This is a genomic window from Micromonospora desertarenae, from assembly GCF_056150265.1.
Window position 1 is genome coordinate 230,685 of record NZ_JAXCFQ010000009.1, and the last position, 55,176, is coordinate 285,860.

General features: G+C 74.9%; 60 protein-coding genes, 4 tRNA genes and 1 pseudogene (2 of these 65 running past the window's edge). 43 read left to right on the forward strand and 22 right to left on the reverse strand.

Annotated elements, in window-relative coordinates; all coding sequences use genetic code 11:
• Together SM577_RS20135 and SM577_RS20140 are read left to right on the forward strand one after the other, a co-directional pair.
• On the forward strand, positions 1-1,180 hold the 3' portion of the coding sequence (locus SM577_RS20135) for a hypothetical protein (RefSeq protein ID WP_474587701.1). The gene continues 836 nt to the left of window position 1, outside the view; 1,180 of the gene's 2,016 nt are visible here — the last part of the coding sequence; its start codon lies off the left edge, out of view; its stop codon occupies positions 1,178-1,180.
• 297 nt (positions 1,181-1,477) lie between these two features.
• Entirely contained in the window at positions 1,478-1,669 is a 192-nt protein-coding gene (locus SM577_RS20140; protein WP_302921350.1) for a helix-turn-helix transcriptional regulator, read from the forward strand.
• A gap of 30 nt (positions 1,670-1,699) precedes the next feature.
• Here SM577_RS20140 and SM577_RS20145 read toward each other — a convergent pair whose 3' ends face one another.
• The 4 genes from SM577_RS20145 to SM577_RS20160 form a co-directional block, all read right to left on the reverse strand.
• A complete protein-coding gene (locus tag SM577_RS20145; RefSeq protein WP_302921351.1) occupies positions 1,700-1,948 on the reverse strand; it encodes a hypothetical protein in 249 nt (82 codons plus the stop codon).
• Between the two features lie 21 nt (positions 1,949-1,969).
• Positions 1,970-2,812, reverse strand: coding sequence for a class D beta-lactamase (blaOXA, locus tag SM577_RS20150; protein WP_474587702.1), 843 nt, complete (start codon positions 2,810-2,812; stop codon positions 1,970-1,972).
• Positions 2,813-2,885: 73 nt separating this feature from the next.
• Positions 2,886-3,311, reverse strand: a complete 426-nt coding sequence (locus tag SM577_RS20155) for an OsmC family protein (protein ID WP_302921353.1) — start codon at positions 3,309-3,311, stop codon at positions 2,886-2,888.
• A gap of 130 nt (positions 3,312-3,441) precedes the next feature.
• A complete protein-coding gene (locus SM577_RS20160) occupies positions 3,442-4,044 on the reverse strand; it encodes a DUF4291 domain-containing protein (RefSeq protein ID WP_474587703.1) in 603 nt (200 codons plus the stop codon).
• A 94-nt stretch (positions 4,045-4,138) separates the two neighbouring features.
• Between SM577_RS20160 and SM577_RS20165 the strand changes: the two genes are divergently transcribed.
• A complete protein-coding gene (locus SM577_RS20165) occupies positions 4,139-4,633 on the forward strand; it encodes a type II toxin-antitoxin system PemK/MazF family toxin (protein ID WP_474587704.1) in 495 nt (164 codons plus the stop codon).
• Positions 4,634-4,649: 16 nt separating this feature from the next.
• Here the strand turns inward: SM577_RS20165 and SM577_RS20170 are convergent, their stop codons facing one another.
• Positions 4,650-5,297, reverse strand: a complete 648-nt coding sequence (locus SM577_RS20170) for a flavodoxin family protein (protein ID WP_474587705.1) — start codon at positions 5,295-5,297, stop codon at positions 4,650-4,652.
• A gap of 157 nt (positions 5,298-5,454) precedes the next feature.
• Between SM577_RS20170 and SM577_RS20175 the strand changes: the two genes are divergently transcribed.
• The 3 genes from SM577_RS20175 (at position 5,455) to SM577_RS20185 (ending at position 6,538) form a co-directional block, all read left to right on the forward strand.
• Entirely contained in the window at positions 5,455-5,799 is a 345-nt protein-coding gene (locus SM577_RS20175) for an ArsR/SmtB family transcription factor (RefSeq protein ID WP_088994463.1), read from the forward strand.
• Positions 5,783-6,256, forward strand: a complete 474-nt coding sequence (locus SM577_RS20180) for an SRPBCC family protein (RefSeq protein ID WP_302921359.1) — start codon at positions 5,783-5,785, stop codon at positions 6,254-6,256. Before SM577_RS20175 ends, SM577_RS20180 begins: the two co-directional genes overlap by 17 nt.
• Before the next feature lie 102 nt (positions 6,257-6,358).
• A complete protein-coding gene (locus tag SM577_RS20185; protein WP_474579656.1) occupies positions 6,359-6,538 on the forward strand; it encodes a hypothetical protein in 180 nt (59 codons plus the stop codon).
• A gap of 21 nt (positions 6,539-6,559) precedes the next feature.
• Here SM577_RS20185 and SM577_RS20190 read toward each other — a convergent pair whose 3' ends face one another.
• Positions 6,560-7,210 (reverse strand): GGDEF domain-containing protein, encoded by a 651-nt coding sequence (locus tag SM577_RS20190; protein ID WP_302921361.1) that lies wholly within the window; start codon positions 7,208-7,210, stop codon positions 6,560-6,562.
• Positions 7,211-7,442: 232 nt separating this feature from the next.
• Between SM577_RS20190 and SM577_RS20195 the strand changes: the two genes are divergently transcribed.
• From SM577_RS20195 to SM577_RS20220, 6 genes are all read left to right on the forward strand, one after another.
• Positions 7,443-7,682 carry a DUF397 domain-containing protein gene (locus SM577_RS20195; protein WP_302921362.1) on the forward strand — a complete coding sequence of 80 codons (240 nt, stop codon included), beginning with the start codon at positions 7,443-7,445 and terminating at the stop codon, positions 7,680-7,682.
• Positions 7,683-7,804: 122 nt separating this feature from the next.
• Positions 7,805-8,692, forward strand: coding sequence for a helix-turn-helix domain-containing protein (locus SM577_RS20200; RefSeq protein ID WP_302921363.1), 888 nt, complete (start codon positions 7,805-7,807; stop codon positions 8,690-8,692).
• 82 nt (positions 8,693-8,774) lie between these two features.
• The gene (locus tag SM577_RS20205; protein WP_474587706.1) at positions 8,775-9,623 is read left to right on the forward strand and encodes an SAM-dependent methyltransferase; all 849 of its coding nucleotides are present in this window, start codon (positions 8,775-8,777) and stop codon (positions 9,621-9,623) included.
• A gap of 152 nt (positions 9,624-9,775) precedes the next feature.
• Positions 9,776-10,840: a LacI family DNA-binding transcriptional regulator gene (locus SM577_RS20210; protein WP_302921365.1), complete on the forward strand. Its 1,065-nt coding sequence runs from the start codon at positions 9,776-9,778 to the stop codon at positions 10,838-10,840.
• Positions 10,841-10,842: 2 nt separating this feature from the next.
• Entirely contained in the window at positions 10,843-11,046 is a 204-nt protein-coding gene (locus SM577_RS20215) for a hypothetical protein (protein ID WP_302921366.1), read from the forward strand.
• Positions 11,047-11,171: 125 nt separating this feature from the next.
• On the forward strand, positions 11,172-12,653 hold the full coding sequence (locus SM577_RS20220) for a serine/threonine-protein kinase (RefSeq protein ID WP_474587707.1): 1,482 nt from the start codon (positions 11,172-11,174) through the stop codon (positions 12,651-12,653).
• Between the two features lie 6 nt (positions 12,654-12,659).
• Here SM577_RS20220 and SM577_RS20225 read toward each other — a convergent pair whose 3' ends face one another.
• The 3 genes from SM577_RS20225 to SM577_RS20235 all read right to left on the reverse strand — a co-directional run bounded on the left by SM577_RS20225 (position 12,660) and on the right by SM577_RS20235 (position 14,659).
• A complete protein-coding gene (locus SM577_RS20225) occupies positions 12,660-13,562 on the reverse strand; it encodes an MOSC domain-containing protein (protein WP_474587708.1) in 903 nt (300 codons plus the stop codon).
• Positions 13,559-13,690 (reverse strand): hypothetical protein, encoded by a 132-nt coding sequence (locus SM577_RS20230; protein WP_474587709.1) that lies wholly within the window; start codon positions 13,688-13,690, stop codon positions 13,559-13,561. The genes SM577_RS20225 and SM577_RS20230 overlap by 4 nt, the downstream gene beginning before the upstream one ends.
• A 93-nt stretch (positions 13,691-13,783) precedes the next feature.
• Positions 13,784-14,659: an alpha/beta fold hydrolase gene (locus tag SM577_RS20235; protein ID WP_474587710.1), complete on the reverse strand. Its 876-nt coding sequence runs from the start codon at positions 14,657-14,659 to the stop codon at positions 13,784-13,786.
• Between the two features lie 171 nt (positions 14,660-14,830).
• On the opposite strand from SM577_RS20235, the gene SM577_RS20240 reads away from it, so the two are divergent.
• On the forward strand, positions 14,831-18,433 hold the full coding sequence (locus SM577_RS20240; protein WP_474587711.1) for a BTAD domain-containing putative transcriptional regulator: 3,603 nt from the start codon (positions 14,831-14,833) through the stop codon (positions 18,431-18,433).
• A 30-nt stretch (positions 18,434-18,463) separates the two neighbouring features.
• Here the strand turns inward: SM577_RS20240 and SM577_RS20245 are convergent, their stop codons facing one another.
• Positions 18,464-19,156 carry a carbon-nitrogen hydrolase family protein gene (locus SM577_RS20245; protein WP_302921373.1) on the reverse strand — a complete coding sequence of 231 codons (693 nt, stop codon included), beginning with the start codon at positions 19,154-19,156 and terminating at the stop codon, positions 18,464-18,466.
• 140 nt (positions 19,157-19,296) lie between these two features.
• Between SM577_RS20245 and SM577_RS20250 the strand changes: the two genes are divergently transcribed.
• From SM577_RS20250 to SM577_RS20260, 3 genes are read left to right on the forward strand one after another with little or no spacing between them, the layout of a single operon-like run.
• Positions 19,297-20,100 carry a DedA family protein gene (locus SM577_RS20250; RefSeq protein WP_474579648.1) on the forward strand — a complete coding sequence of 268 codons (804 nt, stop codon included), beginning with the start codon at positions 19,297-19,299 and terminating at the stop codon, positions 20,098-20,100.
• A gap of 1 nt (position 20,101) precedes the next feature.
• Positions 20,102-21,256 (forward strand): sensor histidine kinase, encoded by a 1,155-nt coding sequence (locus SM577_RS20255; RefSeq protein WP_474587712.1) that lies wholly within the window; start codon positions 20,102-20,104, stop codon positions 21,254-21,256.
• Positions 21,247-21,891 (forward strand): response regulator, encoded by a 645-nt coding sequence (locus SM577_RS20260; RefSeq protein WP_302921377.1) that lies wholly within the window; start codon positions 21,247-21,249, stop codon positions 21,889-21,891. Before SM577_RS20255 ends, SM577_RS20260 begins: the two co-directional genes overlap by 10 nt.
• Before the next feature lie 252 nt (positions 21,892-22,143).
• Here the strand turns inward: SM577_RS20260 and SM577_RS20265 are convergent, their stop codons facing one another.
• Complete coding sequence (locus SM577_RS20265) at positions 22,144-22,878, reverse strand: TioE family transcriptional regulator (protein ID WP_474587713.1); 735 nt, start codon at positions 22,876-22,878, stop codon at positions 22,144-22,146.
• Positions 22,879-22,990: 112 nt separating this feature from the next.
• On the opposite strand from SM577_RS20265, the gene SM577_RS20270 reads away from it, so the two are divergent.
• The 3 genes from SM577_RS20270 to SM577_RS20280 all read left to right on the forward strand — a co-directional run bounded on the left by SM577_RS20270 (position 22,991) and on the right by SM577_RS20280 (position 24,855).
• Entirely contained in the window at positions 22,991-23,578 is a 588-nt protein-coding gene (locus tag SM577_RS20270) for a DUF6194 family protein (RefSeq protein ID WP_302921379.1), read from the forward strand.
• 496 nt (positions 23,579-24,074) lie between these two features.
• On the forward strand, positions 24,075-24,497 hold the full coding sequence (locus SM577_RS20275) for a protein-tyrosine phosphatase family protein (RefSeq protein ID WP_474587714.1): 423 nt from the start codon (positions 24,075-24,077) through the stop codon (positions 24,495-24,497).
• Positions 24,498-24,615: 118 nt separating this feature from the next.
• Positions 24,616-24,855, forward strand: coding sequence for a hypothetical protein (locus SM577_RS20280; RefSeq protein ID WP_474579643.1), 240 nt, complete (start codon positions 24,616-24,618; stop codon positions 24,853-24,855).
• 46 nt (positions 24,856-24,901) lie between these two features.
• Here the strand turns inward: SM577_RS20280 and SM577_RS20285 are convergent, their stop codons facing one another.
• Positions 24,902-27,175 (reverse strand): ATP-binding cassette domain-containing protein, encoded by a 2,274-nt coding sequence (locus SM577_RS20285; protein ID WP_474587715.1) that lies wholly within the window; start codon positions 27,173-27,175, stop codon positions 24,902-24,904.
• A gap of 176 nt (positions 27,176-27,351) precedes the next feature.
• Between SM577_RS20285 and SM577_RS20290 the strand changes: the two genes are divergently transcribed.
• Positions 27,352-28,077, forward strand: a complete 726-nt coding sequence (locus tag SM577_RS20290) for a MerR family transcriptional regulator (protein WP_302921383.1) — start codon at positions 27,352-27,354, stop codon at positions 28,075-28,077.
• Positions 28,078-28,172: 95 nt separating this feature from the next.
• On the opposite strand, the gene SM577_RS20295 is transcribed toward SM577_RS20290, so the two are convergent.
• Both SM577_RS20295 and SM577_RS20300 read right to left on the reverse strand, forming a co-directional pair.
• Positions 28,173-28,901: a class I SAM-dependent methyltransferase gene (locus SM577_RS20295; protein ID WP_474587716.1), complete on the reverse strand. Its 729-nt coding sequence runs from the start codon at positions 28,899-28,901 to the stop codon at positions 28,173-28,175.
• Positions 28,902-29,130: 229 nt separating this feature from the next.
• A complete protein-coding gene (locus SM577_RS20300; RefSeq protein WP_302921385.1) occupies positions 29,131-29,463 on the reverse strand; it encodes a cupin domain-containing protein in 333 nt (110 codons plus the stop codon).
• A gap of 205 nt (positions 29,464-29,668) precedes the next feature.
• Between SM577_RS20300 and SM577_RS20305 the strand changes: the two genes are divergently transcribed.
• Positions 29,669-30,979, forward strand: a complete 1,311-nt coding sequence (locus tag SM577_RS20305; RefSeq protein WP_474587717.1) for a D-alanyl-D-alanine carboxypeptidase family protein — start codon at positions 29,669-29,671, stop codon at positions 30,977-30,979.
• Between the two features lie 183 nt (positions 30,980-31,162).
• A complete protein-coding gene (locus SM577_RS20310; RefSeq protein WP_474587741.1) occupies positions 31,163-31,924 on the forward strand; it encodes a peptidylprolyl isomerase in 762 nt (253 codons plus the stop codon).
• A 106-nt stretch (positions 31,925-32,030) separates the two neighbouring features.
• On the opposite strand, the gene SM577_RS20315 is transcribed toward SM577_RS20310, so the two are convergent.
• Positions 32,031-33,068 carry a LacI family DNA-binding transcriptional regulator gene (locus tag SM577_RS20315; protein ID WP_302921388.1) on the reverse strand — a complete coding sequence of 346 codons (1,038 nt, stop codon included), beginning with the start codon at positions 33,066-33,068 and terminating at the stop codon, positions 32,031-32,033.
• A 222-nt stretch (positions 33,069-33,290) separates the two neighbouring features.
• Here SM577_RS20315 and SM577_RS20320 point away from each other — a divergent pair, with 222 nt between their 5' ends.
• Genes SM577_RS20320 through SM577_RS20330 form a run of 3 tightly spaced genes read left to right on the forward strand, consistent with a single transcriptional unit; the run spans position 33,291 to position 35,281 of the window.
• Entirely contained in the window at positions 33,291-33,443 is a 153-nt protein-coding gene (locus SM577_RS20320; RefSeq protein ID WP_302921389.1) for a hypothetical protein, read from the forward strand.
• A 3-nt stretch (positions 33,444-33,446) separates the two neighbouring features.
• Entirely contained in the window at positions 33,447-34,457 is a 1,011-nt protein-coding gene (locus SM577_RS20325) for an acetylxylan esterase (RefSeq protein ID WP_302921390.1), read from the forward strand.
• On the forward strand, positions 34,454-35,281 hold the full coding sequence (locus SM577_RS20330) for a M15 family metallopeptidase (protein WP_474587718.1): 828 nt from the start codon (positions 34,454-34,456) through the stop codon (positions 35,279-35,281). The genes SM577_RS20325 and SM577_RS20330 overlap by 4 nt, the downstream gene beginning before the upstream one ends.
• Positions 35,282-35,296: 15 nt before the next feature.
• Here SM577_RS20330 and SM577_RS20335 read toward each other — a convergent pair whose 3' ends face one another.
• Positions 35,297-36,079 (reverse strand): alpha/beta hydrolase, encoded by a 783-nt coding sequence (locus tag SM577_RS20335; protein ID WP_474587719.1) that lies wholly within the window; start codon positions 36,077-36,079, stop codon positions 35,297-35,299.
• A gap of 32 nt (positions 36,080-36,111) precedes the next feature.
• Between SM577_RS20335 and SM577_RS20340 the strand changes: the two genes are divergently transcribed.
• The 6 genes from SM577_RS20340 (at position 36,112) to SM577_RS20365 (ending at position 38,621) form a co-directional block, all read left to right on the forward strand.
• On the forward strand, positions 36,112-36,477 hold the full coding sequence (locus SM577_RS20340; protein ID WP_474587720.1) for a hypothetical protein: 366 nt from the start codon (positions 36,112-36,114) through the stop codon (positions 36,475-36,477).
• A 391-nt stretch (positions 36,478-36,868) separates the two neighbouring features.
• Positions 36,869-36,941, forward strand: a tRNA-Pro gene (locus SM577_RS20345).
• Between the two features lie 32 nt (positions 36,942-36,973).
• Positions 36,974-37,046, forward strand: a tRNA-Glu gene (locus SM577_RS20350).
• Positions 37,047-37,079: 33 nt separating this feature from the next.
• Positions 37,080-37,153 (forward strand) — tRNA-Gly (locus SM577_RS20355).
• 152 nt (positions 37,154-37,305) lie between these two features.
• On the forward strand, positions 37,306-38,505 hold the full coding sequence (locus SM577_RS20360; protein WP_302921394.1) for an RtcB family protein: 1,200 nt from the start codon (positions 37,306-37,308) through the stop codon (positions 38,503-38,505).
• Positions 38,506-38,548: 43 nt separating this feature from the next.
• Positions 38,549-38,621, forward strand: a tRNA-Arg gene (locus SM577_RS20365).
• A gap of 61 nt (positions 38,622-38,682) precedes the next feature.
• Here the strand turns inward: SM577_RS20365 and SM577_RS20370 are convergent.
• From SM577_RS20370 to SM577_RS20395, 6 genes are all read right to left on the reverse strand, one after another.
• Complete coding sequence (locus tag SM577_RS20370; protein ID WP_474587721.1) at positions 38,683-39,912, reverse strand: hypothetical protein; 1,230 nt, start codon at positions 39,910-39,912, stop codon at positions 38,683-38,685.
• Positions 39,913-40,017: 105 nt separating this feature from the next.
• Positions 40,018-40,944 (reverse strand): Gmad2 immunoglobulin-like domain-containing protein, encoded by a 927-nt coding sequence (locus SM577_RS20375; RefSeq protein WP_474587722.1) that lies wholly within the window; start codon positions 40,942-40,944, stop codon positions 40,018-40,020.
• The gene (locus SM577_RS20380) at positions 40,941-42,410 is read right to left on the reverse strand and encodes a sensor histidine kinase (RefSeq protein WP_302921397.1); all 1,470 of its coding nucleotides are present in this window, start codon (positions 42,408-42,410) and stop codon (positions 40,941-40,943) included. The genes SM577_RS20375 and SM577_RS20380 overlap by 4 nt, the downstream gene beginning before the upstream one ends.
• A gap of 14 nt (positions 42,411-42,424) precedes the next feature.
• Positions 42,425-43,105, reverse strand: a complete 681-nt coding sequence (locus SM577_RS20385; RefSeq protein WP_302921398.1) for a response regulator transcription factor — start codon at positions 43,103-43,105, stop codon at positions 42,425-42,427.
• 97 nt (positions 43,106-43,202) lie between these two features.
• Complete coding sequence (locus SM577_RS20390; protein WP_302921399.1) at positions 43,203-43,784, reverse strand: AMIN-like domain-containing (lipo)protein; 582 nt, start codon at positions 43,782-43,784, stop codon at positions 43,203-43,205.
• A 136-nt stretch (positions 43,785-43,920) separates the two neighbouring features.
• A complete protein-coding gene (locus SM577_RS20395; RefSeq protein ID WP_474587723.1) occupies positions 43,921-45,195 on the reverse strand; it encodes an MFS transporter in 1,275 nt (424 codons plus the stop codon).
• 71 nt (positions 45,196-45,266) lie between these two features.
• On the opposite strand from SM577_RS20395, the gene SM577_RS20400 reads away from it, so the two are divergent.
• From SM577_RS20400 to SM577_RS20455, 12 genes and pseudogenes are all read left to right on the forward strand, one after another.
• The gene (locus SM577_RS20400; RefSeq protein ID WP_474587724.1) at positions 45,267-46,100 is read left to right on the forward strand and encodes a DUF5937 family protein; all 834 of its coding nucleotides are present in this window, start codon (positions 45,267-45,269) and stop codon (positions 46,098-46,100) included.
• On the forward strand, positions 46,058-46,231 hold the full coding sequence (locus SM577_RS20405) for an ArsR/SmtB family transcription factor (protein WP_474587725.1): 174 nt from the start codon (positions 46,058-46,060) through the stop codon (positions 46,229-46,231). The genes SM577_RS20400 and SM577_RS20405 overlap by 43 nt, the downstream gene beginning before the upstream one ends.
• Before the next feature lie 20 nt (positions 46,232-46,251).
• On the forward strand, positions 46,252-46,671 hold the full coding sequence (locus SM577_RS20410) for an NUDIX domain-containing protein (protein WP_302921403.1): 420 nt from the start codon (positions 46,252-46,254) through the stop codon (positions 46,669-46,671).
• Positions 46,672-46,812: 141 nt separating this feature from the next.
• A pseudogene (locus SM577_RS20415) lies at positions 46,813-47,295 on the forward strand (snapalysin family zinc-dependent metalloprotease); the annotation flags it as partial.
• Positions 47,296-47,307: 12 nt separating this feature from the next.
• Entirely contained in the window at positions 47,308-48,018 is a 711-nt protein-coding gene (locus SM577_RS20420) for a S1 family peptidase (protein ID WP_474579731.1), read from the forward strand.
• A 140-nt stretch (positions 48,019-48,158) separates the two neighbouring features.
• Entirely contained in the window at positions 48,159-48,830 is a 672-nt protein-coding gene (locus SM577_RS20425) for a hypothetical protein (protein WP_474587726.1), read from the forward strand.
• Positions 48,831-49,046: 216 nt separating this feature from the next.
• Positions 49,047-50,165 carry a LacI family DNA-binding transcriptional regulator gene (locus tag SM577_RS20430; RefSeq protein ID WP_474587727.1) on the forward strand — a complete coding sequence of 373 codons (1,119 nt, stop codon included), beginning with the start codon at positions 49,047-49,049 and terminating at the stop codon, positions 50,163-50,165.
• Positions 50,162-51,097, forward strand: a complete 936-nt coding sequence (locus SM577_RS20435) for a carbohydrate ABC transporter permease (RefSeq protein ID WP_302921408.1) — start codon at positions 50,162-50,164, stop codon at positions 51,095-51,097. The genes SM577_RS20430 and SM577_RS20435 overlap by 4 nt, the downstream gene beginning before the upstream one ends.
• Before the next feature lie 58 nt (positions 51,098-51,155).
• Positions 51,156-51,995, forward strand: a complete 840-nt coding sequence (locus SM577_RS20440) for a carbohydrate ABC transporter permease (protein ID WP_302921409.1) — start codon at positions 51,156-51,158, stop codon at positions 51,993-51,995.
• A 35-nt stretch (positions 51,996-52,030) separates the two neighbouring features.
• Positions 52,031-53,323 carry an ABC transporter substrate-binding protein gene (locus SM577_RS20445; RefSeq protein WP_474587728.1) on the forward strand — a complete coding sequence of 431 codons (1,293 nt, stop codon included), beginning with the start codon at positions 52,031-52,033 and terminating at the stop codon, positions 53,321-53,323.
• Positions 53,324-53,325: 2 nt separating this feature from the next.
• Entirely contained in the window at positions 53,326-54,492 is a 1,167-nt protein-coding gene (locus SM577_RS20450; protein WP_302921412.1) for an ADP-ribosylglycohydrolase family protein, read from the forward strand.
• Positions 54,489-55,176, forward strand: partial view of an ADP-ribosylglycohydrolase family protein gene (locus SM577_RS20455; protein WP_474587729.1) — the beginning only. Its footprint extends 719 nt past the window's final position; only the first 688 of its 1,407 coding nucleotides appear in the window; the start codon lies at positions 54,489-54,491; the stop codon falls past the right edge of the window. The genes SM577_RS20450 and SM577_RS20455 overlap by 4 nt, the downstream gene beginning before the upstream one ends.

Here is a 55,176-nt window from a genome sequence, read left to right on the forward strand (position 1 = left end):
CCTGATGCAGCGCGTGGGACGGGACAGTGCCGGCAACACCTACATCGCGCTCCTCGAAGGCGGTGTTCCGGTCCTGCACCGGTACGCCCCCGACGGCACGCTGACCAACCTCGGCGTGAAGATGGGCACCAAGGTGGGTGTCGTGACCTCCGGCGGTGCCGAGTACGTCGTCGGCGCGTACGGCAAGGTCCTGCAGTACTACAACCTGACGACGGGCGCCCACGCTGAACTGGCACCGGCGCTGCAAGGGACGCCGGTGGCCCCGCGATCGGCAACCCTGGGACCCGCCGGCCAGGTCCACGTCGGCGGCTACTTCTCCGGCGGTTTCGCGAGCTACTCACCCGGCCAGGACGCGTGGACGTTCGACCCGCGGCTGGGCCAGGCGGAGAACCTGGTGACGGTCGGCGAGCGCCTCTACGCCGGCGTCTACCCGGGCGCCAAGATCTTCGAGGTCGACCCGACGCGGCCACTCACCAACGGGAATCCGGTCCAGGTCTTCGATCTCACGGCGTCCGGCCAGGATCGTCCGTTCGCCATGGCGGATGCCGGCGGCGTCCTCGCTGTGGGGACGGTACCGGGCTACGGCCAACTGCAGTCCAGCCTGGCGATCTACGATCCGGCGACCGGCACGGTGGACACGTACTTCGACCTCGTCGAGGACCAGAGCATCCTGACGCTGGCCTATGCCGACGGGATCCTCTACGGCGGCACGTCCGTCTACGGCGGTAACGGTATCGCCCCGACCCAGCAGAACGCGCGGGTCTTCGCCTTCTCCATGGCCACCCGCAGACTGCTGTGGAGCCAGGAGATCGTCGGGCACGCCCAGGTGACCGCCGTCGCGGTGACGTCGGGCAACCAGGTTTGGGCGGCTACCAACGGCAGCCTCTTCGCGCTCGAGAGAAATGCGGGGCGCCAGCTCTACAGCAAGACGGTCAGGGCCTTCGACTGGGGCAACTTCGCGGGCGGCACCTGGCAGGCCGACACGCTTAGCTACAACGCCGCGGACGGCTACCTGTACGGATCCGTTGGCGACAACGTCGTTCGGATCAAGCCGGTCGGCCAGCGCGAGCTTTTCGTGGTCCCCAACGCCAAGGGCAACTGGTTGGTTCTCGACGGGCAACGCACGTACTGGGTCGACGGGCAACACCTGAAGAGCGCTCGCTGGCCAGTCAGCAACTGACCGACCCGCAAACGGCACAGTGGTGAGGGCGTCCGGCTCGATCCGTCCGGGGTGGACACGCTCCTGCTGGTGCTCCCAAGGGCGGGCATGACCGGTTCAGGTGACCATCGAGGCGCGCTACGCCTCGTCGGTCGTTCGAACCGAGTGATGCCCGCCCCGCCGGCTCGACGTGCCGGCCCACGCCTTCTGCGAGATGACCGGGGTGCTCGCGCCCTACCGCGGGCGGGGTCGGTCCCTGGTGTTGAAACCGCTCGCGATCCGCTTCGCCCGGTAGTCGGGTCAGCTAGTGTCCCCGCCATGAAGCGGCTCAGGCTGGTCGGCTCGGCAGAGATCCGCGTCATGCTGGGTGGGATCTCGCGTCAGCGGGTCTACCAGATCACCAACCGCCGCGACTTTCCCGAGCCGGTGGCGCAGCTGTCCATGGGTAACGTCTGGCTCGCCGAGGACGTCGAGAAGTGGATCGCCGAGAAGCGGTCGGATCTGGACTAGGAGCGCCAGGACGCTAACTGCGCGGCCGGGTCACTTGACGACATGGAAATCGGGGTGGGCGATCCACGCGGCCATCGCCACCGCATCGAGGTACACGGCATCGCCGGCTCGTACGCAGCGGCCCGCATCCAGGACGTCGAGCAGGTCCACGGTGGGCGGGCCGGAGAACTCGACGAACACGCAGCCCGGCGACCTGCCGGTAGCCCCATTCGCTGTCCCGGGGCGAAGCTCGCGGACCGGAGACACCGGAATGATCTTGCGGAACGCGGCTTTCTCCACGTGGGGCTTCCTCCGAATTCCTCACTCGGTGGGTAGCGCGCCGAGGCGGTGCAGCAACCGTCGGCCCAGCGGCAGCCGCTGGTCGGCGTCCGCGTCGGTGGTGGCGTCCACGTTCAGGGCGAACGTCCAGAGCCGGTCGCCGCGCTCGACCCAGCCGACCCACCAGCCGGTGCCGGGATCGGTGGCGTCGGTCAGGCCGGTCTTGCCGTACAGGCTGTGCTCGGCGGTGCGCTCCAGACGCAGGATGTCCCGTACGGTCGCCTGGTGGGCGGGGTCGGCCGGCAGGTCGCCACGGGCCAGCCGGGCCAGCCACCGGGCCTGCTCGTCGGCCGAGATCTCCAGCGGCCCGCTCAGCCAGAACCGGTCCACCGCCGGGCCGACCTCGCCGTTGCCGTAGCCGAGCCGGCTCAGCCACTCCCGCTCGCGCTCCGCGCCGATCCGCCGGGCCAGCTCCTGGAACACCGGGACGTTGGAGACCCGGATCGCGTCCCGCAGCCCCATGTCCCGCTCCCAGGCGGCGACGCGCTGCGGGCGGCCGCCGTACGGGATCTTCTCGTGCTCGTCGCGCACCACGCCGGTCTCCAGCGCGATCAGGCTGTGCGGGATCTTGAAGGTGGACGCCGGGATGAACCGGCGCTCGGCCCGTGCCCGATCCACCATCACGACGCGGCCGGCCGACACGTCGTACAGCACGAAGGTGCCGCGCAACCCGGCCTGCCGGAACAGGGCGGCGAGGTCGTCGCGGGTCTCGACCACCGGCGCGGCGGCCGACGGGCCCGGCGTCGCGGTGGTGGCGACCGCCGACGGCCCCGCGACCGGCGACCCGCCCGACGACCCGCCGTCGGTGCAGCCGGTCAGCAGCATCAGCGCGAGAACGGCGGCGACGGCGCTCCGGCGGGATGGTCCGGCCCCACCGGCGCCGCGCCGGCGTGCCGGATCAGGCACCGACGCCGCCCACCACGTCGGCCCGGCCCAGCCGCACCGGCGTGCCCGCGCGTAGCGAGTTGGGGATCTCCGCGATCGCGTCCACCCGGCCGACCAGCTCGCCGAGCCGCTCGGCCGGGGCGTTCCCCTCGACCAGGACGTCGTAGGTGATCTCCGTCGAGACCGCCGGCTCGCCGGTGAAGTCGCCGCGCACGGTCACCTCCACCCGCCACAGCTCGATGCCGGCCGCCCGTGCCTCCCGGAACAGGTCGTTGGAGACGCAGCCGGCCACCGCCAGGTAGAGCAACTGGCCCCCGTTGAACCCCAGGCCGTCGCCGCCGCCGTCCGCGGGTCGGTCCACCACCAGGGTGTACGCCCCGGCGGAGCCGATCGCCGCCGGCCTGCCGGGCAGGCTCCGCGTCCGTACCTCGAAGGTCATCCGCCACCGCCCTCGCCCGCGCCCGCACCGACCGCCCCAGTCAAGCACGCGCCGGCCGGACGCAGGCGGCATCGACGGCTCGACACCCGCTCGTCGTCGCCACCGGTCGGTACGCGGCGGGCGGGATCCGTCAGACTGTCGTCGCGCCGACCGCGGCGGCGACCTCGGGCGGCAGCGGGTACGGGCGCTCGGGCGGCAGCAGCGCCTCGGCGGCCGGGTCGTCGTCGGCGTCGAGCAACTCGCGGATGGCGCGGGCGGTCGGGGTCACGTCGGTCAGGCCGACCAGCCACTCGTCGACGTACCGCCGCACCGCCTCGCCGGAGAGGCCGACCTGCACCGACCGGTGCGGCAGCGGAGCCAGCCGCAGCGACCGCTCCGGGTCCCACTGCACCCGGACCGGGCTGGCTCGCAACTGGCGCGACCAGGTCGCCCGGTCGGCGTACCGCTGTGGGTCGTAGCTGCTCAGGCAGGCGTGCGCCAGCGCCCACTCGAACCCGGCCCGGGTGATCTCGACGGCCAGCACGCGTTCCTGCCCCGGCTTGGTGGCCCAGCCGCAGCGGTACATCATCCACCGGAACGACGGCTTGATCCAGGTCATCCGCTCCCGCTTGAACGGTGGCACGAAGCGTCCGGCGGCCAGCGCGGCGCGGGCGATCTCCGGCGGGTACGCCTGGTAGACGGTGATGGTCTCCGCGCCGTAGCGGGCGCGGACCTGGTGGGCGGGCATGGACATGCCGACGATCATCGACGAGACCACCGGGGGAGTTCCACCGGATTGCCGCCGGCCTGCGCCGGGCCGGCGGGGCGCGGGGGATAGGCTGCCGGCCGTGGCTGCTCTGTTGAGGAACGTGGCGGCGCGCATCGGTCGGGTGGGCAGCGCGGTCGTCCCGCGTCCCCGGCGGTCCGGGCCCGCGCCGGCCCAGGTCGCCCGCCGGCGCCAGGTCGCCGCGTTGCAGCGCCGTGAGCTGACGTACGCCCCGGAGCTGGACGGGCACGCCGACCCCGGGGAGATCGTCTGGACCTGGGTGCCGTACGAGGACGACCCGCGCCAGGGCAAGGACCGCCCGGTGCTGGTCGTCGGCCGGCACAGCCGGACGCTGTTCGGGCTGATGCTGTCCAGCCAGAGCGAGCGGGACGGGCAGCGGCACTGGCTGGCCCTCGGCCCGGGGGCCTGGGACCGGGACAACCGGCCGAGCTGGGTGCGGCTGGACCGGGTGCTGACCATGCGCGAGGACAGCATCCGGCGGGAGGGTGCGGTGCTGGACCGGGCCCGCTTCGACCGGGTGGGCCGGGCGCTGCGCGCCGGCTACGGGTGGCGCTGACCCGGCGTCAGCCCGGTCAGGCCGGCTCCCGGCTGGGACCGACCCCGGCGTTCGTGGCGCCCGGTGGCGGGTACGGCCGCTCGGCCAGCAGCCGGGCCAGGTGCGCGGCGTTGAGCGCCAGCGCCTTCGTGGTGCGGCCGGTGGTGTCCGGCTTCGGCCCGGCGTCGCGGTAGTCGAGCTTGTGCAGCGCCTCGCCGACCCAGTAGGTGGCGCCGGCGGCCGGGCAGGTGAACCCGACCTCGTTGAGCGCCTGCTGCACCTGGCCGATGGTGTGGTGCGCACCGTCCTCGTTGCCGACCACCGCCACGCCGGCCACCTTCCCGTACGTGCGCAGCCGGCCCTCGGTGTCGGTTTCGGACAGTTCCGCGTCGAGCCGTTCGAGGACGAGCTTGCACACGCTGGACGGCTGGCCGAGCCAGATCGGCGTGGCGATGACGAGGATCTGCGCCGCCAGCAGTTTGGTCCGTAGCGAGGGCCACTCGTCGCCGTCGCCCTCGTCGGTGGAGACCCCGAACCGTACGTCGTGGTCGACCACCCGGATCAGCTCGCCGTCGACGCCCTGTTCGGCGAGGGCGGCGAGCACCTCCCGCCCGAGCAGGTCGGAGCTCGACGGGGCGGGTGACCGCTTCAACGTGCAGTTGAGCACCAGGGCGCGGATCGACACGTCGGGTCCTTCCGTCGGGCAACTGTGGCCGACATACCCGACGGCCGGCGCGGAACACCTCGAACCACCGGAACCGTTTCCCGAACCGTCTTGACAGCAGCGCTCGGACGAGTATGTTCAACCCATCGGTTTATAAACCAGATGGTTGAGAGAGATGATGTCAGCAGATCCGGTCAGCACCGTCTTCGCCGCCCTCGCGGATCCGACCCGGCGGGCCATCCTGGCCCGGCTGGCGGCCGGCGAGGCGACCGTCAACGAGTTGGCGGAGCCGTTCCCGGTGAGCGTCCAGGCCATCTCCAAGCACCTCAACGTGCTGGAGCGGGCCGGGTTGATCGTGCGCACCCGCGAGGCGCAGTGGCGCCGGTGCCGCCTCGACCCGGCGCCGCTGCGCACGCTCGCCGAGTGGGTCGACCAGTATCGCCGGCTCTGGGACGACCGTTACGACACGTTGGACAGCTACCTGCGAGAACTGAAGGAGAACAGCGATGAGTCAGCTCAGTAACCTGGTCGTGGAGCTTCCCTCCGACCACGAGATCACCCTCACCCGCGTCTTCGACGCCCCGCGCGACCTGGTCTTCGCCGCGCACACCCAGGCGGAACACCTGAAGCGCTGGTGGGGGCGGGGCAACCCGCTCGACGTCGAGATCGATTTCCGGGTGGGCGGCCGCTACCGCTACGTCGAGCACGCCCAGGACGGCAACTCCTACGGCTTCCGGGGCGAGTTCCGCGAGATCCAGGCGCCGGAGCGGATCGTGCAGACCTTCGAGTACGAGGGCATGCCGGGACACGTCGCGGTGGAGACGCTGGTCTTCACCGAGCAGGACGGCCGCACCGTGGTCACCGGGACCACCCGCTTCGACACCAAGGAGGAGCGGGACGGCATGGTCGGCTCCGGGATGGAACAGGGCGCCGCCGAGTCCTACAACGCGCTCGAGGAGTACCTGAAGACCCTGGCCTGATCCGCCGGCGGAGCGCCGCGACCGGCACCGGCCGCGGCGCTCCGCCGTGCCGGCGGCGATATTCGGTACGCACGTACCGACCGCCGCTGGCACGGTGTACCGATGGCCGACGACCCGTTGCCGCTGACCGAGTGGGTGCACCGCGACTTCGGGGTGCGCCTCACCGCCACCGAGCCGGTCGACCTCGGCGCCGACCGGCGCGCCCTGCTGTGGCGGGCCGAGGCCGCCGACGGTAACCGGTACGCGGTCAAGCTGGGTGACCTGCGCCCGGCCCGGGCCTGACCGGCGCGCCCAGGGGCGTGGTCAGCACTCGGCGAGGCGGGGGCTGTCCACCAGCTGCCGGGGCGCCCGGCCGGTGCCGAGGCTCTTGGCCCGGTACATCGCGGCGTCGGCGCGCCCGAGCGCCTCGGTGAGCTGGGCCGGGCCGGTGACCGGCGCGAGCCCGACCGACGCGGTGACCCGTACGCTGCGGCCGCCGAGCGGGATGGGCGCGCCGAGCGTCTCGCCGAGCCGCCGGGTGGCGTGGTCGATCCACCGCCGGTCGACGGTCGGGCTGGCCAGCAGGCCGGCGAACTCGTCGCCGCCGAGCCGGGCCACCAGGTTGTCGCCGGCGAACGCGGTCAACCGCTCGGCGACGATGATCAGCACCTGGTCGCCGGCGGCGTGCCCGAAGCGGTCGTTGACCTGCTTGAAGTCGTCGAGGTCGACGACCACGGCGATCAGCGTCCGGCCGTCCGCGCGGGTGAGCAGGGTGGCGGCCAGGCGGTAGAAGGCGCGCCGGTTGGGCAGGCCGGTGAGCGGGTCGTGGCTGGCGGCGTGCCGTTCGGCCGCCAGCTCGGCCTGGAGATGCTCGATCTCGGCCTCGGCGCGCAGCGCCCGCTGCCGCAGCTGCCAGGAGGTGAGGAGCGCGCCAGCGGCGCAGATGCCGGACGCCACGGACATCGGATCCGGCACGAACCCTCCCATCGCGCAACGCCTCCGGCCGTCGCCGGGCGGCTGCTGTCCGGCCAGAACAAGCCGGCGCGGAGTAACTCAGCGTGAACGGCTGAGCACCATTCACGTGCGTTATCATGCTCGCCGTCCGATGCAGATGCAAGAGCAGATGCACGTGCAGGAAGCCTTTCGTCGACCGCCGCGGCAATCCCGGCCGGCGCCGGCGGGCTCCCGGAGAGAAAGACACCGCTTGATGCAGCAGCCACCCAACGGCGTTCCGATCAACCAGCTGCCCCCGCTCACCTGGCAGAAGAGCCGCCGGAGCAACCCCAGCGGCAACTGCGTCGAGCTGGCCGAGCTGCCCGGCGGGGCCGGCATCGCGGTGCGCAACTCCCGCTACCCGGAGGGTCCGGCGCTGATCTACACAGTGGACGAGATCGCCGCGTTCGTGCTCGGCGCGCGGGACGGGGACTTCGACCACCTGATCGGCTGACCGGCCGTCCCGTCGACCGGACCCGATCCGCCGGTTCGGAGGAGTACACCTCACTCACGGTTCATGGCATGCTTACACGTCGGCTGGGCGGGAGCGCCCGGTCGGGGTGCGGAGGGCGGCACATGACCATGGTTTCCGCAGAGGGCGGTCCGGCGACCGGCCCGACCGTGCTGCGGATGCTGCTGGGCGCCCAGTTACGGCGGCTGCGGGAGGCCAGCGGGGTGACCCGGGAGGGCGCCGGCTGGGAGATCCGCGCCTCCGAATCCAAGATCAGCCGGATGGAACTGGGCCGGGTCGGTTTCAAGGAGCGCGACGTCGCCGACCTGCTCACCCTCTACGGCGTCACCGCGCCCGAGGAGCGGGAACCGCTGCTCAAGCTCGCCCGCGACGCGAACAGCCCGGGCTGGTGGCACCGCTACGGCGACGTGCTGCCCAGCTGGTTCCAGTCCTACCTCGGGCTGGAGGCCGCCGCCGCGCTGATCCGCACCTACGAGGTGCAGTTCGTTCCCGGCCTGTTGCAGACCGCTGCGTACGCCCGGGCCGTGGTGCTGCTCGGCCACTCCCGGGCCGACGCCGCGGAGGTCGACCGCCGGGTCGACCTGCGGATGCGACGCCAGCAGCTGCTGCGCCGCCCGCAGCCGCCCCAGCTCTGGGCGGTGGTCGACGAGGCCGCGCTACGCCGGCCGATCGGCGGGCCGGCGGTGATGCGGGAACAGCTGACCGCGTTGATCGAGGCGACCGCGGCGCCGAACATCCGGTTGCAGGTCGTCCCGTTCACCGCGGGCGGCCACGCCGCGGCCGGCGGCGCCTTCAGCATCCTGCGCTTCGGCGACCAGGACCTGCCCGACATCGTCTACATCGAGCAGCTCACCAGCGCGCTCTACCTCGACAAGCGCGACGACCTCGACTACTACGCGGTGGCGATGGAGCGGCTCTGCGTCGAGGCCGAGCCGCCGGAACGGACGCCGGAACTGCTCGCTCGGATCCGCGACGAGCTCTACCCGCAGTGATCGGCTCTCCGGCGCTGGCATGGGCGACCAGCGACAGTGGACGGCCCCACCGGCGGGTGGCGCGAGAGTCGGGGAGGCGGCCGTGACCACCGATGCCCCGGGGCACCCGACCGGACCCGCCCACCGAAGCGACCGCATCGACACCTCGGTTGCCCACCCGGCCCGCCGCTACAACTACTGGCTCGGCGGCAAGGACAACTTCCAGGCCGACCGGGACTCCGGGGACGCCATCGCCGCCGCCTTCCCGACCATCCGCACCACCGCCCTGGAGAACCGCCGGTTCCTCCAGCGCGCCGTCGGCCACCTGGCCCGCGAGGCGGGCATCCGCCAGTTCCTCGACATCGGCACCGGCATCCCGACCGCCGACAACACCCACGAGGTCGCCCAGGCCGTCGCGCCCGAGTCCCGGGTGGTCTACGTCGACAACGACCCGATCGTGCTCGCCCACGCCCGGGCGCTGCTCACCAGTTCGGCCGAGGGCGCGACCGCGTACCTCGACGCGGACCTGCGCGGCCCGGAGCGGATCCTGGCCCACCCCGACCTGCGGCGCACCATCGACCTGTCCCGGCCGGTCGGGCTGATGCTGGTGGCGATCCTGCACTTCGTCCCGGACTCCGACGACCCGTGGGGCGTGGTCGGCCGGCTGCTCGACGCGCTGCCCGCCGGCAGTTACCTGGCCGCGTCGCACGCCACCGCCGACCACCTGCCGCCGGAGGTCGCCGCGGAGGCGAGGGCGGCGGGCCGGGCCGGCGGCCCGCACGGCCTGATCGCCCTGCGCAGCCGCGCCGAGGTTGCCCGGTTCTTCACCGGCCTCGACCTGGTCGAGCCCGGCCTCACCTCGGTCGCCGAGTGGCGGGCCGACGGCGAACCACGGCCCCGCCCGTCGGCCGCCGAGGTCAGCATGTACGGAGCGGTCGCCCGCAAGCCCTGACCGCCGCCCCGCCCGCCGGTCACCGCACCGTCGGTCGCGCCGGGGAACCGCACGTCCGACGGTCGTTTTCGGCATTCCCGTTGACCGATGTGCGCCCTCCGGCTAGCCTCTGAATCGATCCAGACTGAATCGATCCAGAAGGAGGCGTGCCGGTGAAGCCGACCTTGCAAGCCGTGGCGGACGCCGTCGGCGTCTCCCGCAGCACCGTCTCCAACGCCTACAGCCGTCCCGACCAGCTCTCCGCCGAGCTGCGCCGGCGGATCCTGGAGACCGCCCAGCGGATCGGCTACCCCGGTCCCAACCCCACCGCGCGGTCGCTGCGACGCGGCTACGTCGGCGCGATCGGCGTGCTCTTCGAGCCGGTGCTGTCGTACGCCTTCACCGACCCGTTCGCGGTCCGCTTCCTGGCCGGCGTCGCCGCCGCGGCCGAGCGGCACGGCACCAGCCTGCTGCTCGTGCCGGTGCCGCCCGACGAGTCCGCCGCCCGGCGGGCGGTGGAGAACGCCGCGGTCGACGGGTTCTGCGTCTACTGCGTCGGCGACGAGGGCTGGGTGGTCGACGTGCTCCGCGAGCGGGGCCTGCCGATCGTCACCACCGTGCCCCGCCCGGACGCCGGCCCCGCCGACCGGTACGTCGGCATCGACGAGCGCGCCGCGGCCCGGTCGATCGCCGCCCACGTGGCCGGGCTCGGTCACCGGCGGGTGGCGCTGCTCGGCGACGGCGTGCTGCCGGGCGCGACGCCGGGCCCGCTGCGGCTCGCCGGGCCGGACGACGCCCCGCACCCCACCACCCGGGGCCGGCTCGCCGGGTTCGCCGACGCCTTCGCCGAGGTCGGCGTCGACTGGTCCGAGCTGACCGTACTCAACGCGGCCGACAACAGCCGGGCGGCCGGCGCCGCGGCGGTGACCGACACGCTCGCCGCGGCCGACCCGCCGACCGCCGTGCTCGCCTGCTCCGACGTGCTGGCGCTGGGCGTGCTCGACGCGCTCGCCGCCCACGGCGACCCCGGCCGGCCGCCGGTCTCGGTGACCGGCTTCGACGACATCGCCGAGGCCGCCGAGGTCGGCCTCACCACCGTCCGCCAGCCGGCCGAGGAGAAGGGGCGCATCGCCGCCGAACTGCTGCTCGACCCGCCCACCGAACCCACCGCCGGGCACGTCCTGCTGCCCACCGCACTCGTCGTCCGGTCGACCACCGGACCCGTCCCGAGGAGTTGACCATGGAACAGCCCACCGGCTACATCTTCGCCATCGACGCGGTGACCCGACACGTCAACTCCGCCCGGCCGGACGCGCCGGTCCGCCCCGAGCGGCCCCGGTCGGCCCGGCTCGCGCCCACCCGCCGAGCCACCGCCGCCGCGCTGCGCCGGCTCGCCGACCGGATCCAGCCGGCGCCGCTGCCGGCGCCGCCGCGCTGCTCGTAGCCGCCCTCGCGGGTGGCGGCCGCCACCCGCGAGACCGGACGTACCGGCACGATCGGGCACGGCCGGTGCCGGACCGGGCACCGCGGCTGGTGGCCGGTCCGGCGGGCCAGGCAGACTGGATGCCTATGTCGCCGTTCAGTCCCAGCCTTCGGTTGCACGACCGGTACGTCCTGCGCGAGCGCATCGGCCTCGGCGGGATGTCCGAGGTGTGGCGCGCCGACGACGAGGTGCTCGGTCGCCCGGTCGCGGTGAAGGCGCTCGCCGGCGAGTTGGCCGCCGACCCGCAGCTGCGGGCCACCATCCAGCGCGAGGCCCGCGCCGCTGCCCGGCTCACCCACCCGCACGTCACCCAGGTGTACGACTACGGCGAAGCGACCCTGGCCGGCGGCACGGTGGTGCCGTACCTGGTGATGGAGCTGGTCGAGGGGCGCAACCTGGCCGACCGGCTCACCACCGGCCCGCTCGCCTGGCCCGACGCGGTGCGGATGGCCGGCCAGGTCGCCGCGGCGCTCGCCGCCGCCCACCGCATCGGGGTGGTGCACCGCGACATCAAGCCGGGCAACGTCATGCTCACCGACACCGGCGCCAAGGTGCTCGACTTCGGCATCGCCGCCCTCGCCGGCCCGCACCATCCGCTCGCCGGGCAGACCGGCGAGCTGCTGATGGGCACGCCGGCCTACTTCGCCCCGGAGCGGATGAGGCCCGGGGCGCCGGATCCGGCCAGCGACGTCTACGCCCTCGGCGCGCTGCTCTACCGCACCCTCACCGGTCGGGCCCCGCTGCCCGTGCAGACCTGGGAGGACGCGATGGAGGTGCACGCCCGGCACACCCCGGTGCCCCCGCTGCGGATCCCCGGCCTGCCCGCCGACATCGCCGAGCTGACCCTGGCCTGCCTGGCCGCCGACCCGGCCCGCCGCCCCACCGCGGCGCAGCTGGCCGGCCGGTTCGGCGCCGGTCAGCCGGCCGACCCGCCGACCGCCATCCTGCCGGCCGTGCCCGTCGGCACCGCCCGCCCGCCGGCCGGGCACCCGCCCACCCTGGTCGACCGGTCCCTGGCGCACCCCCGGCCGGCCGCCGGGGCGGTGCCGGGCCCGACGGCGCCCCAGCGGGCGCCCGACCGGCCGAACCGGGCGCTGACCGGGCTGGTCGCCGCCGGCCTGGCGCTGCTGGTCGGCCTGGTCGGGGTGCTCGTCCTCGCCGACGGCGACGGCAACGCGCCGAGCGCGGCCGGCCCGTCCGCCACCGCCCCGGCCGCGCCGCCCAGCCGCAGCGAGCCGGCGCCGGAGCCGAGCAGCGCCCCACCGTCGACCGGCAGCGGAGCGCAGCCGGTCGGGTTCCGGCAACTCGCCGCCGAGTTCGCCGCGCTGCTCGCCCAGATCCAGGCCCGCGGCGAGATCGACCGGCGGACGGTCGAGGAGCTGCGGGACAAGCTCGTCGACCTGGCCCGGGGCAAGCCGAAGGACCGCGCCAAGCGGATCGAGGACCTGCGCAAGCGCATCGCCGAGGCGGAGGAGCGGGAACGGATCTCGCCGGACGCCGCCGACCGCCTGAACGACCTGCTCGACCGGGTCACCGGGGTGCCCGGCGACAACGAGGACGACGACTGAGCCGGCTCAGCCGACCTCGACCGGCGCCCCCTGCGCGACCCGCCCGGCCCGCACCACCTGTGCGTACGCGCCGACGCAGGGCTGCGGGTCGAGCTGGGGCAGGGGCGCGATCCGGTTGAGCCGGGCCGGCGCCCGCAGCGCCGCCACCGCACGGGGCAGCCCGCCGTGCGCCAGGGTCGGCACCGCGCAGCGCGGCGTGGCCGCGAGCACCCGCAGCACCAGGGCATCGCCGATCCGCAGCTCGCGCCCGACCCAGTCGTTCTCCACGAACCCGTCGGCCGCGACGTCGATCACCAGGTTCGGCCGGTAGCGCACCGGCTCGAAGCCGCCGCCGGGCCCGTCACCGCGCTCCGGCGCCCCGATGGTGTCGCCGAGCGGGCCGGCGCTGCCGGGCGCGTGCGCCGCCCCGCTGCCGCCGGCGGCCAGCCGGCGCAGGGTGGCGGTGGTGACCAGGTGGATCGGGGCGAAGTCGAAGAACGTCCCCGGCGCGGCGGTGCCGAGCGGGCTCAGGTCCACCGGCACGTCCGCGGTGACGCCGGCGTCCAGCACCGCCTCCGGACGGGCCCGGTCCAGCACCGCCCCGTCGGGCGGGGTGCCGGTCAGCGTCACCGGCGCGCCGAGCACCCGGGACAAAATCTCGTCCACGTCGCCGTCCACACTCGACACTATCCGCCCGTCGGGCAGGGTGATCCGCACCGGTCCGGGCGCGGCGCCGGCCGCCCGGAGGGTGAGCAGGCCGCGCCAGTGCCGGGGGTGCTTGGCGCTGGCCACCCGGCCGGTCTCCCGGTGCACCAGGGCCAGCCCCCGGTCGCCGGCCACCCCCGTCGCGGTCACCTCGGCCGCGCCCAGCCGCTCGCCGAGCATCGACTTGACCGGGTACCGCCAGAGCTGGGCCAGCCGGCCGGTCATCCGGTCGCCCCGGCCCGGATCAGGGCGGCCGCCTCGGCCACCCGGTCGGCCACGTACGGGCCGAGCCGCGTCCGGACGGCGACCACGTCGGCGTCCCGGCCGGAGGCGAGGGGGAGCGACACTGTCACGCCGCCACCCTAGCCGGGCCGGAGCCGCCGCTGCCGTCCCGCGCCGGTGCCGCGCGCGACGGTCGACCCGCCGCCACGGCACCGGCGCCGCGGTCACCGGGCCAGCAGGGCGCGCAGCGCCTTGACGACCTCGGCGGGGGCCTCCTCGGCCATGAAGTGCCCGCAGGAGACGGTGCGGTGCTCCAGGTCCGCCGCCCACGCCCGCCACAGCCCGGCGGCGTCGAAGCCCAGCGCCGCGCCCCAGTCCTGCTGGAGCACTGTCACCGGCATCCGCAGCCGGTTGCCGGCCGCCCGGTCGGCCTCGTCGTGGGCCACGTCGATGCCGGCCGACGCCCGGTAGTCGGCGACGATCGAGGGCACCGCCGCCCGGGACGCGGCCAGGTACGCGGCCCGCACGTCCGGCGGGACGGCCTCCGGGTCCCGCGTCCAGATGTCGAGGAAGTGGCCGAAGAAGGCGTCCGGGCTGGCGCCGATGAGCTGCTCGGGCAGGCCGGGCGGCTGGGCCATCAGGTAGAGGTGGAAGCCGACGGCGGCGCTGGTGCCCCGCATCACCTCCCACATGTCCAGGGTGGGCAGCACGTCGAGCGAGGCGAGGTGGGTGACCGCGGCCGGGTGGTCGAGGCCGGCGCGGATGGCGACCAGGGCGCCGCGGTCGTGCCCGGCCAGGGCGAAGCGCTCGTGCCCCAGGGCCCGGGCCAGCGCGACGACGTCGGCGGCCATCGTCCGCTTCGAGTACGCGGTTCCGTCGGCGTCGGCCGGCTTGTCGCTGTCGCCGTAGCCGCGCAGGTCGAGGCAGATCACCGTGTGGTCCGCGGCGAGGTCGGCGGCCACGTGCCGCCACATGAGGTGGGTCTGCGGGAAGCCGTGCAGCAGCACGATCGGGCTGCCGGAGCCGCCGACGGCCACGTTGAGCGCCACGCCGTCGGCGACGGTGACGCGGCGGTAGTCGAATCCGGGGATCTGGTTCACGACGGGCCTTCCTGGATGTCAGCTCTGGTGTCACCGGCGGGCCGCCGGTGCTCGGACCCGTCGAGCCTGACCGGCCGCGATCAGCGGCGGATGAGCAGCGGATGAGTGCCGCTCCGCACGCACCGGCCAGGACGATCACCTCGCCACCGGGCACCGACCTAGATTGGTGCCATGACCGGGGCGGTGACGGAGGGGGTGACCTTCGGCGTGCTGGGGCCGGTCCGCGCCCTCGACGCCCGCGGTCCCGTCCCGCTGAAGGGGCCCCGGCAGCGTGCGGTGCTGGCCCGGCTGCTCATCGCCCGGGGCCGGGTGGTGCCGGTCGAGCGGCTCGTCGGTGATCTGTGGGCGGAGCCCTCCGACGGTGCGGTCGCGGCGGTCCGGACCTTCGTGGCCGATCTGCGCCGGGCCCTGGAGCCCGACCGGCGGCCCCGACAACCCGCCCGGACGCTGGTCACCGTCCCGCCCGGCTACGCCCTGCGGGCCGCGCCGGACGCGGTCGACGCCTGGCGGTTCGAGGACGCGGTCGCCGAGTCGGGCCGGCAGCTCGCCGCCGGCCGGGCCGGGGCGGCGCTGGACCGCCTGACGGACGCGCTCGCCCTGTGGCGCGGCCCCGCGTACGCCGAGTTCGCCGGGGAGGGTTGGGCCCGCGCCGAGATCAACCGGCTGGACGAGCTGCGGACGCTGGCGGTGGAACGCCGCGCCGAGGCGCTGCTGGCGCTGGGCCGGGCCGCCGAGGCCGCCACCGACCTGCGGGCGCACACCGCCGCCCACCCGCTCCGCGAGGACGCCTGGGCGTTGCTGGCCCTGGCCCGCTACCGGTCCGGCCGCCAGGGTGAGGCGCTGGCCGCGCTGCGCCAGGCCCGCGCCACCCTGGTCAGCGAACTCGGCGTGGACCCGGGCCCGCGGCTGCGGCAACTGGAGGCGGACATCCTCGCCCAGGCCCCGCACCTCACCCCGCCGGAACCGCCCACCGGGCCGGTGCTGCCCGCCGGGGCGGTGTCGCCCACCGCGCCCGCGCCACCCGCCGGGCCCGTGCCGAGCGCCGGGGCCGCGCCATCCACCGAGCCCGTACCGGCCGCAGGGCCGGTGCCACCAACCGGGCCCGTGCCACCCGCAGGGCCCGTGCCGGCCGGGGGCCCGACACCGGCCGGGGCGCCGACGGCGGTCGGCGAGGCAGGGCCGGCCGCGGTGCCGTCGCCGGACGTGGCCGAGAACCGGCGGCCGTTCGTCGGTCGGGGCGAGGAGCTCGGCCAGCTGCGGCAGGCCGCCGAGCGCGTCGTCCAGCGCGGCCGGCCCGCGCTCGCGCTGGTCTCCGGCGACGCCGGCGCCGGCAAGACCGCGCTCGCCGACGCGCTCGCCCGGCGCCTCTCGGCCGCCGGCTGGACGACCGCGTGGGGCCGCAGCCCCGAGTACGAGGGCGCGCCCGTCGCCGGGCCGTGGACCCAGCTCACCGACGCCCTCACGGCGGCCACCCAACCCACCGGCCCGGCCCGACCGGAAACCCCGCCGGCCGGGCCCGCGACCCCGCTCGCCGCTTCGGCGCTCGCGCCCGACAGCCCTCCGACCCCGCCGGCCGGACCCACCCCGGCGCCCGGTCCGGACCGGGTCGAGGACCCGGCGGCGCGCCGGTTCCGCCTGCACCGGGCCATCGCCGCGCTGGTCACCGCGGCCGCCGCCCGGGCGCCGGTGCTGCTGGTCGTCGACGACCTGCACCGCGCCGACCCGGACAGCCTGGACCTGCTGACCGCCCTGGCCGGCGAGCCCGAGCCGGTCACCGGCCCGGTGCTGGTGGTCGGCACGTACCGGGCCGCCGAGATCGGCCCGGAGCTGACCGCGGCGCTGGCCCGGGTCGCCCGCACCGAGCCGGTCCGGGTCTACCTGGGCGGGCTCGCCGAGCCGGCGACCGGCGAGCTGGCCCGCGCGGTCGCCGGGCCGGACCTCGACCCGTCCGTGGTGCACCTGATCCACCAGCGCAGCGGCGGGAACCCGTTCTTCGTCCGCGAGCTGGCGCGGCTGCTGGCCGCCGAGGGGGACGCGGCGCTGCGCGAGGTGCCCGCCGGGGTGCGGGACGTCATCCGGCACCGGCTCGGCCGGCTGCCGGAGGACGCACGGACCGTGCTGCGCCAGGCCGCCGTCCTCGGCCGCGACGTCGACCCGGAGGTCCTCGCCGCGATGAGCGGTGACCCGGCGACAGTGCTCGACGCGCTGGACCACGCCCTGCACGCCGGCTTCCTCACCGAACACGGCGCCGACGGGCGGCTGCGGTTCACCCACATCCTGGTGCGGGACACCCTCTACGGCGACCTGTCCGCGCCGCGCCGCGCCGGGTGGCACGCCGCCGCCGGTGCGGCCGTCGAACGGCTGCACCCGGAGGACGTGGCCACCCTGGCCCACCATTTCACCCACGCCGCCAGCCGGGCCACCGCGCCGCGCGCCGCACGCTACGCCCGGGCCGCCGCCGAGCAGGCCGAGCGCCGGTTCAGCCCGCACGAGGCGGCCCGCCGGTGGCGGCAGGCGGTCGCCGCCCACGACCGGGCCGGTGGCGGCGACGTACGCGGACGGCTGGTGGCGGTGATGGGCCTGGGCCGGGCGCTCGCCGTCACCGGTCACCTCGACGAGGCCCGCCGGCTCCGGTCCGCCGCGCTCGCCACCGCCGCCCGGCTCGACGAACCCGACCTGACCACGAGCCTGCTGACCGCGTTCGACGTGCCCGCGAGCTGGACCCGCAACGACGACGAGCGGCTCTCCGGCGAACTGGTCCGGGCCGCGGAGCGGGCCCTGGCCGCACCCGGCGGGGACGAGCCGGCCCGGCGCGGCCGGCTGCTGAGCACCCTCGCCCTGGAGCTGCGGGGGACCACCACGGACCGGGGCCGCCGGGCGGCCGGCGAGGCGGAGGCCATCGCCCGGCGGCTGGCGGACCCGGCGCTGCTGGCGGTCGCGTTGAACGCCCGCTACCTGCACACCTTCGCCCGCACCGGCCTCGCGGGCGAGCGCGCCCGGATCGGCGCCGAACTGGTCGACCTGGCGGCCCGGCACGAGCTGGTGAGCTTCGAGGTCCTCGGTCACCTCGTCCTGCTCCAGGCCCACTGCGCGCTGGCCGACCTCGCCGCCGCGGACGCCCACGCCAGTGCCGCCGACCGCCTCGCCGAGCGGTACGACCTGCCGCTGGTGGGCGTCTTCACCGGCTGGTACGCCGCCCTGCGGCTGGCCGTGAACGGGCAACCGGCCGCCGCGGAGGCCCGGTACCGCGCCGCCCAGGCCCGCCTCGCCGGCAGCGGGATGCCCGGCATGGAGCAGGGGCTGCTCGCCCTCGCGCTGCTCTGCCTGCGGCTGGCCGGGCCGGAGGCCGAGGCGGGGTGGCTGACGGCCGGACCGCCGCCGGGTGACCCGGACGACTGGGCGGGCTGGGACTTCGGGCCGTACCAGCCGTGGGCCCGGCCGCTGGTGCTGCTCCGGGCCGGTCGCCGGGACGAGGCCGCCGAGGCGCTGCGGGCCCTGCCGGAGTCGCCGCACGACCTGCTCCGCGAGGCCCGGCTCTGCCTCGCCGCCCGCGCCGCGCTCGCCCTCGACGACCGGGCCACCATGCGGCACGCCTACGCCGAACTGCTGCCCGCCGCCGACGAGCTGGCCGGGGCGGGCAGCGGCGTGCTCACCCTCGGCCCGGTGGCCGGGCACCTCGGCGCCCTCGCCGCCGCCCTGGGGCACCCGGAGCGGGCCGCATCGCACCACGAGACGGCCCGGGCGGTCGCGGCCCGGGCGGCACGGCACGGCTGACCGTCCCGCCGGCGGGCAGCCCGGGCGGGGTCAGGTCAGCGTCGTGCCGGCCGTCTCGCCCGGCGCGTCGCCGGCCCGGGCGAGCACGCTGCCGTCCGGTGCCCAGATCGCCGACCCGCCGGCCGCCTCGGCGTAGCCGCCGCCGGTCGACCCGGCGAAGCTGGCCACCGCCACGTGCACCCGGTGGGTGGTGGCGATCCGGTGCGCCCGTTCGGGCGCGACGGCCGCGTCCCGGGCGTGCTCCAGGACGCCCGCGACGTAGACGTCGACGCCGAGCGCCACGGTCCGCGCCGCGTGCTCGGCGATCCCGGTGTCCCGGCAGATCGCCAGCCCGAGCCGCCAGCCGTCCACGGTCAGCACCGCCGGCGCCGGGCCGGGGGAGAAGCGGTCGCCCTCCGCCCCGCCGGGCCACATCTTCCGGTACGCCACCCGCGCCCCGGTGGCGTCGACGGCCAGCATGGCGATGTGCTCACCCGCGACCGGGGCGCCGGCCAGTGCCAGCGCACCGGTGTCGGCACACGCCTCGACCAGCGGCCCGAGCCGGGGGTCGGTGACGTCCACCGGCGGGGCGTCCAGCTGGTAGCCGGTCAGCGAGAGCTCGGGGAAGACCACCACCCGGGCGGTCGCCGCGCGGACCGTGGCGGCGTGCGTCGCCGCGTTCGCCCCCACGTCGTACGCGACACAGGGCGGCTGCGCGACGACGATGCGCAACGGCGTACGCATGGCGGCTCCTCTTCTCGGCGGACCCGCAGGATAGGCGGTGACCCTGTGGTTTTCCGCACCCCCGCTGGTGCGGACCGCCCGCCGGGATCGACGGCCGGCCCCATGGCCGGCTCCCAGGAAGGGTTCGTAGCGTGTGGGTCATGATTCGTAGCGCGCCGCACGCCCTGCTCGCCGCCGCCGGTCAGGCCGAACCGCCCCAGGACGGCCTGGTCGGCTACGTCACCGGCCTGGTCGAACGGCTCGGCGGCCCCGGCGCCGGCCTGGCCGTCGCCCTGGAGAACCTCTTCCCGCCGATCCCGAGCGAGGTGATCCTGCCGCTGGCCGGCTTCGTCGCCGGCCAGGGCCGGATGAGTGTGGTCAGCGCGATCTTCTGGACCACCCTCGGTTCGGTGCTGGGCGCCCTCGCGCTCTACTGGATCGGCGCCGCGCTGGGCCGGGAACGGGTCCGGGCCATCGCCGAACGGCTGCCGCTGGTCAAGCTCAGCGACGTGGACCGGACCGAGGCGTGGTTCCTCAAGCACGGCGTCAAGGCGGTCTTCTTCGGGCGGATGATCCCCATCTTCCGCAGCCTGATCTCCATCCCCGCCGGCGTGGAACGGATGCCGGTCTGGACCTTCGTCGTCTACACCACGCTGGGCAGCCTGATCTGGAACAGCACCTTCGTGCTCGCCGGCTACCTGCTCGGCGACAACTGGCACCTCGTCGAGGGGTACGTCGGCGTCCTCCAGAACGTCGTCATCGTCGCCTGCGTGGCCGCCTTCGGCTGGTTCGTCGTCTCCCGGCTGCGCCGGCGGTCCCGGGCGGGCGCCGAGCCGGTCCCGCCGCCGCCGTCCGCGCCGCCGCCGGCCGCCGGCATGCCCGACCCGAGCGGCCGGGGCACCATCTACCGCAGCACCTACTCCGACACCCAGCAGAACGGCTGGGACTACGACGGGGTGCGGTGAGGTGGCACCTCCCTGGCCCGCGCTGCCGCGCGCGGCCAGGGTGCCGGTCGGCGTCGCCGCCGGGATCCTGACCGCCCTCGGCGAGCTGCTCTTCCTGGTCGTCGCGGCCGTGGCGGCCGCCGGCGCGGCGGCCGTCCCGCCGGCCCGGCGCCGGGTGCAGGCCGCGATCCTGCGGTACGCCGCCCGGCTGGTCGGGCTGGAACGCCGCCGGTTGGCCGGCTTCCTCACCGCCGGGGCGGCGCCGGGCGGGCCGGCGACACCGGGCCGGCGTGCGGTCGGCTACCTGGCCGCCCGGCTGCTGCCCGGTGCGCTCGGCGCGCTGGCGTACGGGCTGCTCGCCGTCGGCGTGGTGCTGGCGGTGATCGTGCTGTCGGCCGTACTGCGGGGGGAGATGGCACCCGCCGACGCCCTGGTGCAGGTCGTCGTCGGCGCCGCGCTGCTCCTGGTCAACGTCCAGGCGGTCGCCAGCATCGCGGCGCTGGACGTCCGGCTCGCCCACCGGTTGCTCGGCGCCGGCTCCCGGGCCGAGCTGGAACGGCGGGTCCGCGAGCTGACCACCAGCCGGGCCGAGGTCGTCGCCGCCGTGGACGCCGAACGGCAGCGCATCGAACGGGACCTGCACGACGGCCTCCAGCAGCGCCTCGTCGCCCTCGGCATGCTGCTCGGCCGGGCCCGGCGCAGCCGCGACCCCGAGCGCGCCGCCGCGCTGCTGGCCCAGGCGCACCAGGACGCCCAGCAGGCCATCGCCGAACTGCGCGAGGTGGCCTGGCGGGTCTACCCGTCGGCGCTCGACGACGGTGACCTGGGCGAGGTGCTCCGGGTCGTCGCGGACCGCTCCGACATCCCGGTGCGCATCCGGTACGACGTGCCGACCCGCCCCGACCGCCCGGTCGAGACGGTGCTCTACTTCGTGGCCTGCGAGGCGCTCACGAACGCCGCGAAACACGCCGCGGCTACCCTGATCACCGTGGAGGTGGAGAGCCGGGCGGGGACCATCCGGCTGCGGGTGCACGACGACGGCGTGGGCGGCGCCGATCCCACCGGCGCCGGACTGACCGGCCTGGCCCGTCGGGTGGCCGCGCTGGACGGCCGGCTCCGGGTGGACAGCCCGCCCGGCGGCCCGACCACCGTGCTGGCGGAGCTGCCGTGCGGATAGTGCTGGCGGAGGACTCGGCGCTGCTGCGGGAGGGGCTGGCCCGGCTGCTCGCCGAGGAGGGGCACGAGGTCGTCGCGGCGGTAGCCGCGGCCGACGAGTTGGTCACCGCCGTCGAACGGCACCGCCCCGACGTGGTCGTCACCGACGTCCGGATGCCGCCCACCAACACCGACGACGGCCTGCGGTCGGCGCTGGAGATCCGGCGCCGCTGGCCGGCCACCGCCGTCCTGGTGCTCTCCCAGTACGTCGAGCGGCGGTACGCGACCCGGCTGCTGGCCGACCGTCCGGAGGGGGTCGGGTACCTGCTCAAGGACCGGGTGGCCCAGGTCGACGACTTCCTCGACGCCCTGGATCGAGTGGCCGCCGGCGCGACCGCGCTGGACCCGGAGGTGGTCCGCCGGGTTCTCGCCGGCGCCGATCCGGCCGATCCGCTGAGCCGGCTCACCCCTCGCGAACGGGATGTGCTGCACCAGATGGCCCAGGGGCACACGAACGCCACGATCGCCGAACGGCTGCACGTGTCGCAGAGCGCCGTCGAGAAGCACATCAACACGATCTTCGACAAGCTCGACCTGTCGCAGGCGGCCGGGTACAGCCGGCGGGTGCTCGCGGTGCTGCGCTACCTGGAACTCTGAACCGTCCTCCTCGCTCTGGCCGGCGACGGGCCCCACGGCCGCCGCTGGGCGGTCGGGTCTTGCGGGCGTGCGGGGCACGGCGGTTTCGGCGATGTGGCGGTATCGACCCCGCCGGGATGGCGCCGTATCGGCGATCCGGTGTCGATCAATCCGGTCCAGCCCTGTGGCGGGCCGGTGGGAACAGCAGGCCGCTGACCTCCTCGCCCGGCAGCGGACCCCAGCCGAGCCCGGAACAAGCACACGGACCGGCGTTCAGGCGGTCGGCTGTGCGGGCCCGGTGGTGGTTGCGGCATCGGCCGGGGGTTCGTCGTCCTGCGGGTGGAGGTAGTCGGCGAGGCGGGCGGCGGCGACCAGCATGGCGTGCCCCCGGGCGGCGAGCCGGGCCCGCCAGCCCGCCACCGAGCCGGCCAGCGCCCCGGGGCCGTCGGCGTCGCGGACCCGCCGCAGGACGGTGGCGATCTGCTCCAGCGGGTAGCCGCCGCGACGCAGCAGGTGGGCCAGGTCGGCGTCGCGGACGTCGTCCGGGCCGTACAGGCGGAAGTGGGTGGCGCGGTCACGGACCGGTTCGAGGATGCCGGCCCGCTCCCACTTGCGCAGCGTCGCCGCCGTCACCCCGAGCCGGTGGGCCAGGGCGCCGACCGTCAGCGGGCGGGCGGGCCGGTCGGTGGCCGGCGGCGCGGTGAGGATGCCGATGGCCGACTCGACGGCGTCGAGCGTCTCCCGGTCCCGCAGCAGTTGGGCGTGGCTGCTGTCGATCACCCGCAGCGCGGTGTCCAGGTCGCCGGCGTTGACGGCACGCATGATCTCGCCGCTGGTCGCGTGGCCGTGCGCCGGGATCAGTGCCAGGTACGCCCGCAGGGCCCGGGCGTGGCGGGCCGAGTAGCGGCGGTACCCGCTCGGCGTGCGGTGGGCCGCCGGGATGACGCCGGCCTGTTCGTAGTTGCGGACCGCCTGGGTGGAGATGCCGTGCTCCCGCGCGAGGTCCACCGGACGGTGGCCACCTGCCGCGGCATGTCCTGCGGCTTGAGACTTCAGCTGACTCTCCCGCCTTGGCTGACGCGAAACCTTCACTGGGTGGTTCAAGGATACGGTTGAGGCCATGACTTCTGGAGATGGATCCCCGTACGACGACGGTCGGGGGGCGGTTTCCGCGGCGGCGCTCGCCGAGCGGATCCTCGCGCTGCCCGACGTCGCCCAGGTGGTGGCCGACGAGGAGTCGGGCGTGCCCGAGACGCACTGGGGCGACCGGTTCTTTTTCGTCGGGCCGGATCGACGGCGGCCGTTCGCCACCCTCGTCTACCACGACACGCCCGGCTTCGACGAGGACTCCCGCCTCGACCGGCCGGGCGTCTTCCGGCTGAACATCGAACTCGGCCGGCTGGAGTTCCAGCGCCTGTTCGGCTACCCGCCGGCGGAACTGCCCGACCGCAGGTCGGCGCTGGACTTCACCCGGCTGGACGTGATCCAGCCCCATCCCGCGTACGGGCTGCACGGCTGGGCGTGCGTCCTCAACCCCGGGGTCGAGCGCCTGCCGGAGGTCGACCGGCTGCTCGACCTCGCGCACCGCCGGGCCCGGGCCCGCCACCAGCGAGCCCTCGACCGGGACAACGCCGCCCGCCGACCCGCCGACCGCCCTGAGAAATCGGTCTCACCGGGCCGGGAACAAGAACCGGAGTCGGTAGGTTGAGGGAGGTGTCGGTGTGATCAGTGTCCCCGGGCCTCACCATATTGCCTTCGCGGAATACCGTCCGGCTGGAGCCGCGTCGCGCCACTCGCCGAGAGGCGACCTGCACACCGACACCCCAGCGCCGCCCCCGAGCCCACCAGGGCCCGGGGGCGGCGCTGTCTCGTCCGCCCCGCCCTGACCGGGACCACCGCCGGCACGCCGGACCCGCCCTGGCCGGGACCACCGCCGGCACGCCGGACCGCCCCGACGGCCTGGCCCGGCACGCCGGACCGCCCGACGGCCTGGCCCGGCACGGGTGCGCTGCTCGGTTCGGTGCGGCTGGCCCGTTCGGGTGGCAGCCGATCCGGGTCAGCGCCGGCCCCGAGGGGGCGCCAGCCCTCGGAGGAGTGGGAGCGCCGGCACTCGGAGGAGCGGCCGGCCGTCCGAATCGGAGATCGCGCTCAGCCCAGGGCGAACGGGACCTCGGGACGGGCGGCGGGGAGCGGACAATGCCCGGATGGGTGTCAAGCAGGCATGGACCGAGCAGACCGGAGTGGTCGCCCTGCCCAGTGGCGTGACGGTGCGCGGGCGACGCATCGGCGATCCGGCCTCGCCGGCCGACTTCGCCCTGCTGCTGGCGGACGGGCCGGCGCCGCGGTGGCCGCACCGGCGGATCCGGTGGCCGGACTTCTGGGTCCCGGTCGACCGGGCCGACGCGCTCGACGCGCTGCGGGAGGCGCTGCGCCGGGCGCACGGCGGTGAACGCGTCGAGGTGGCCTGCCGCGGCGGCACCGGCCGGACGGGCACCGCCATCGCCGCGCTCGCGATCCTCGACGGGCTGCCGGCCGAGCGGGCGGTGGAGTGGGTACGCGCGAACTACCGGCCACGCGCGGTGGAGACACCCTGGCAGCGGCGCTGGCTCCGCCGACTGCCCCGGTGAATCCGCTGGTCACGAGGCGATACCCCGGTCAACCTGTGGCGCCGGTCATGAACCGGGTTCGCCCGGCCGCGCCGGGGTAGGAGGGGCACCCTCGTCGACAATCTAGGCAGGAACCACCATGGCACCACCCCGCTACCAGGGCGTTCACCGTCGGCCGGCCCCGCGGATGGCGTCCGTCGCCCGGGCGGCCGCGTCGCTGGCCGTGCTCAGCGTGCTCGCCGTCCTCTTCCTGGACGCGCTGTTGATCACCGTCGGCCTGCTCACGCCGGTCGTGGCGGCGCTGCGTCCGTTGCGCGGCTGGCTGCGCGACCTCGACACCCGGTCCGTGCCGACGGTGAGTACGGCGTCCGGCCGCTGACCACCGTGGTCCCGGTGCCCGGGCACCGGGACCACGGCGCGCCGGCTCACGCCGCGACGTACTCGCGCAGGTGCCGGGCGGTCAGGGTGTCGCCGTGGGCGACCAGCTCGGCCGGGGTGCCGGTGAAGACGATCCGCCCGCCGTCGTGCCCCGCACCCGGCCCCAGGTCGATCAGCCAGTCGGCGTGGGCCATCACGGCCTGGTGGTGCTCGATGACGATCACCGTGTTGCCGGCGTCCACGAGCCGGTCCAGCAGAGCGAGCAACTGGTCGACGTCGGCCAGGTGCAGCCCGGTGGTGGGCTCGTCGAGCACGTAGGTGCTCGCCTTCTCGGCCATGTGGATGGCCAGCTTGAGCCGCTGCCGCTCGCCCCCGGAGAGCGTGTTGAGCGGCTGCCCGAGGGTGAGGTAGCCGAGCCCGACGTCGACCAGCCGGTCCAGGATCACCCGCGCCTGGCCGGCGGGGAAGAAGTCCCGGGCCTCGGTGGCCGACATCGCGAGCACCTCGCTGATGTTCTTCCCGCGCAGCCGGTAGGTCAGCACCTCGTCGGTGAAGCGCCGGCCCTCGCACCGCTCGCAGACCGAGGCGACGCCGGCCATCATGGCCAGGTCGGTGTAGACCAGCCCGATGCCCTTGCAGGTCGGGCAGGCGCCCTCGGAGTTGGCGCTGAACAGGGCCGCCTTGACCCCGTTGGCCTTGGCGAACGCCGCCCGGATCGGATCGAGCAGCCCGGTGTAGGTGGCCGGGTTGCTGCGCCGGGAGCCGCGGATCGGCGACTGGTCGACCACCACCACGCCTTCGCGGCGGTGCAGCGACCCGTGGATCAGCGAGCTCTTGCCGGAGCCGGCCACCCCGGTCACCACCGTCAGTACGCCGAGCGGCACGTCCACGCTGACGTCGCGCAGGTTGTGCAGGTCGGCGTTGCGGATCGGCAGGTGCCCGGTGGGCCGGCGGACCCGCTCGCGCAGCCGGACCCGGTGATCCAGGTGCCGGCCGGTCAGCGTGCCGGAGCGCCGCAGGCCGGCGACGTCGCCGGCGTAGCAGACCTGCCCGCCGGCCGCGCCCGCCCCGGGGCCGAGGTCGACCACGTGGTCGGCGATGGCGATGGTCTCCGGCTTGTGCTCGACCACCAGCACCGTGTTGCCCTTGTCGCGCAGGCGCAGCAGCAGGTCGTTCATCCGGGCGATGTCGTGCGGGTGCAGGCCGACGGTCGGCTCGTCGAAGACGTACGTGACGTCGGAGAGGCTGGAGCCGAGGTGCCGGACCATCTTCACCCGCTGCGCCTCGCCACCGGAGAGGGTGGCGGACTCCCGGTCCAGGCTGAGGTAGCCCAGGCCGATCTCGACCAGCGAGTCGAGCAGGTCACGCAGGTTGCCGACCAGCGGCGCGACCGACGGGTCGTCGATGCCGCGGACGAACTCGGCCAGGTCGCTGATCTGCATCGCGGAGCACTCGGCGATGTTGCGGCCGGCGATCCGGGACGACAGCGCCGCCTCGTTGAGCCGGGCGCCCCCGCAGGCGGCGCAGGTGGTGAAGGTGACCGCCCGGTCGACGAAGGCACGGATGTGCGGCTGCATCGACTCGCGGTCCTTGGCCAGGTAGAGCCGGCGCACCTTCACCGCGAGGCCCTCGTACGTCCAGCTGTTGCTGCCCATCTTGATCTTCGTGGCCGGCTTGTGGAGGAAGTCCTCCCACTGCTGCGGCGTGTAGTCCTGCAGCTTCGCGTCCGGGTCGAACAGGCCCGAGCCGACGATGGCCTGCCAGTACCACGAGTCGACGGCGAAGTTGGGCACCTTGATGGCGCCGTCGTTGAGCGAGCGCTCGACGTCGACCAGCTCGTGCACGTCGAGGTCGGAGACCCGGCCGAGACCCTCGCAGGTCGGGCACATCCCCTCGGCCAGGTTGAAGCTGAACGCGCCCGCCCCGCCCACCTGCGGGGTGCCCAGCCGGCTGAACACGATCCGCAGCATCGCGTACGCGTCGGTGGCGGTGCCGACGGTGGAGCGGGAGTTGGCGCCCATCCGCTCCTGGTCGACCACGATGGCCGGGGTGAGGTTGCGCAGCGAGTCGACGTCCGGCCGGCTCAGGTTCGGCATGAACGACTGGAGGAACGCGCTGTAGGTCTCGTTGATCATCCGCTGGGACTCGGCGGCGATGGTCCCGAAGACCAGGGAGGACTTCCCCGATCCGGACACTCCGGTGAAGACGGTCAGGCGGCGCTTGGGGATGTCGACCGAGACGGCGGCGAGGTTGTTCTCCCGCGCCCCGCGTACCTCGATCATGTCGTGGCTGTCGGCGGCGGACCGTGCTGGCTGCGGCATGCGAACCCTTCGTGTGATCGTGGGCAGGGTTGATCCCGCCCGAGCTTCCACGGGTCTGGCAGCCTTCAATTGTCTCATTCATGTCCTTATGGAGGGTTTTCGCGCAGCGCTGCGCTGTACGCCCGCCGGGAAAGCCGGCAAAGTCTCAAACAACGTGTAAGCGGTAGGGTGAGCCGGTGGACGGGCGGGGCGGGCGGTTGCGGGCGGTCGACCTCGCCGCCACCGCGGGCATCTCGGTGCAGCAGGTGCGCAACTACGTCGACCTCGGCGTGCTGCCGCCGGTCGAGCGCACCCCGGCCGGCTACCGGATCTTCACCACCGGGCACGCCCGGGCGCTCGACGTGGCCCGGCGGCTGGCCGAGGGGCACGGCTGGGCGCGTACCCGGGAGATCATGGCCGCGGTGCACCGCGGTGACCTGCCGGCGGCGCTGGCCGCGCTGGATGCCGGGCATGCCGAGCTGGACCGGGAGCGGGCCGAGATCCGGCGGGTGCTCGGCGCGTTCGAGACGGTGGTGGGCGCACCGCGCCCCGCCGTGGCGGCGCCCCGGCGTGCCCTGCGGATCGGCGTGGTCGCCGGCCTGGTCGGGGTCCGCACCTCGCAGTTGCGGCTGTGGGAGGGGCGGGGCCTGCTCCGGCCGGTGCGCGAGCGCGGCACCGGCTACCGGGTGTACGACGAGGCGGAGCTACGGGCCGCGCAGGTGGTCGCGCTGCTGCGCCGGGGCGCCTATCCGTTCGACATCATCGCCGCCGTGCTCGACGAGCTGCGCAGCACCGGCAGCCCGCAGCGGGTCCGGGCCGAACTCGCCCGGCGCGAGCAGGATCTGCACCGGCGCAGCCTGCGGCGGCTGGGCGGCTCGGCCGCGCTGCACGATTACCTGCGCCACCGGGGCCTGCTCGACTGAGCCCACCGCGACAGGTGACGGGAGGCCGTGCGGCCCGGCCGGGCTCGGACACCGTGCGCAGATCCAGCGGCGGGCGCACCTCACCGGCGCGGGGTTCAGCGCAGCACGAGCAGGTCGAGGTGGTCGACGACCGGTCCGCTGTCCTCGGTGGCGGCCGCGCGCAGCCGGTCCACCCCGGCCGCGTACTCGTCGTCGCTGATCAGTTGGAGCGGGGTGTGCGCCCGGCGGTCGAGGCGCTGCGCGTACTGCGCCAGCGACGCGGCGGTGGTCTGCGCGACCGGTTCGACGCTGCTCACCGGGAAACCGGCCGCCGCGAACGCCGAGCGCACCCGGGCCAGGTCGGGGTAGCGCTCCAGGACCCGGACCGCCTCCGGGAACCAGTGGAACAGCGCGATCCGGTGGTGCCGGCCGGGGAACGGCGAGCGGATCAGCACCGGCGCGCCCGGGCGGAGCACCCGGCGCAGCTCGCGGGCCGCCGCGTCGAGGTCGGGGATGTGGTGGATCATCGTGGACAGCCAGGCGGCGTCCGCTGTGGCGTCGCGCAGCGGCACCGCCACCGCGTCGCCGGCGACCAGCGGGCGGTGGGTGGTGCGGGAGCGCATCGCCTCGGCCGGTTCCACGCCCACCACCCGGACGCCGAACCAGTCGGTGAAGGCGGCGGCCCAGGCGCCGGTGCCGGCGCCGAGGTCGAGCATGGTCATCCCGGCCCGGGGGCGCAGATGCTGGCCCACCGCGTGCCGCCAGCGGTCCAACCCGTTGCGCGGCAGCTCGCGGGTCGCGGCGAAGGCGGCCGCGTCGGTGTCGTCGAAGGAGATCAGAGCCACGCCATCACCTCGCCACCGTCGCCGGCCGGTCCGGGCGATCGTCACCCGGTTCTAGTCGGTCGCTGCCGCCGTAGGCAACGGCTTGTGAGCCAAACGACCGCCGGCCGGCACCCCGCGCGCGGCGCGGCTCCGGCGGGTCGCCGCCCGCACCGCACCGGTGACCGCGCCACCGCACCCCGGGTCCGGGGCTGACCGGGCCGGGCGGGCCGGTCAGGGGCGGGCGGGCCGGTCAGGGGCGGGGCGTGACGGTCAGCAACACCACCGCGTCCTCGTCGGCGTGCAGGGCGTGCCGGCGCGGGGGGATGACCAGCAGGTCGCCCGGTCCGCCCGGGCAGGACTGCTCCCCGGCGGTGAGCCGGACCCGGCCGCGCAGCACCTGGAGGGTGGCCTCGCCCGGGCTCTCGTGCTCGTCCAGGGACCGGCCGCCGAGCAGAGCCACCAGGGTCTGCCGCAGCCGATGGTGCTGACCGGGGTGCAGCGAACGTCCACTGCGTCCGCTGCTCGCCTCGCGCGCCGACGCGAGCTGCTCCTCGGCGAGCTGGGACAGCGACAGGACCTCCATGGTCGACCTCCGTGGCTCTGCTGGACGGTTCGCGCGGGCGCCGGCCGGCGGTCGGCTGCCGCACCAGGTCACCAGCGTCGTCCACCGGCTGGCCGGTGGGCAGGGCCGATGGTCCCGGACGGCGGGTGGCGGCCGGCACCAGCGTCGTCGGCCCGGCGCCCGCGGCCCGGCCCCGCCGGACATCCCGCCGGTTAGGGTGACGGGCATGAGGGTTCGGCTGCTGGTGGCCACCGGGGCCGCCGTCCTGCTGCCCGCCGGCGCGGTCGCTCCGGCGGCGGCCGCCGCGCCTACCGCCCGCACCGCGCTCGCCGCCCACCCAGCGCCCTCGGCGCCCTCCGCGCCCACCGCGCCCGGGACGGGGCCCGGCGGGCCCGCGACGGTGGCCGGCGGGCCGGCGCGGCCCTGCCCGCGTGCGCCGGCGCCGAAGGTCTCCCGGCCGCCGCGGCCCTCGCCGCCGCCGGCGGTCCCCGAGGACCGGACGGTGGGCGGCCCGGCGCTGGACACCGCCGGGCTGGTCGTCCCGGCCGGGGCCGCGACCCCGCCAGCGGTCACCGCCACCTCGTGGCTGGTCGCCGACCTGGACACCGGCCAGGTGCTGGGCGGCTGCGGCCCGCACGAGTACGGCACCCCGGCCAGCGTGCAGAAGCTGCTGCTGGCGGCGACCATGCTGCCCCGGCTGGACCCGAAGCAGGTCGTCACGGTCGTCGACGAGGACCTGGACATCGAACCGGGCTCGTCCGCCGTCGGCCTGGTGCCCGGTGGCCGCTATCCGATCGAGACGGTCTGGCTGGGGCTGCTGCTGCAGTCCGGCAACGAGGCGGCCAACCTGCTGGCCCGCCTCGGCGGCGGCGCGGAGGGGCGGGCCGGCGGGGTCCGTGCCATGAACGAGTACGCCCGCCGCCTGGGCGCCCGCCAGACGCACGCGGTCACCCCGTCCGGGCTGGACGGCCCGGGCCAGTTCACCAGCGCGTACGACCTGGCGCTGATCGCCCGGGTCTGCTTCGCCGACGCCACCTTCCGCCGGTACGCGCTGACCGAGCGGACCCGGATCCCGGCCCAACCCACCCGGAAGGCAAAGGGTTTCGAGATCCAGAACGAGAACCAGTTGATCTACCGCTACCCGGGTGCGCTGGGGGGCAAGACCGGCTTCACCGACCTGGCCCGGCACACCTACGTGGGCGCCGCCGAGCGGAACGGGCGGCGGCTGGTGGTCACCCTGCTGGGCGCGGAGCCACGACCGGCCCGGGGCTGGGAGCAGGGCGCGGCCCTGCTCGACTGGGGCTTCGCGCTGCCCCGCGACGCCGCGGTCGGCCGGCTGGTCGAGCCGGGTGAGCTGGACGACCCGCCGTCGCCGGCCCCGGCCGCCACCGGCGACCCGCGCCCGGCGGCGGTGAGCGGTCCGGTCGACGACGGGTTGGCCGGCCGGTGGTGGGGCGTCGCCCTCGGCGGGGCCGGGGTGCTGCTGCTCGGCGGCCTGCTCTGGGGACGCCGGACGGCCCGCCGTCGCGCCCGCTGACCGGGCGGCCCGCCGCCGCACCCGCTGACCGGCCGGTGTGTTGCCGATCGACAACCGGCTATCGGCTCCATAGACTGCGGTCTCTCTGGCACCACGAGTCCCAGGAGGATGCCCGTGTCGAGCGAACCCCGACCGCAACCCGTCCCGCCCGCCACCGCGACGCCCGGCCGACCGTCCCGCACGCTGGCCCGCCTCGCCGGTGCGGCCCTGCTGGCCGGGGCGCTGGTCGGCGCCGGCGGCACCGCCGCGGTGGCCGCCCCCGGCGCCGGTGGCACCACGCCGACCGTCGCCGCCGGGAGCGAGCCGCCGCGGACCACCCCCGGGCCGTGCGCGTACGCCGAGACGCCGGACGACCCGGCGGCCCGGCCCGTCCCGCTGCCGCCCGACCCGCGGCGCACCCCCGACCGGGGTACCGTCCGGGTCACCCTGCGCACCAACCAGGGGCCGATCGGCCTGACCCTCGACCGGGCCGCCGCCCCGTGCACCGTGCAGAGCTTCCTGCACCTGGTCCGGCACCGCTTCTATGACCGCACCTCGTGCCACCGGCTGACCGCGTACCCGACGCTGAAGGTGCTCCAGTGCGGTGACCCGTCCGGCACCGGCTCCGGCGGCCCCGGCTACCGGTACCGCGACGAGCTGCCCACCGGCCTGCCGCCGGCACCGACCGACCCGACCGGGGAGCGCAAGGTCTACGCCCGCGGTGTGCTCGCCATGGCCAACGCCGGGCCGGACACCAACGGCAGCCAGTTCTTCCTGGTGCAGTCGAACTCGGCGCTGCGCCCGCACTACACGATCTTCGGCTCGGTGGACGCCGCCGGCCTGGCCACGCTGGACCGGATCGCGGCCGGTGGCATCGCCCCGACGGCCGAGAACCCGGCGCCGGTGGACGGCGCGCCGGCGCTGCCGGTGGAGATCTGCCGGGCGGTGCGGCACCACCACCGCTGACCGCGACGGCCCGCCCCGGTCCCATCCATCCTGGACCGGGGCGGGCCGCAACTATCGGATCGTCACCGGAAACAGAGCCACCGGCCGGCCGAGAAAGGTGTGGCCGTCACGGCCGGCCGTTCGACCGGGCCGGCGGTGCGGCGGAGCTGTCCCGCACCACCAGATCGGTGGCCAGTTCCACCCGCGGGGAGTCGATCGCCTCGCCCTGCGCCAGCCGCAGCACGGTACGGGCGGCCAGCCGACCCATCTCCACCAGCGGCTGCCGGACGGTGGTCAGCGGCGGGGAGGCCCACCGGGCCTCCGGCAGGTCGTCGAAGCCCACCACGCTGACGTCGTCGGGGACCCGCAGCCCGCGGCGGCGTACCGCCTCGTAGACGCCGAACGCCATCTGGTCGCTGGCCGCGAAGATGGCCGTCGGCGGGTCGTCCAGGTCGAGCAGCGCGGTCCCGCCGGCGAAGCCGGAGGCGTGGTAGAAGTCGCCCGGTTGCACCAGCCGGTCGTCCACCGGCACCCCGGCGGCCTCCAGCGCAGCCCGGTAGCCGTCCAGCCGGGCCCGGCTGCACAGCAGCTGGGTCGGCCCGGCCACGAAGCCGATCCGCCGGTGCCCGAGCGAGAGCAGGTGCTCGGTGGCGGCGAGCCCGCCGGCCCAGTTGGTGGCACCGATGGTCGGTACGTCGGTGGCCGGCACGCCGGCCGGGTCGACCACCACGACGGGCACGTTGAGCCGGCGCAGCTGCGCGTACAGCGGCGGGCTCAGGTGCGAGGTCACGAAGATGACGCCGTCGGTGGCCCGGGCGCGCAGGTTCTGCAGCCACAGCCGGGCCGCGGTCGGCTGCCGGTGGATCGCGGAGACCACGGTGCCCGCGCCGGCGCTGTGCCCGACGTCCTCCACGCCTCGGATGATCTCCACCGCCCAGGGGCTGTCGAGGTCGTTGAAGACCAGGTCGACCAGGCCGGCACGGCGTACGGTGCGGCTGCCCCGGCGGCGGTAGCCGTGGTGGCGCAGCAGTTCCTCCACCCGCTCCCGGGTGTCCGGGGCCACGTCCGAGCGCCCGTTGAGCACCCGGGACACGGTCGGCACCGAGACACCCGCCTCCCGCGCGATCGCGGTGATGGTCACCCTGCGTCCCTGGTCCGCGTCCACCCGCGTCTCCTTCACCGGTCGGCCGGGCCGACCGTCGCCACCGAAAATCCCGGAACGGCACGCCGCCGCACGGTCATCTTGCCCCACGGACGGGGGTTGACGACATGGCAGGTCGGTTCTAGCGTTCCGACGAAGCGCGAGGGTCTTCCGGAAATTTGTCGGGCCCTTTCGGTCGCCCGGACCAGCGGGCGGCCGTCCCGCACCGCTGCGAAGGGATGTCGCGTGCACCTCACCCGTACCGGCCCGGCGGGTGCGGCGGTCCGCGCCGTGCCCACGCTCGCCCCCGCCGCGCCGGCGACCGCCGCCGACCGGGTGGTCGACCACACCCGCCGGGCACGCCCCGGGTCCGCCGTGACGCCCGCCGGGCAGCGGTAGCCGATGGTCCTCACCGACCTGCCGGAGGAGCAGCTACGGGCGTACCGCAGCGAGGTGCGGGCGCCGGGCGACTTCGACCGGTTCTGGGCCGACACGCTCGCCGAGACCCGCGACCGCGGGTGGCCGGCGCGGACCGCGCCGGTGGAGACCGGCCTGGCCACGGTCGACGTCCTCGACGTCACCTTCGCCGGCTACGCGGGTCAGCCGGTGCGGGCCTGGCTGCGGCTGCCCCGGCACGCCCGGCGGCCGCTGCCCACCGTGGTCCAGTACGCCGGCTACGGCGGCGGCCGGGGGCACCCGCTGGAGAACCTGTTGTGGGCGTCGGCCGGCTTCGCGCATTTGCAGATGGACACCCGGGGGCAGGGGTCGGGCTGGAGCCGGGGGGACACCCCGGACCCGGCCGCCGCCGGCCCGGAGGCGCCCGGCGTGACCACCCGGGGGATCGAGGACCCGCGCACCTACTACTACCGGCGGCTGATCGCCGACGGGGTCCGGGCGGTCGACGCCGTCCGTACCCTGCCGGCGGTCGACCCGGCGCGGGTCGCCGTCCTCGGGCACAGCCAGGGTGGCGGGGTGGCGCTCGCCGTCGCCGCCCTGGTGCCCGACCTGGCGGCCCTGGTGGCCGGCGTGCCGTTCCTGTCCGACATCCCGCGCGCCGTGCTGGTCACCGACGCCCGGCCGTACCGGGAGATCCGCGACTACCTGGCCATCCACCGGCACGCCGAGGAGCGGGTGCTGGCCACCCTCGGCTACGTCGACGGCGTCAACTTCGCCCGCCGCGCCGAGGTGCCGGCCCGGTTCTCCGTCGCGCTGATGGACGAGATCGTGCCACCGTCGACCGTCTTCGCGGCGGTCAACGCCTACCGTGGGCCGGCGGAGGTGTCGGTCTGGCGGTACAACGGCCACGAGGCCGGCGGGATCGACGACGACGAGGCCGCCCTGCGCTTCCTGCGCGGCCACCTGTCGCCGGACCGGGTTCCGGCCGCCGCGGGGCCTGATACACAGGAGGTGTGACCAGGCCAGGCAGGTCGGCGGCCGCGGTGGTCGCGGTGGTCGGGCTGCTCGCCGCGACCGTCGCCGGCTGCGACCGGCCCGCGCCGGAGCCGGCGCGGAGCCGGCCGCCGGCCCCGACCGAGGCGCCCCGCCTGCCCGGCTTCGTGGTGCTCTCCGACGTCGACCCGCGCATCCTGACCGACCTGCGCTACGCCGGCCCGCACAACTTCGTCGGCCGGCCGATCGCCGGTTACCGGGAACCGCTCTGCCTGCTCACCCGGGAGGCCGCGGAGGCGCTGCGCCGCGCCCAGGACGCCGCGCTGGCCGGCGGGCACAGCCTCAAGGTGTACGACTGCTACCGCCCCCAGCCGGCCGTCGACGACTTCGTCGCCTGGGCGAAGCGGCCGGGCGAGCAGCAGATGAAGGGGGAGTTCTATCCCCGGGTGGCGAAGTCGGCGCTGTTCGACCAGGGCTACCTGGGGGCGCCCACCGCGCACAGCCGGGGCAGCACCCTCGACCTGACCCTGGTCGACGTCCCCACCCCCAGCCAGCCCCCGTACGCACCGGGCCAGCCGCTGGTCTCCTGCACCGCGCCGGTGGGCCAGCGGTACGCCGACAACAGCGTGGACATGGGCACCGGGTTCGACTGCTTCGACCCGCTCGCGCACACCGACGCCCCCCGCGTCACCGGGGTCGCCCGGGAGAACCGGCGGCTGCTCGAGCGGCTGATGACCGACGCCGGCTTCGTCAACTACGACCGCGAGTGGTGGCACTACCGCTACCGCGACGAGCCCTACCCGGACACCTACTTCGACGCCCCGGTGGCCCGCGCCTCGGTCGGGTGAGCCCGCCCGGCGCCGTCACCCGCGCAGCGGCAACCAGGCCAGCACGTCCTGGATCTTCGCGTCCCAGTACCCCCAGTCGTGGGCGCCGGGGGAGAAGTCCACGGTGAGCGGCACCCCGCGCCGCCGGGCCGTCTCGACGAAGTGGACGTTGTCCTCGTAGAGGAAGTCCTCCGTGCCGCACGCGAGGTAGAGCGCGGGTGCCTCGGCGCCGTCGTCGCCGTACCGGTCGAGCAGCGCGATCGTGTCGTCCTCGGTGCCGGTCACCTGGCGCTCGCCGAAGACGGTGTGCCAGACCGCCGGGTCCAGCGGGCTGGTCGGGTGGTGCCGCCGGGTCGCCACGTCCAGCGCGCCGGAGAGGCTGGCCGCCGCGGCGAACCGGCCCGGCTCACGCAGCGCCCACTTCACCGCGCCGTAGCCGCCCATCGACAGCCCGGCGACGAAGGTGTCCTCCCGCCGCTGCGACAGCCGGAAGAACGACGAACAGACCTGCGGCAGCTCGGAGCTGAGGAACGTCCAGTACCGGTTGCCGTGCTCCTCGTCGGTGTAGAAGCTGCGCGACACCTGGGGCATCACCACCGCCAGGCCGAGCGGGGCGACGTACCGCTCGATCGAGGTGCGGCGCAACCAGATGGTGTCGTCGTCGGTCAGGCCGTGCAGCAGGTACAGCACCGGCGGGTCGCCGGCGGTGACGCCGCCGGCCATGCCGATCTGCGAGGTGGTGCGCTGCGGGAGGATCACCGTCATCGACGTGCTGAGGGTGAGCACCTCGGAGTAGAAGTCGACACGCATCAGGGCCACGGTGCCCGACCGTAGCCCATCGCGGTGCCGGGTTGCGGCAGGCCGCCACCCGGGTGGCGGAGCCGATGCACCGCTTCCGGCTGGAGGTGCCCGGCGACGTGCTCGGCGCGGTGCTGCCGGTGCTGGCCGGGCTGGACGCGGTGCCCCGGCAGACCACCGCCCAGGGCGCCGCGTACGTGGTGGTCGGGGACATCCCCGCCGGGCGGGTGCACGCGCTGGAGCAGCGGCTGCCGGCGGTGACCCGGGGCGAGGGGATGCTGGAGTCCGCGTTCGACCACCACCGCCCGGTACGCGGCCCGGTGCCGGTGCGGGACCGCTCGGACCACGACCCGACGGACCGCCGGAGGTATCTGCTGGCGGTCGTCCGTCGGGTCGCCGGGCGGCGCGACGGGTCGTGATCCCCACGCCGTCGAATATCAATTGCGGTCAACCGCGGACACGCCTACTGTCCATGTCGCAAGGTCAACCGAACCGCACGATCCCGTTTGGAGCACGCCGTGTCGCAGCGCAACCGCACCTACCCCACGTGGCTGTCGCCGCGTGGTGGTGCCCTGCGGCCCGCGGGCGAGGGCGCCCAGGGTCAGTGTCGGCGGGGCCGGCGACCGGGGCGGTGGCGCGACTAGCGCCGGCGCGAATCGCGCAGCCGCCCACCCCGCCGGGGCCGGGCGGCTTTTTCGTTCCCCGACCGTACCTCCGCGTTCCGGGCTCGCCGGGACCGTCGATCCTTCTCAACTCCACAGCGGACGGCACGAGTCGCCGCCCCCCGGTCCGGCCGGGAGCGGCACACCACCGGGACGAGGGAGCTGGCTGACCCGCTCGCCTTGGGCGCGAGAGACACGGGGTTCGATTCCCCGGTCCCGGACGGCGGGACGGGCGGCGAGCCCGTCCCGGCACGGGCCGTTGGAGCAACGGAAGCTCACCCCGGTTCTCAGCCGGGAGGTCACGGGTTCGAACCCCGTACGGCCTACGTGGCGACGCCGCACGGCGTCGCCCGCCACCCGCGGTTGTAGCGCAGTCTGGCAGCGCGTCACCTCGCCACGGTGAAGATCGCCGGTTCGAATCCGGCCAACCGCTCGACCGTCGGGCACCTCGCCCGGCACGGGCCGCACGCTGGGCGCGGAGCGGCTTTGCACGCCACTCCCGCCGGGTTCGATGCCCGGGCGGTCCACGATCACTTTCGGTCAAACCGGGAGACGGTGGCGACCAGACGACACGAGGAGACGACGATGACGTTCAGCACGCTCGCGGGCACCCGCGCGCCGGTCCGGGTCTGGACCGACCCGTACGGCATCGAGCCGCAGGCCGCGCGGCAGCTGCGCAACATCGGCGCGCTCCCCTGGGTGGAGGGCGTCGCGGTCATGCCGGACGTGCACTTCGGCAAGGGCGCCACCGTCGGTTCGGTGATCGCCATGCGGCAGGCGGTCTCGCCGGCCGCGGTCGGCGTGGACATCGGCTGCGGGATGTCCGCGGTGCGTACCTCGCTCACCGCGGCCGACCTGCCCGACGACCTGGCCGGGCTGCGTTCGGCGATCGAGGCGGCGATCCCGGTCGGCTTCGCCCAGCGGGACACCGCCGTCGACCCGCGCCGGGTGCGCGGCCTGGAGCAGGCCGGCTGGGACGCGTTCTGGCGCGGCTTCGCCGACCTCGACAAGCGGGTCGCCCAGCTGGAGACCCGGGCCCAGCGGCAGCTGGGCACGCTCGGCGGCGGCAACCACTTCATCGAGGTCTGCCTGGAGCAGGGTGGCGCCGACGACGGCCGGGTCTGGCTGATGCTGCACTCCGGGTCCCGCAACATCGGCAAGGAACTGGCCGAGCGGCACATCGGGGTGGCCCGCCGGCTCCCGCACAACGCCGACCTGCCCGACCGGGACCTCGCGGTCTTCCTCGCCGGCACGCCGGAGATGGCGGCCTACCGGCGGGACCTGTTCTGGGCGCAGGAGTACGCGCGGCGCAACCGGGCCGTGATGCTCGCCCTGCTCTGCCAGGTGGTCCGCGACCGGTTCCCGCAGGTCGGCTACGACGAGCCGATCTCCTGCCACCACAACTACGTGGCGGAGGAGAGCTACGGGGGGGTGGACGTGCTGGTGACCCGCAAGGGCGCGATCCGGGCCGGTCGGGGGGACCTGGGCATCATCCCGGGGTCGATGGGCACCGGGTCGTACATCGTGCGCGGCAAGGGCAACCCGGACGCGTACTGCTCGGCCTCGCACGGGGCCGGGCGGCGGATGTCCCGGGCGCAGGCCAAGCGGACCTTCAGCACGGCCGACCTGGCGGCGCAGACCGCGGGGGTGGAGTGCCGCAAGGACGCCGGGGTGGTCGACGAGATCCCCGGCGCGTACAAGGACATCACCGAGGTGATGGCGCAGCAGGAGGACCTGGTCGAGGTGGTGGCGCACCTCAAGCAGGTGGTCTGCGTGAAGGGATGACCGCAGGCCGGCGCCCCGGGGGGTTGGGGGCGCCGGTCCGCACGCCCCGGTGGCGCAACGGAGAGCGCGCCGGTCTACGAATCCGGAGGGTCCAGGTTCGAATCCTGGCCGGGGCACGTCGTACGCCGCCCGGCGCGAGCGCGCCGGGCGGCCCGTGGGGGCTGGTAAGGCGCGCGCTCACCTCCGGGAAGGTAGACGCTCGTACTGGTCCAGGGTGAGCGTGTGGAGATGAGCCAGGGTCGTTGGCTGCCGCCTCGTCTCGGTGATGAGAAATGCGATGTCGTCCCGGTACGCGACGGCCTGCTGGAGCTGCCGACCCTTGGGGTCAAGGCCCGGCTGAACGAATGCCTTCGCGGAGTTGACTCCAGGCACCTCAGCAGTTCGGGCCAAGCCGACAGTGGCGGCGGCTTCGTTGCTGTAGGCGCTGAAGAACTCCGCTGCCGCCTGGTCAGACTCGAACTGCAGCAGGGCCACGGTCACCGTGGTGCCGTCGGGATAGGCCCAGCCGGCGGTCAGTTGACGCCGGGCTGTCAGCACCTGGAGCGCACTCATCGACGGTGCGGAGGGTTGGTGGGCGTGCTGCAGGTGCAGTTGCGCGTTCGTGCTGGGGGGTAATGGATCGGGGGTCGCTGATGCAGGAGCAGCGATGACGAGATCACCGAGGTCCATGTCGTGCTGACGAGACGGAGTCGGCCGATTGAACGCCAACCACACCGCGGCGACCGATAGCAGCGTCACCGTCACCACTGCGCTGGTGGCGATGGCGAGAGGGCCAGGACGACGCCACCACGACACCTGAACTGGTCGCTCTGACCATCCGCGTCCCGCCTCTGCCGGCACCGGTGGATCCTGGGAAGCCACAGATGGTAGCGGTGGCGGGCCGGACTGCGACGCGGTGCTGGCGGACTCGGCGCTGCCTGGAGCGGGGATTTGGAGGACCGTCGCCGCGGCACCGAGCAGCAGAGTCCCGAACACGGCGAGCCATGCGCCGCTAGCCAGCCGCGCTTGCGGATGGGCGTTGCCATAGCCGTAGAGATCCAGTGCGGACTGCGCCGAATCGAAGGTCAGGAACATCAGGGCGCCGACCACCACCACGGCGATGGGGTGTAGGCGTCGACGCCATTCGGGCCTGGCCCACCGAACCGCGAGCAGGGTCACGAGCAGTGCCCATCCGGAGTACAGCGAGACACGATCGTTGGCCAGGTCGGAAAGGGTGTACGTCTGCTCCGAGGCGCCGGCTCCCGGTGAGAGTACGCCGATGACCTCGCGGACGCTGACCCAGGGACGGTACTGGGCGGCGGCCAGCAGCACCAGCCCGAGAGAAGCCACGACAAGCACCGCCCAGCGCCGGCCGTTGCCCCTGGTCTCAGGGCGCCTGTCGGCCACGGCACGCGAATCGACATTCACGCGGGGGATCATGGCAGCGCCGATCTTGGCCGTCCACCCCGGTTGGCCGCCGCGACGGTCGAGACCTCATCGGTCCGTCGTGGCGCGTGCGACGCCGGGAGGCGGTCAGCGGCCGGTGGCGGCGAGCGTCACCGGCACCGCGACCACCTTGGTACGGCTGCCGTCCGCGGGGGATACCTCGTACACCTCGACGGTGCCGACCTGTTCCCGGGCCAGCCGGTAGCGGACGCCGACCCGGTAGTCACCGCGGCAGCCGGTGCCGCAGGTGGCGGTCGTGAAGGTGGTCGCCAGTTCCCGACCGGTGGCGTCGAGGATCCGGACGCTGACGGTCGCCTCGAACACGTCGGCGGTGCCGGTGACGGTGACCGGGGAGGTGACCCGCTGGCCGACGACGGGGCCGGTCACCACGATCGCCGGGAGCAGGTCGGCGTAGGTGGCGCGGTCGACCGGGTCGCCGGTGCCGAACCGGACCCGCCGCACGCTGGGGAACTGGGTGAGGGTGTAGACGACCTGGGCCTCGCGCAGTCGCCGGGTCGCCGCCGCCCCGGCCGGCAGCGGGGGGAGGGTGGCGACGCCGTCGGCGATCCGGGTGACCTCGACGCCGGCCGGCAGCAGGGTGCTCATGCCGGTGGCGGCCTCCGCCGTGGTCGGCCCGGCGGCGAGTTCGGTCAACGCCAGCCGGGAGGTGGCCAGGGTGGCCGGCCTGGTGCGCCGGGTCGGGGTGATCCGCCCGTCGCGGACGTACCACAGCTCCATGGTGAGGTTCTGCGGGCGGGGGGTGGCGCCGGTGCTCGGGGATGCGGTGCGGGTCGCCGGCGTGGCCGGCGGCGAGCCGGTGTCCGCCGGGGTGGGTGGCGGGGTCGGGCCGGTGGGCGCGGTGCTGGCCGGCGACGCCGCGGTGGGCGCCGGGCCGAGCGAGCCGCCGCGCGGGTCGGCGCAGCCGGCGAGCAGGCACAGGACGACCGCCAGCGCGGCGCCGCTGCTGGCCAGCGGGGCGCGGCCGGCCGGGTGCCGGGCGGCGGGGCGGGTCATCGGGCACCGCCGGGCTGTGCTGCCGGACGGGCGCTGGCGTCGGCGGGATCGGGGGGCGGGTCAGAAAGCCCGGTCCCGCCCCCACCGACCGGCCCGGTGGCGGGCAGTTCCAGCCGGAACCGGGTGCCGCGGCCGGGTTCGCTGTGTACGGACAGCCGGCCGCCGAGCAGCCGGGCGTTCTCCCGGGCGATGGCCAGCCCGAGTCCGCTGCCCCGGCCGGCGCGCGCCGGGTCGACCTTGTAGAACCGGTCGAAGAGCCGCGGCAGGTGCTCGGCGGGGATGCCCGGCCCCTGGTCGGTGACCTCGAACTCGACGAGCGGCCCGGCTCGGCGGACGGCGGCCCGGATCTCGCCGCCGCCGTGTTCGACCGCGTTGGCGATCAGGTTGGCCAGCACCCGTTCCAGCCGCCGCGGGTCGGTGCACAGCTCGACCGGCTCGGCGGCGACGCTGACCCGGTCCCGCCAGCCGCGCGCGGAGACGATGGCGTCGAGCAGGGCGGGCGGGTCGACCGGGCGGACGGAGACCGGCTCCTGGCCGGCGTCGAGCCGGGAGATCTCCATCAGGTCCTCCACCAGTCGGCGTAGCCGGACCACGTCGGTGACCAGCAGTTCGGCCGCGCGCCGGGCGTCGCCGGGCAGCTGGTCCAGGTGGTCGCGCAGCAGCGAGGCCGCGGCCACCAGGGCGGTGACCGGGGTACGCAGTTCGTGCGCGACGTCGGCGGTGAACCGCCGCTCCCGCGCCTGGGCGCGGGACAGCGCCTCGATCTTCGACTCCAGCGCCTCGGCCATCTCGTTGAACGAGGCGGCCCAGGCGCTGAACTCGTCGCGGCCGCGGACGGGCAGCCGGGTGGCGAGCAGCCCTTCGGTGATGGCGCGGGCGGCCCGGCTGGCCCGGCCCACCGGTTCCAGGGTCCGGCGGGCCAGACTGTGCCCGACCCCGGCGGCGAGCAGCACCACCAGCACCCAGCCGGCCAGCAGCGCGGTGCGGAGCTGGTCGAGGTCGGCGACGACCGCGTCCTCGACGGTGACCACGTACAGCTCGGCGGTCGAGCCGGGGATCCGGCCGCCGACCACCAGCAGCCGGGGGCGGGCGTCGGGCGCGGAGCGTTCGTAGCCGAGCTGGCCGGCCGCCACGGTGGCCCGCAGCTGCGCGCCGAGCGCCGGCGCGTACACCGGGTTGGACGGCTGCGGTTCGCCGGCCACCAGCACCACGTGCCGGCCGCTGTTCTCGAAGCTGGCCAGCAGGTCGGCGCGGCGCTGGTCGGTCAGCGGCAGGAACTGCCCGGCGAGCACCAGTTGGTAGCGGGCGTCGGCGGCGGCCTGGTGCAGCGAGCCGTCCAGGCGGGCCTGCCGCAGCAGCAGGTACGAGCCGCCCGCGAGCACTCCGGCGGAGACCCCGGCGACCAGCACGAACGCGATCATGAGGCGGCGGCGCAGGCGGCCCGGTGCGACGGCGTCGGTGGCCATCAGCGCCTCCTCTCTCACGCCGTGGACAGCTTGTAGCCGGCGCCGCGGACGGTGCGGACCAGCCGCGGGTGGGCCGGATCGTCCTCGACCTTGGCCCGCAGCCGTTGCACCGCCACGTCGACCAGCCGGCTGTCGCCGAGGTAGCTGTGGTTCCACACCCGCTCCAGCAGCAGCTCGCGGGTGAAGACCTGCCCCGGCCGGCGGGCCAGCTCCAGCAGCAGCCGGAACTCGGTGGCGGTCAGCGGCAGGTCCCGGCCGCCCTTGCGGGCGACGAAACTGGCCGGGTCGATCTCCAGCCCGCCGACGGTGAACACCTCCGGGGCCACCGGCGCGGTGGCCCGGCGCAGCACCGACCGGACCCGCGCCACCAGCTCCGGCAGGTCGAACGGCTTGCGCAGGTAGTCGTCGGCGCCGGACTCCAGGCCCACCACCACGTCGATGGTGTCGGTGCGGGCGGTCAGCATCAGGACGGGCACCTGGCTGGTGCGGCGGATCTCCCGGCACACCTCGAAGCCGTCCAGACCGGGCAGCATGACGTCGAGCACGATCAGGTCGACCGGCCGGGCCCGCCACGCCGCGAGCGCCTCGCGGCCGTCGACGGCGGTGCTGACCCGGAATCCGGCACGGCGCAGCCCCAGGGCGGTGACCTCCCGGATGGAGGCGTCGTCCTCGACCACCAGCACGTGGCCCTCCATCATCCGAGACTAGTCCCGCCGCGACCCGGCGCCGACCTGCCGCAACGGACGATGTGGAGGGCCCGGGCGACGCCGGGCCCTCCACCGTGCGGCTCGCTCACTGCTGCCACTGGTGGGCGACGTCGAGCACGATCCGGCTGTGCGTGCCGGGGCCGCTGAGCACGAACACCCGGAACGGCAGCCGGGCCCGCACCCCGACGGCGAACGTGGTGTAGCCCTCGAAGCTGCCCCCGAAGACCACGTCCCGCAGGGTCCGGTAGCGCAGCACGTTGGCCGCGTGCTCGCCGACCCGGTACGGCACGGTGGCCACGTGCTCGTCGTCGTACGCCGGCGCCTGGAGCGAGACCCGCAGCAGCTCGTCCCCGGCGGTGTACGGCGACAGCGGCAGCCCCTCGCCCTCGGTCCAGGTCTCGCCGTAGGTGACCGTGTAGCCGGTCACCGCCCCGGCGAACTCGAACACCACCCGGTCGTAGCAGTCGTGCCGGCCGGTGCGTACCTCGACCAGCGGGGCGGTGCTCAGCGTGCCGGCCGACTTCGCCCCGCTGCCCCAGGTGATCCCGCAGTACGGCGACCCGGTCGCCGCGGCGGTGGTGGTGGTCGCCGCGGTGCCGGTGCCCGCGCCGGCGACCAGCCCGCCGAGCACGACCACCAGCGCCGTGAGCGCGCTCCTGATCCTCATCGTCTTCCCCCTCCGGGTCGTTCCCGTTCGGGCCACCCCGGTCGGCCTCGTCGCCGGTGGCCTCGGCGTCCACCGTCGGCCCGGTCCGCCACAGCGACTTCGCCGTGGCGTAACGCCCGGGTAACAGGTGCCGTGGTCAGGCGTCCGGGTCGGATTCCGGCGGCCGGCGCAGCGTGCGCAACGGCGAGCAGTAGACCGGCAGCCAGGTCAGGCCGTTGGCGACGGCGCCGACGACCAGCGAGGTGCGCACGTCGGCGTACTGGCCGAGCAGGCCGGCGGCGACCGCGCCGACGGTGAGCGCCCCGGTGAGCAGGAACCGGAAGGTGGCGTTCATCCGCCCGAGCAGCGGGTCCGGGGTGCTGCCCTGGCGCAGGCTCACCCCGATCACGTTGCCCACCCCGGTGCGCCAGGCCAGGGCCGTCCACCCGACGCCGGCCAGCCAGAGCAGCGCCCCGCCGTCGATCAGCGCGACCAGCCCGCCGAGCGGCGCGACGAGCACGCCGGGCAGCCACAGCGCGCGGCCGTGACCGATCCGCTCGGCCAGCGGCCGGGCGGTGAGCGCGCCGAGCAGCGCACCGACCCCGCCGAGGCCGAGGAACAGGCCGAGGGCGGCGGGGCCCAGGTTCAGCTCGCGCAGGAACACCACCGGGAGCATCGTGGTGGTCAGCTGCATGGTGAGGTTGATGCCGGCGGTGGAGACGGCGAGCGGGCGCAGCAGCGGGTTGCCGAACACGTGCCGGACACCGGCGCCGAGCTGCCGGCCGAACCCGCCGGCCGACTGCCGGGACGGCTCGCGGGGCGGGCCGGCCGGGATCCGTCGCAGGATGACCGCGGAGAGCGCGAAGGCGACCGCGTCCGCCACGATCGCCACCGGCGCGGTGAGCGCCTGCACGGCCAGCCCGCCGAGCCCTCGTCCGGCGATCTGCAGGGTGGCACTGGTGCCCGCCAGCAGGGAGTTCGCCGCGACCAGGCGGTCCCGGCCGACCAGCTCCGGCAGGTAGCTCTGCGCCGCGATGTCGGCGAAGACCGTGCCGACGCCGGTCAGCAGCACCACCAGGTAGAGCTGCTCGATGCTCAGCCAGCCGGCCCACCAGGCCAGCGGCACGGAACCCACCAGCGCGGCCCGGGTCAGGTTCGCGGTGACCAGCACCGTGCGCCGGGGCAGCCGGTCGACCCAGACGCCGGCCGGCAGGCCGATCAGCAGGAACGCGGCGGTGCTCAGCGCGCCGAGCAGCCCCACCTGGCCGGGGGTGGCGGCCAGCAGGGCGACGGCGAGCACCGGTACGGCCAACTGGCCGACCTGGAAGCCGAGGTCGTGGACGAGCGCGCCGGCGTAGAGCAGCCGGAACGGGCGGGGCCAGCGGCCGGTCCCGTGGCGGCCGGCGGGCGGGGCGGCAGGAGCGGTGAGCATGCCGACCACCGTGCCGAGGCCTCGCGCCGCGGGCGATAGATTTGGTCTCCGCCAAATCCACGGAGGCGCCGATGATGCTGGTCGGGTTGGCCGCCCGCGACCTCGCGACCACCCGGTTCGCCGTGTCGCCGCTCTGGGAGGTGGTGGCCAGCGTCCGGGTCATCCGGCAACCACACCGGTTCCCGGAGCACCTGCCCTGGGCCGAGCGGGCCCGGCCACGGCTGGCCGGTGTGGACTGGCGGCTCCTGGCCGACCTGGTGCCGGTGCTGACCGGGGTGGTGCCGAGCTTCCTCTGCCCGCCCCCATCGACCTCCCAGCCGACCCTCGACGTGGAGCTGGCCACCCTCGCCGCCACCCCGGCCGAGGCCGTCCGGGCCGAGCTGGGCGCCGGGCCGCGGTCGGCGCGGCTGGCCGAGCTGTACGACGACCCGCCCGCCGGGCTGGCCCGGCTGGCCGGGGTGGTGCGGGCGTACGCCGACGCGGTGATCGGGCCGTACTGGCCGCGGATGCGCACGCTGCTGGAGCGGGAGGTGCTGCTGGGCGCGCAGCGGATGGCCAGCGACGGGGTGGCCGGACTGCTCAACCACCTCGACCCGTACGTCCGCCTGGAGGGCGACACGCTGCACGTCGACCACCTGGTCGTCTCCGGCGCGGTACACCTCGACGGGCGGGGGCTGCTGCTGGTCCCGTCGGTCTTCTGCGGCCCCCGGGTCTGGTCCAACTTCGGCTCGCCCGGCCAACCGGTGCTGCGCTACCCGGCCCGCGCGGTCGCCACGCTCTGGGAGCGGGCCCCGGGCCCGCACGGTCGCGGCTGGCCCGGGTGCTCGGCCGGACCCGGGCCGCGCTGCTGCACGAGTTGGCCGTGCCGACGTCGACCACGGAACTGGCCGAACGGTGCGGGCTGACCCCGGGTACGGTGTCGGCACACCTCGGTGCGTTGCGCGCGGCGGGTCTGGTCGGCGCCCACCGCGCCGGCCGGTTCGTGCTCTACGCCCGGACGACCGCGGCGGAGGCGCTGGTCGCCGCCGCACCCTGACACCTCACGGGAGGCGACCCATGACCGGGCGTACGCCCCAGGTCTCCTGCGTGTTCGTCTGCCACGACGGCGCGGGCCGGCTGCTGCTGGCCCGGCGCGCGGCCGGTGCCCGCGACGAGCCGGGCACCTGGGACACCGGCGCGGGCGCGCTGGAGTTCGGCGAGACGTTCGAGGCGGCGGTCGGCCGGGAGGTCGCCGAGGAGTACGCGACCACGCCGCTGGCGGTCACCCTGCTCGGGGTGCGCAACGTGCTGCGGGCCGACCCGCCGTCGCACTGGGTGGCGGTGGTCTTCGCCGTCCGGGTCGACCCGGCGACGGTGGCGATCGGCGAGCCGCACAAGTTCGACCGGTTGGGCTGGTTCACCCGCGACGCGCTGCCCGCCCCGCTGCACTCGCAGGCGCCGGCGACCCTGGCGATGCTGCCCGATCCGCTGCCCTGACCGGCCCGGTACCGCCGCCGGGTGGGTCGGCCGCGCCCGGTATGACGGATCCGTTATGGGGGACATCGACCAGGATCGATCTAACATTCACGTACATCGATGTTCGGCGGTCCTGCCGCCGTGAACACAGGGGAGTGCGTGATGTTCCGACGACAACTGCTGCGCGCCGCGGGCGCCGTGCTGACGGCCGTCCTGGCCGCGGCCGGGGTCCAGGTGGCCAGCGGCACGACCGCGTCCGCGGCGGTCCGCACCGTCTACTACGACGCCAGCCGGGCCGGTGAGTTCCGTACCAACTTCGACCAGGCCGCACAGATCTGGAACAGCCGGGTCAGCAACGTGCAACTGGTGGCCCGCACGCCGGGCAACGTCACCATCTACGTGGACAGCGGCTGGCCGCGCGCGCAGGTCACCAGCCTGGGCTCGGGCCGGATCTGGATGGGCTGGACGGCGGTCAACCAGGGCTACGACCGGACCCGGATCGCCAGCCACGAGCTGGGTCACATCCTCGGCCTGCCGGACCGGCGTACCGGCCTCTGCTCGGACCTGATGTCGGGCAGCAGCGCGCCGGTCTCCTGCCGCAACGCGTACCCCAGCTCGGCCGAGGCCAGCCGGGTCAACCAGCTCTTCGCCGGCGGCCTGGCCGCGACGGAGGCCGACGTCGCCCGGTCGTACACCTGGACCGACGGTGCGGACGCCGAGGGCGACGTGGCGCCGCTGGTGGTCGGCGGGCGCCCGGCCACCGAGAACTACCCGTGGATGGTCTACGTCTCCGGGTGCACCGGCACCCTGATCAAGGCCAACTGGGCGGTCACCGCCCGGCACTGCTCGACGCCCACCTCGGTGCGGGTGGGCAGCGTCAACCGCACCAGCGGCGGGACGGTGGTCCGGGTGACCCGGGCGGTCAACCACCCGACGATCGACGTCAAGCTGCTGCAACTGGCCAGCTCGGTCAGCTACGCCCCGGCGCCCATCCCCACCACCTCGGGCGCGGTCGGCACGGCGACCCGGATCATCGGCTGGGGCCAGACCTGCCCGACCCGCGGCTGCGGCAGCGCGCCGGCGGTCGCCAACGAGCTGGACACCTCGATCGTGTCGGACAGCCGCTGCATCGGCATCAACGGCCCGTACGAGATCTGCACGAACAACACCAACGGCAACTCCGGCGCCTGCTACGGCGACTCCGGCGGCCCGCAGGTGCGCCGGATCAACGGGGTGTGGAACCTGATCGGCGCCACCAGCCGGTCCGGCAACAACAACTCGGTCTGCGCCACCGGCCCCTCGATCTACGGCGACCTGCCCTCCATCCGGTCGTGGATCAACACCCAGGTCGGCGGTCTGCCGGCCTGATCGCTGCGCCCGTCACGGGGGACGCCGCCCGGCGGCGTCCCCCGTGACCGTGCCCGCCGGCCGCCGGCGGTGGGGCGTCACTCGACGGACACGCGGAGTGCGGTACGGTGCTCACATATCGACCCCTTCCGAGGTGATCCATGCCTGCCGTCGCCGCGCTCGCCCTGACCCTGGCCCTGGCGCCCGCGCCGACGCCCGCGCCCTCGTCGTCGAACTCCGGCGGGCTGGTCGGTGGGCTGCTCGGCGGCGTCGGCGACGTGGTCGACGGCCTGCTGGGCGGCGGTGACGGCGGCACCACGCCGCCACCGAGCGTCTCGCCCGGCCCGAGCGGCTCCGCCACGTCGGCACCGACGCCCGCCCCCGCCGTCCCGTCGTCGGCGACCTCCGCCCCGGCGTCCGTGGCACCCGGCGTGCCGGTGCCCGGGCGGGCCGGCCAGGGGTCGGGTGGCCGGGAGGGTGTGGTGCCCGCGCCCGACGGGCGCAGCGCCACGGTCGACGACCCGGCGCCGCTGACCGGGCCCGCCGCACCGGGCGACGACGACCGGCTCCAGTGGATGGTTCTCGGCATGGCGATCGGCGCCCTGGCGGTGCCGGTGGTGCTGCTGCTGCGCCGCGGCCGGCCCCGGGTAGTGCCCGCCGCCGCCGCCGCGCCGGCCGCGCCGGCCGCGCCCGCCGCGCCGGCCGCCGTTGCGGAGTCCGAGCCCGGGCCGGTCGACGACAACGTCACCCGGCTGCCCACCAACCTGAACGCCATCTACGAGTTGGGCCGGCTCGACGAACGGCTCGCCCAGGAGCGCAACCGCGGCTCCTGAGCCCCCGCGCCCACCCGACGGCATTCACCGGCACCGAAATCCCAGGTCGCGGGGGAGGTCTCGCCGTCGGCGGCGACACCCCACCGCGCCGACCCGGCGGTCCGCGCAGGCACGGCACCCGGTTGGAAACGTTTTCGTAACGAGCCCTTGACCTTGGCACGGCGCACGGCGCAGACTCCCGGAAACGTTTACAGCAATCAGGTGGAGGTGCCGGGCGTGGGTCGTAAACGTTTACAGGAGTCGACCGACGGCCGACCCACCGTCCACACGGTGGCCGCCCGCGCCGGCGTCTCCATCGCCTCCGCCTCGCGGGTGCTCAACGGCGTCGGCGGCAGCCCGGAGACCATCCGCAAGGTACGCGCCGCGGCCGCCGAGGTCGGCTACGTGCCCAACGCCATCGCCCGCTCCCTGCAGTCCCAGCGCACCGGCCTGCTCGCGCTCGCCGTCGAGGACATCGGCAACCCGGTGTACGTGGCGATGATGCGGGCCATCGAGGCGGTGGTCGCCGCGTCCGGGCGGCAGCTGCTGGTGCACGCGACCGGCGGGCGGATCGACAACGAGACGGCGCTGCTGCGCCGGCTGGCCAACCGCTACGTGGACGGCATGATCCTCTCGCCCATCCGGGTCACCGACGACCATCTCGCCGCCATGGTGGACAGTCCGGTGCCGGTGGTGGTGATCGGTCAGCTCGGCGCCGACGCGCCGGTGGACAACGTGCGTACCGACTCGCGGCAGGGCGTCGCGCTGGCGGTGGCGCACCTGGTCGCGGCCGGCCGCCGCCGGATCGGCTTCGTCAACGGCCCGCTGGACACCGTCCCCGGCGCCGCCCGCGACGCCGGCTTCCGGGCCGCCCTGGCCGAGCACGGCATCGAGCTCGACGAGCGCCTGGTCGAGGTCGGCGACTTCCAGTACGCGGCCGGCCGCAGCGCCGCCGAGCGGCTGCTCGCCCGGGCCCGCCCGGACGCGCTGATCTGCGCCAACGACCTGATCGCCGTCGGCGCGCTGCACGCGCTGCTGGCCGCCGGGCACCGGGTGCCCGAGGACGTGGCAGTGGTCGGCATGGACGACACGGAACTGGCCCAGATGATGTTTCCGCAGCTGTCCAGCGTCTCGCTCGGCTCGGCCGAACGCGGTCGCCGGGCGGCCGAACTGCTGCTCTCCCGGATCGCCGACCCGGCGCTGCCGCCCCGCCGCGAGCAGGTGCCGCCCAGCCTCGCTGTCCGCGCCTCCAGCCGGGCCGCCGTGCCGGGTCCCCACCCGGCGGGCGCGGCGTCGGCGGGCACGGGCAGTGAGCTTCCCAGCCCAGCAGTAGTGAACGAGGAGGTGGACCGGTGACCACGTTGGCCGAGCGGCCGGACGTCGACCGGGCCGGAAAGCCCGGTCGGGGCGGCCGGTCCCGCTCCGACCGGACCATGATCTACCTGCTGCTGCTCCCGTCGCTGCTGCCGATCCTGGTGCTGTCGGTCTTCCCGCTGCTGCGCGGCATGTACCTGGGCTTCACCGACGCCCGGGCCGGGCGCAACGTCGAGGTCACCTTCACCGGGCTGGAGAACTACCGCGAGCTGCTCGGCGACGAGCTGTTCTGGAACTCCTTCAAGATCGGTCTGCTCTGGGCGTTCGGGGTGACCGTGCTGCAGTTCGTGCTCGCCCTCGGCCTGGCGCTGCTGCTGAACCAGCAGTTGCGCTTCCGGGGCGTGGCCCGGGTGCTGGCGGTGGTGCCGTGGGCGATGCCCCCGGTGGTGGTCGGCATCCTGTGGAAGCTGGTCTACCACCCGGACGCCGGCCTGCTGAACGAGTTCTTCCACCGGGTCGGCGCGGACGGCCTGCGGACCAACTGGCTCGGCGACTTCGGCACCGCGCTGCCCGCCGTGATCATCGTCGGGGTCTGGGCGGGCATGCCGCAGACCACCGTGGTGCTGCTGGCCGGGCTGCAGGGGGTGGCCCGCGAGCTGCACGAGGCCGCCGCGGTCGACGGGGCCAGCGCCTGGCACCGGTTCCGGCACGTCACGCTGCCCGCGCTGACGCCGGTGATCGTGGCGATCACCTCGCTGGACTTCATCTGGAACTTCAACTCGTTCGGGCTGGTCTACGTGCTCACCGCGGGCGGGCCGGGCGGCAAGACGATGCTGCCGATGCTCTTCGCCTACGAGGAGGCGTTCCGCTACGGCAACTACGGCTACGCCGCCGCGCTCGGCAACGTCATGGTCGTGATCATCGTGGCGCTGCTCGCCGTCTACCTGCGTCGCCGGCTGAGGGAGGCGAACTAGTCGTGATCGGTGCGAGGAGTCAGCTTGCGAGCCCCGCAGTCCTGATCGGAGGGCAGCGATGATCGGAAAGTCGAGCCGTACCGGGCGGACGTTGCAGTACCTGGCGCTGGCCGGTTACCTGATCTTCCTCGGGTTCCCGCTGGTCTGGCTGGTCTCGACGGCGTTCAAGCCGCCCCGGGAACTGGTGCAGCTGCACCCGACGTTGATCCCGAGCAACCCGACCGTGCAGAACTTCGTGCAGGCCTTCACCGAGCAGGAACTCGGCCGGGCGGCGCTGAACAGCCTCCAGGTCTCGCTCGCCTCGGCGGTGCTCACCGTGCTGGTCGCGCTGCCCGCCTCGTACGCCCTGGCCCGGTTCCGCTCCAAGCTCGGCACCGCCGCCCTGGGCTGGGTGCTGCTCTCCCAGCTCTTCCCGTTCGTGCTGCTGATCATCCCGATCTTCCTGGTGCTGCGGCAGGTCGGGCTGGCCAACACGCACGCCGGGCTGGTGCTGATCTACGTGGTCTGGGCGCTGCCGTTCGCGCTCTGGATGCTCCAGGGCTTCGTCCGCAACATCCCGCGCGAGCTGGAGGAGGCCGCCAGCGTGGACGGCGCGAGCCGGGTGCAGGTGCTGCGCCGGGTGGTCTTCCCGCTGCTCGCCCCCGGCGTGGTCGCCACCGCGCTGTTCTCGTTCATCTCCGCCTGGAACGAGTTCTTCTTCGCCCTGGTGCTGATCAAGACGCCCGAGCTGGCCACCCTGCCGGTGGCGCTGGCCCGGTTCGTCGGCATCGAGGGCACCGCCCGCCTGGGCCCGCTGGCGGCCGGTTCGCTGCTGGCCACCCTGCCCAGCCTGATCTTCTTCGCGTTCATGCAACGCCGGCTCTCGTCCGGGTCGCTCGCCGGCGCGGTCAAGGGCTGATCCACCCCCATCCACCACCGAGGAGGTTTCCCCCCATGCTCCGTAGCAGATTCCGTCGACTCGCCGCGGCCGCCGCGGTCGCGGTCGTCGGCGTCGGCGCGCTCGCCGCGTGCGGCGACGGCGGCGACGACGAGACCACATCCGGCCCGGTCAAGCTGCGCTTCCTCAGCCTGGCCTGGCAGAAGGAGTCGCTGCAGGCCAACAAGGACCTGGTCGCCAAGTGGAACGCCGAGCACCCGGACATCCAGGTCGAGTACGTCCAGGGTGACTGGAACTCGGTGCACGACCAGCTGCTGACCTCCTTCGAGGGCGGCGACGCGCCGGACATCGTGCACTACGAGGCGTCGGCGATCGGCGAGTTCAGCAAGCAGGGCTACCTGACCGACCTGTCCGGCCTGGTCTCCGACGACCTGAAGGGTCAGATCGACCAGGGCGTCTGGGACACGGTCACCTACGACGGCAAGGTCAGCGGCGTGCCGTTCCTGCTGGAGTCGCAGGTCGTCATCGCCAACAAGAAGCTGCTCGACGCCGCCGGCGTCGCGGTGCCGCCGGCCGACGGCGGCTGGACCTGGGACGAGTTCCAGGCCAACGCGCAGAAGCTCACCAAGCCCGGCCAGTACGGCGTGGCGTGGGCGCTGAAGTCGCCGACCAACCGGGTGCTGAACCTGGCGCTCAACTTCGACGGGAAGTTCTTCTACACCGACGGCGGCAAGACCGAGGTCAAGGTCGGCGACGCGGAGAAGGAGGTCCCGAAGCGGATCCACGACATGATCTACACGACGAAGTCGGCCTCCCCGGAGGCGCTCGGGATGAGCGGGGCGGACACCCTGCCCGGCTTCTTCGGCGGCAAGTACGCCATGCTGCCCGGCTCGGTGTCGCTGCGCCAGCAGATGGTCGAGCAGGCGCCGGCCGGCTTCGAGTGGGTGACCCTGCCGCCGATCAAGGGGCTGTCCAGCAAGCAGGCGGCGAACCCGCAGACGCTGTCCATCTCCGAGGACTCGAAGGGCAAGAAGCAGGCCGCGCAGTTCCTGGAGTACTTCCTCAACCCGACCAACATGGCCGCGCTGGCCAAGGGTGACTGGCTGGTGCCCACCGGCAAGCAGGCCAACGAGGAGCTGGTCAAGCTGACCGGCGGCAAGCAGGGCTGGGACGTCGCCGCGGACAGCGCGGCCGACCTGACCGTCGCGCCGTTCCAGATGGCCGACGGGTACCCGGAGTGGAAGACCAAGTACGCCACGCCGGCCCTGCAGCAGTACTTCGCCAACAAGATCACCCTGGACCAGCTCGGCACGCAGCTGGTCGACGGGGGCAAGCAGGTTCTGAGGTAACCATGGCACTCTTGCTCGACAAGTCGGTCGGATGTCTGGTCGGCGCCGCGGTGGGCGATGCCCTCGGCGGGGCCACCGAGACGGCACTACCGGAGCAGATCCGGGCCCGCTTCGGCGGCTGGGTGGAGGGCATCGTGCCCCCGTACCACGCCGACTGGGCCACCGCGCGGCCACTCGCGCCGTACCACAAGGGCGACGGGCACATCACCGACGACACGTTGATGACCCACGCGCTGGTGCGGGCGTACGCGGCCAAGCGGGACCACCTCGACGCGTACGACGTGGTGGAGCTGCTCGTCCCCGACCTGATCGAGCGGGTGGTGTACATCCCGGACCTGGAGCGCGAGGGGGTGACCTTCCACCGGCTCGCGGCCGCCGAGCGGTGGTTGGTCACCCGCCTGCACCACGCGCACGCCGATCCCCGCGAGGCGGGCGTCGGCAACATCGTCAACTGCGGCGCGGCCATGTACATGGCCCCGGTCGGCATCGTCAACGCGGGCGATCCGGCCGGGGCGTACGCCGAGGCGGTGGAGATCGCCGGGGCGCACCAGCACAGCTACGGGCGGGAGGCCGCGGCGGTCTTCGCCGCCGCGGTCGCCGCCGCGGCGGCCCCCGGCGCGGGCGTCGAGGACGTGGTCGCCGCGGCCCTGGACCTGGCCCGCGACGGTACCCGGTCGGCGATCGACGCGGTGGTCAAGGAGGCCCGCGGCCACCACGACTGGAAGGCCGCGATCCCCGCGCTGCGGGCCGCCGTGGCGCCCTACGACACGGTGGGGGAGGAGTACCGCAGCCCGGGGCTCGGCGCCCGCCGGCCCAGCCGGCTGCACGCCATCGAGGAACTCCCGGTGGCCATCGGCATGCTGGTGGTGGCCGGCGGCGAGTTCCGCCCGGCGGTGCTCGGCGCGGTGAACTACGGCCGGGACGCCGACTCCACCGCCACCATGGCCGGCGCGATCGCCGGCGCGCTCGGCGGCGCGGCGGCGGTGCCGGTGGAGTGGGCCGAGGCGGTCGGCACCGCCTCCCGGACCGACCTGGTGGAGCCGGCCCGCGTGCTCGCGGCGGTGGCCACCGAGGTCTTCGAGCGCGACCGCGCCCGGTTCACCCAGCGGGCCGAGCGCTTCGCCGGGCTGACCGGCGAGGCGGCGCGGGGTGAGGAGCCGACCCGGTGAGGATCACCTGGGTGCAGCCGGAGGACCTGCTGCCGCACGAACTGGCGGCCAGCCGGGACGAGGGCCGCGACGTCGGGCCGCTCGCCGAGCGGTGGACGGCGGCCGGCGGGGACCTCACCCCGCCGGTCAGCGGGGCCTCGCCGACCCCGGCCTCGCCGGCGCTGCGGGCGCTCGCCGTCGAGCTGCTGGACGCCGCCGACGCGCTGCCCGCCGGGACCACCGCCGACGAGCCGGACGACCTGGCGGCGCTGGCGGCGACCTGGCCGGCGGCCTGGTCGCTGCCCACCACGGCGGTGTACGACCGGCTGCACGGCGCGTGGCTGGGCCGGGCGGCGGGCTGCCTGCTCGGCAAGCCGGTGGAGAAGATCCCCCGTCACGGGATCCGGGAGATCCTCGTCGCCACCGGCCGGTGGCCGCTGCGCGACTGGTTCACCGCGCGGGGGCTGCCCGCCGAGGTGGCCGCCCGCTGGCCGTGGAACCGGCGCAGCGCGCCGACCAGCCTCGCCGAGAACATCGACGGCATGCCCGAGGACGACGACCTGAACTTCGCGCTGCTGGCGCTGCGCGTGCTGGAGACCCACGGGCGGGACTTCACCAGCGCCGACGTGGCGCAGGCGTGGTTGGACTGGCTGCCCGGCGGGCGGGTCTTCACCGCCGAGCGGGTGGCCTACCGCAACCTGCTGC

Bases quoted from the DNA above. Each gene is read 5' to 3' on its own strand.
- SM577_RS20140 (WP_302921350.1), top strand. From the start codon at position 1,478: ATGAAGCGGCTCAGGCTGGTCGGCTCGGCAGAGATCCGCGTCATGCTG.
- blaOXA (WP_474587702.1), bottom strand. From the start codon at position 2,812: ATGCTGCTGACCGGCTGCACCGACGGCGGGTCGTCGGGCGGGTCGCCG.
- SM577_RS20155 (WP_302921353.1), bottom strand. From the start codon at position 3,311: ATGACCTTCGAGGTACGGACGCGGAGCCTGCCCGGCAGGCCGGCGGCG.
- SM577_RS20160 (WP_474587703.1), bottom strand. From the start codon at position 4,044: ATGTCCATGCCCGCCCACCAGGTCCGCGCCCGCTACGGCGCGGAGACC.
- SM577_RS20175 (WP_088994463.1), top strand. From the start codon at position 5,455: ATGTCAGCAGATCCGGTCAGCACCGTCTTCGCCGCCCTCGCGGATCCG.
- SM577_RS20180 (WP_302921359.1), top strand. From the start codon at position 5,783: ATGAGTCAGCTCAGTAACCTGGTCGTGGAGCTTCCCTCCGACCACGAG.
- SM577_RS20185 (WP_474579656.1), top strand. From the start codon at position 6,359: ATGGCCGACGACCCGTTGCCGCTGACCGAGTGGGTGCACCGCGACTTC.
- SM577_RS20195 (WP_302921362.1), top strand. From the start codon at position 7,443: ATGCAGCAGCCACCCAACGGCGTTCCGATCAACCAGCTGCCCCCGCTC.
- SM577_RS20200 (WP_302921363.1), top strand. From the start codon at position 7,805: ATGACCATGGTTTCCGCAGAGGGCGGTCCGGCGACCGGCCCGACCGTG.
- SM577_RS20215 (WP_302921366.1), top strand. From the start codon at position 10,843: ATGGAACAGCCCACCGGCTACATCTTCGCCATCGACGCGGTGACCCGA.
- SM577_RS20220 (WP_474587707.1), top strand. From the start codon at position 11,172: ATGTCGCCGTTCAGTCCCAGCCTTCGGTTGCACGACCGGTACGTCCTG.
- SM577_RS20225 (WP_474587708.1), bottom strand. From the start codon at position 13,562: ATGACCGGCCGGCTGGCCCAGCTCTGGCGGTACCCGGTCAAGTCGATG.
- SM577_RS20240 (WP_474587711.1), top strand. From the start codon at position 14,831: ATGACCGGGGCGGTGACGGAGGGGGTGACCTTCGGCGTGCTGGGGCCG.
- SM577_RS20245 (WP_302921373.1), bottom strand. From the start codon at position 19,156: ATGCGTACGCCGTTGCGCATCGTCGTCGCGCAGCCGCCCTGTGTCGCG.
- SM577_RS20250 (WP_474579648.1), top strand. From the start codon at position 19,297: ATGATTCGTAGCGCGCCGCACGCCCTGCTCGCCGCCGCCGGTCAGGCC.
- SM577_RS20270 (WP_302921379.1), top strand. From the start codon at position 22,991: ATGACTTCTGGAGATGGATCCCCGTACGACGACGGTCGGGGGGCGGTT.
- SM577_RS20275 (WP_474587714.1), top strand. From the start codon at position 24,075: ATGGGTGTCAAGCAGGCATGGACCGAGCAGACCGGAGTGGTCGCCCTG.
- SM577_RS20280 (WP_474579643.1), top strand. From the start codon at position 24,616: ATGGCACCACCCCGCTACCAGGGCGTTCACCGTCGGCCGGCCCCGCGG.
- SM577_RS20285 (WP_474587715.1), bottom strand. From the start codon at position 27,175: ATGCCGCAGCCAGCACGGTCCGCCGCCGACAGCCACGACATGATCGAG.
- SM577_RS20300 (WP_302921385.1), bottom strand. From the start codon at position 29,463: ATGGAGGTCCTGTCGCTGTCCCAGCTCGCCGAGGAGCAGCTCGCGTCG.
- SM577_RS20305 (WP_474587717.1), top strand. From the start codon at position 29,669: ATGAGGGTTCGGCTGCTGGTGGCCACCGGGGCCGCCGTCCTGCTGCCC.
- SM577_RS20325 (WP_302921390.1), top strand. From the start codon at position 33,447: ATGGTCCTCACCGACCTGCCGGAGGAGCAGCTACGGGCGTACCGCAGC.
- SM577_RS20360 (WP_302921394.1), top strand. From the start codon at position 37,306: ATGACGTTCAGCACGCTCGCGGGCACCCGCGCGCCGGTCCGGGTCTGG.
- SM577_RS20375 (WP_474587722.1), bottom strand. From the start codon at position 40,944: ATGACCCGCCCCGCCGCCCGGCACCCGGCCGGCCGCGCCCCGCTGGCC.
- SM577_RS20380 (WP_302921397.1), bottom strand. From the start codon at position 42,410: ATGGCCACCGACGCCGTCGCACCGGGCCGCCTGCGCCGCCGCCTCATG.
- SM577_RS20385 (WP_302921398.1), bottom strand. From the start codon at position 43,105: ATGGAGGGCCACGTGCTGGTGGTCGAGGACGACGCCTCCATCCGGGAG.
- SM577_RS20390 (WP_302921399.1), bottom strand. From the start codon at position 43,784: ATGAGGATCAGGAGCGCGCTCACGGCGCTGGTGGTCGTGCTCGGCGGG.
- SM577_RS20395 (WP_474587723.1), bottom strand. From the start codon at position 45,195: ATGCTCACCGCTCCTGCCGCCCCGCCCGCCGGCCGCCACGGGACCGGC.
- SM577_RS20400 (WP_474587724.1), top strand. From the start codon at position 45,267: ATGATGCTGGTCGGGTTGGCCGCCCGCGACCTCGCGACCACCCGGTTC.
- SM577_RS20410 (WP_302921403.1), top strand. From the start codon at position 46,252: ATGACCGGGCGTACGCCCCAGGTCTCCTGCGTGTTCGTCTGCCACGAC.
- SM577_RS20425 (WP_474587726.1), top strand. From the start codon at position 48,159: ATGCCTGCCGTCGCCGCGCTCGCCCTGACCCTGGCCCTGGCGCCCGCG.
- SM577_RS20440 (WP_302921409.1), top strand. From the start codon at position 51,156: ATGATCGGAAAGTCGAGCCGTACCGGGCGGACGTTGCAGTACCTGGCG.
- SM577_RS20445 (WP_474587728.1), top strand. From the start codon at position 52,031: ATGCTCCGTAGCAGATTCCGTCGACTCGCCGCGGCCGCCGCGGTCGCG.
- SM577_RS20450 (WP_302921412.1), top strand. From the start codon at position 53,326: ATGGCACTCTTGCTCGACAAGTCGGTCGGATGTCTGGTCGGCGCCGCG.